The sequence below is a fragment of the Streptococcus sp. SK140 genome (assembly GCF_000259525.1).
In the GTDB taxonomy this organism is placed as follows: domain Bacteria; phylum Bacillota; class Bacilli; order Lactobacillales; family Streptococcaceae; genus Streptococcus.
The window spans coordinates 1-54,851 of record NZ_AJML01000039.1 but is presented as its reverse complement, the minus strand read 5'-3'; the positions used below and the strand labels follow the sequence as shown (position 1 = coordinate 54,851).

Here is a 54,851-nt window from a genome sequence, read left to right as displayed (position 1 = left end):
TCTCTAGTCAACGAAGGAGAAGGTACAGGAGCTAATCTGATTATAATTGTTGCAACCTGTGTCTTGCTACCAGCCTTTCTACATGCAGTTGAAAATCAGCAGACATCATTGGTTAGGGCAGAATCCTTGCTCCTCATTCAGATGGCAGTGGTTTCCTTAGTCCGTCTCATCAGCCGAATAGAGAGGACACCTGAAATCTTACATACAGGCCTCACTCTTCTAGTTTTAGCAAGCTGGCTAGCCTTTATCCTCCTAGCTATCATGAGAATGTATCAGAAAAAAGGGAAGTAAAGATGAGTGCATTTTGATTTGTTAGGTTTTATTAGGGCAAGCATGTTTTCCCTGCTTGCTTTTTATTTTTTCTACAATTTAGGATGTTTCGATGACCATTCATGATTTGGGGAAATTAAGGTCAAAAGGAGTGCTATACTAAGAGTGTAAAGGTTCTTGCTCAACAAATATTTATGAGGAAATCTTATGAAGAAAAAAATACTTGTCATTTTCATCTTGTATCTAATCATGTCTCCGCTTGGGGGGAGTATTTGATATCAGCTATTTTATACCATAGCCTATCTGATTGCAGTTATGATCTATTTTGCTATCATTAAAAAGAAAGAAGTAAAGAAATGAAAACTTTTCTTGCTAAAAAACAGAACATCTTCCTTGCGAGATTGTTCCTAGGTCAGTTACCTGTACTGATCTCTACTTATTTATTTCTCTCTCGTCAGTTTTTGCAATTTTCCTTAGTTTTTCAATTGCTTTTAGTGGTTGTTAACTTGGCTTCTATTTTGGTGATTGTTTATCTCACTAGGGAAATGAGAGTGAGAAAGTTTGAAGATGATGAGTTGGTCAATCCTAGAACCAATCAACTCATGTTCATCGGATTGACAGGTTTTATGTCTATTATCGGTTTGTATAGAGGTATGACGGCGGCAGAATTCTATCAACAACTGATTGGTTATATTGCTTCTGTTCTCTGCTTAATCATCATGCTGTTGCTCATTTGGGGTTTGAAGTATTATAAAAAGTAAGCTCACAAAAAGGACTTACAGGCAGTGTTTTCAGACTGCTGGTCTTTTTAAGAAAAGTTCTTGCAATTTAAGAGTTTTTGATGACCATTTAAGATTTGGATGCAAAACCTAAAAAAGCAGTGCTATACTGAGTGTGTAAAAGTTACAAGGATATCAATGCTAAACTGAAATAAAGGAGTGATTCTTATGGCGAAAAAAATAATTACGATTGTCATCTTGTATGTAATCATGCAAACTTGTCTTTATCCGCTTAGGGGAAATGAGTGGTATTATGTAATGGATGCACTAGCATACTTTGCTTCGGTTTATATCTTCGTTCAGTTCAATAAAAAATGGAGAAAAAGCCACTTTGAATCTTGAACATAGAAGTTTTATAGGTCTGTAATGGATCATCTAAATAGAATGAATAGTTTCAAATTAATATCTGCTAAGGATCATCTGTAAAATGCAAAATTCTTGCATCCTTATTTTGATGATTCTAAATAGGAGAGAGGTTGTGTTTATGGCCATTTTTAATAAATGTCATGCTGTGTTTGTTGGATTTTTAGCCTTTATAATAGTTACTACAGTAGGCTATACCATCAATCAAGGAGATTTTTTTCTAAACGAGTACCTATTTATTATAGCAAAGACTTTCTGGATTTCACTGAGTGTTGCCTATGCGAAATGGTTTGATATGGTTTCGCTAAGAAGGTTAACGAAGAAAGAAATTCTACTTTTTATTGGAAGCTTTCTTATTTGTGTGCTGGTAAATATAGGTTATTATAGTTTTTTTACAGTATCTTCTGGTGCTGGATATCAACACCTTGAGGCTACTGGTACAGGAATTTCCTTATCCTTTATTGCAAGCGTGACAGTTTTTGGGCCTATTCTGGAGGAATTTGTTTTCAGAGGTATCCTTCAAGGTGCGGTTTTTGAAAATTCTTGGTTGGGGCTTATACTGACTGCCTCTCTCTTCTCTTTCCTGCATGCTCCTTATGATGTTCCTTCATTTATCTATTATCTATTTGGAGGTTTGATGCTGGGCTTTGCTTATAAAAAGAGTCAAAATCTATCGGTGCCTATCTTAGTCCATATTTGTTACAATTGTTTATCATTCTTCTAGTAGTTGACAGTGGTTAAATTTACAAAGGAATGTAGAGGATGATCAGTTGGCATCATAGTGACTAGGGAACTGACCTGGTAGATGTGAAATCAATAGATGGAGGAATCAAATGAAAAAGTATGTCGAATTGTTAGATTTATTTGCCCGAGTTGTAATAATATTGCTATCTCTTGTTCTTTGTATAAGAGTACTCATGATTTCAACAGAACTCTGGAGAAATGTTCTTGTACTGGTAAGTACCCCTGTTACGATCTATAGTCTGGTAAAACATAGACCAGGTAAGAAGAACATAAAAACCCTGTGAGAGTCCTAAAAGAAAGATTAAAAAGATGCAAGCAAAATATAAAAATCAAATAGTAGAAGTTTGGGAAGTTGGTAAAGATACTCCTAAACCAGGTTGGGTAGAAGACGCCTTGCAAAAGAATTACATAGTATGGCTAGACAATCATGTCCGAATTTTAATGGCAGGACTTCAGTCTTCTCTTGTAACCAATCTCAAAATTGGTCTAGTCGGAACGGCAGGAGGAGGTTTTGCTGGTTATAGTATGTATGTCCTTGGCTATCCAGGAGATTATCTTGACCTCACAAATCATAGAGTGGTATCTGCCAAGGCTTTTCATCGAGAGTATCAAGTTTTATAAAATGATCGGGTCAAAAAGGGATGAGGTATTCTTGTTTGAAAAGATTGGCTGTAACCTGACGGAAAACGAGTGACTAACTAGGTACAGTTTCGAACAGCAACAAAAGTATACTACGGATAGAAGTATTGGCTTGTCAAAGGTTTAGTGAGAACTACCGAGACTGAATGCTGGAGGATTAAATGATAATTAGTGGCAGTTACGATAGCAAAGCTATTAGGGAGTTTCTATGAAAAAATATTCTATTCTTTTCAAAACGAGTGCAGTTCTTTTCTATTTATTTTTGTTTTTCGGGTTGTCTTGGACAACCCAATTTTGGAGAAATTATTGGGAGTTCTCGTCTTGGGTAGGAAATCTTATCTGGATTCGAAACATCATCAGTCTTCTCTTTATCGGTTTGATGATGTGGTTCTTGGTTAGATCGGGCCATGCTTATCTCTTTCGTATCCCTAGGAAAAAGTGGGTGAGTTATTCTGTTCTGACGATGTTAGCAGCTGTCGTTCTTATAAGCTTTAACTATCTGACAGCTAAACATGTTCAGGGGACAAACGAAGGTTGGAATTTGTTTATTGCTTATAGTGAGACCAATTTTGCAGAGTTCGGAGTTTACCTAACCTTAATAGTACTAGGACCTCTGATGGAAGAATTGGTATGTAGGGGACTACTTCAACATGCCTTCTTTAAGAATTCAAGATGGGGACTGGATATTCTATTCCCATCGGTTTTGTTCGCCTTACCTCATTTTTCAAGTTTTCCTAGTCTACTAGACCTTCTGGTTTATACAGCAGTTGGCTGTATTTTTGGTGGTTTGACACGCTATACCAAGACTATCTATCCTTCTTATACGATTCATATTGTTAATAATATCATCGCAAACTTACCATTTATCATGACTTTTTTACATAGGGTATTTGCATGATGAGAACCAGTTAAAAGCTTGAATTATCAGATTAAGCATAGATTTTTTCCTTACAATTTTCTGCTAAAAAAATTGAATGAGCAAGGCTAGGCAGATCTCTCTGCTTGCCTTTTTCTTTTAACAAAATTGGATAAAGGGCTTTTATTTGAGAATCAGGTCTGGACTGGTTGACGAATAGCCTAAAAACTAGTAGAATAGTAAGGAAACTTTATACGGAGGAAAGAAATGGACTTGGGTGATATTGAGCTAACGCTGACCCCTATACCTGGGAAAAGCGGAAAAGCTTATATGGGAAGCTACCCTGATGGGAAGCGCGTCTTTATTAAAATGAACACCTCTCCAATCCTACCTGGTTTAGCCAAGGAACAAATCGCTCCTCAATTATTATGGACTCGCCGTTTATCGGATGGGCGTGATATGTGTGCCCAAGAATGGTTGAATGGTAAAATTTTGACCCCTTATGATATGAATCGCAAGCAGATTATCAATATTTTGAGCCGCTTGCATCGTTCGCGTCCTTTGATGACGCAATTGACTCGTTTAGGCTATTCTTTAGAAACACCTTTTGACTTGCTTCAGGCTTGGTTAAAAGATGCTCCAGAATCCTTGAAGAACAATCAATATCTAAGAATGGTAGTAGAGGATTTGCGAGGAAGTTTGCCAAACTTTAGGGAAGATTATGCAACGATCGTTCATGGAGATGTACGACATAGTAATTGGATTGAGACAGAGAGCGGTCTTGTTTATTTAGTGGATTGGGATTCCGTTCGTTTAACGGATCGCATGTTTGATGTAGCGCATATGCTATGTCACTATATTCCAGACTATCAGTGGAAAGAGTGGTTGACTTATTACGGTTACAAATACAACCAAACAGTCATCAACAAACTATTTTGGTATGCTCAGTTATCCTTCTTGAGCCAGATTGCCAAATATTATACAAATGAAGATCTAGAAAATGTCAATCGGGAGATTTATGCTTTGCGTATCTTCCGTGACAAGTATGGAAAGAAGAGATGAGAGTTAGAAATCGTAAAGGGGCAACAGAATTACTAGAGGCTAATCCTCAGTATGTTGTCTTAAATCCTTTAGAAGCCAAAGGGAAATGGCGAGATTTATTTGGAAATGACAATCCTATCCATGTTGAGGTTGGTAGTGGTAAGGGTGCTTTTGTGACAGGTATGGCCAAGCAAAACCCTAATATCAACTATATCGGGATTGATATTCAAAAGTCTGTTTTGAGCTATGCCTTGGACAAGGTCTTGGAAGTTGCTGTACCCAATATCAAGTTGTTGTGGGTTGATGGTTCAGATTTGACCGACTACTTTGAAGATGGTGAGATTGATCGTTTGTACCTGAACTTTTCAGATCCGTGGCCTAAAAAACGCCATGAAAAGCGTCGTCTAACCTATAAGAGTTTCTTGGATACCTTCAAGCGTATCTTGCCTGAACACGGTGAGATTCATTTCAAGACAGATAACCGTGGCTTGTTTGAATATAGCCTAGTGAGTTTTTCTCAATATGGCATGAAGCTCAATGGCGTTTGGTTAGATTTGCACGCCAGCGACTTTGAAGGCAATGTCATGACAGAATATGAACAAAAATTCTCAAGTAAGGGTCAAGTTATCTACCGAGTTGAGGCAGAATTTTAAGAAAAAGCTTAAAATCAAGCCTTCTGAGTGCTTATACTTTACATAAGTAGTCAAAAGTGTTATACTGTAAGTAAGAATATGAGAAAGTGAGGCGGGGAAATATCTTCGCCTCTTGCTTATGAGGAGGTGGACGCAATCGCAACTATCGTAGAATTAGTCAGAGAAGTCGTAGAACCTGTCATTGAAGCTCCCTTTGAACTCGTGGATATCGAGTACGGAAAGATTGGCAGTGACATGATTCTTAGTATTTTTGTAGATAAACCAGAGGGAATTACCTTGAACGACACAGCGGACTTGACAGAGATTATCAGTCCTGTCCTAGATACTATCAAGCCAGATCCCTTCCCAGAACAATATTTCCTAGAAATTACCAGTCCAGGATTGGAGCGTCCTTTGAAAACCAAGGAAGCAGTCGCTGGAGCGGTTGGGAAATACATCCATGTTGGACTTTACCAAGCCATCGATAAGCAAAAGGTCTTTGAAGGAACCTTGCTAGCCTTTGAAGAGGATGAGTTGACTATGGAATATATGGACAAGACTCGTAAGAAAACAGTCCAAATCCCATACAGTTTGGTATCAAAAGCACGTTTAGCAGTAAAATTATAGTAAAAGAAAGGAAGCTTTTGAAGATTCAAAAGTGAATAGAAGATGAGTAAAGAAATGCTAGAGGCCTTCCGCATTTTGGAAGAAGACAAGGGAATCAAAAAAGAAGACATCATTGATGCAGTGGTAGAATCACTTCGTTCAGCCTATCGCAGACGCTATGGGCAGTCTGATAGTGTAGCCATTGATTTCAACGAAAAGACAGGTGACTTTACAGTTTATACTGTTCGTGAAGTTGTTGATGAAGTATTTGATAGCCGTTTGGAAATCAGCTTGAAAGATGCTCTTGCCATTAACTCAGCTTACGAGCTTGGGGACAAGATTAAATTTGAAGAAGCACCAGGTGAGTTTGGTCGTGTAGCAGCCCAGTCTGCAAAACAAACCATCATGGAAAAAATGCGCAAGCAAACACGTGCTATCACCTACAACACTTACAAAGAGCATGAACAAGAAATCATGTCAGGTACAGTGGAGCGCTTCGACAATCGCTTTATCTATGTCAACCTTGGCAGCATCGAAGCTCAATTGTCAAAACAAGACCAAATTCCTGGAGAAGTCTTTGCTTCTCACGATCGTATCGAAGTTTATGTCTACAAGGTTGAAGACAATCCTCGTGGAGTGAATGTCTTTGTAAGCCGTAGCCATCCAGAAATGATCAAACGCTTAATGGAACAAGAAATTCCTGAAGTTTATGACGGAACAGTTGAGATTATGAGCGTAGCTCGTGAAGCAGGTGACCGTACCAAGGTTGCTGTTCGTAGCCACAATCCAAACGTGGATGCGATCGGGACAATCGTCGGACGTGGTGGTGCTAACATCAAGAAAATCACTAGCAAATTCCACCCAGCTCGCTACGATGCCAAGAGCGACCGTATGGTTCCAATCGAAGAAAACATCGACGTTATCGAATGGGTAGCAGATCCAGCTGAATTTATCTACAACGCTATCGCTCCTGCTGAAGTTGACCAAGTTATCTTTGATGAAAACGACAGTAAACGTGCCTTGGTCGTTGTGCCAGATAACAAGCTTTCTCTTGCGATTGGTCGTCGTGGACAAAACGTTCGTTTGGCAGCTCATTTGACAGGCTACCGTATTGATATCAAGTCTGCAAGTGAGTTTGAAGCCATGGAAGCAGCAGAACAAGCTGACCAGGTAGAAACAGACGAATTGGTCGAAGAATAAAAGCTGATCAGAGGAGGGGAAGATGAAAACTAGAAAAATCCCTTTGCGCAAGTCTGTGGTTTCCAATGAAGTGATTGATAAACGCGATTTACTCCGTATTGTCAAGAACAAAGAGGGACAGGTCTTTATCGACCCGACAGGCAAGGCTAATGGTCGTGGTGCTTATATCAAGCTAGACAATGCAGAAGCCCTTGAGGCCAAAAAGAAAAAAGTCTTTAACCGTAGCTTTAGTATGGAAGTTGAAGAAAGCTTTTATGACGAGTTGATTGCCTATGTCGATCACAAAGTGAAAAGAAGAGAGTTAGGACTTGAATAAACAAAAAATTGCTAATCTCTTGGGACTTGCTCAGAGAGCAGGGAAAATCATCTCGGGTGAAGAAATGGTCGTCAAGGCTATCCAAGACCAGAAAGTAAAACTGGTATTTCTCGCCCATGATGCTGGTCCCAACCTGGCCAAGAAAATTCAGGATAAAAGTCATTATTATCAAGTAGAAGTTATTACCGTGTTTTCAACACTGGAATTAAGCATAGCAGTCGGAAAATCAAGAAAAGTTTTGGCTGTGACAGATGCTGGATTTACAAAGAAAATGAGGTCTCTTATGGAATAGAAGAGGAGGACATGATTTGTCTAAGAAAAGATTGTACGAAATCGCAAAAGAACTTGGAAAAGAAAGTAAAGAAGTTGTAGCGCGTGCAAAAGAGTTGGGCTTGGATGTAAAAAGCCACTCATCAAGTGTGGAGGAAGCAGCTGCTTCAAAAATCGTAGCAAGTTTTAAACCTGCTCCTGCTCCAAAGGTAGAATCGAAACCTGTGGCTCCAAAACCAGTTGTCACTAAGGAAGAGGCAAAACCAGCAGCAGCTGTTGCCCCTAAAGAAGAAAAAGTGGCACCAGCAAAACCGCAGAGTCGAAACTTTAAGGCTGAGCGTGAAGCACGTGCAAAAGAGCAGGCTGAACGACGCAAGCAAAATAAGGGTAATAACCGTGACCACCAGCAAAATGGGAATCGTCAAAAAAATGATAACCGTAATGGTGGCAAACAAGGTCAAGTCAATCGTGACAACCGTCGATTCAATGATCAAGGTAAAAAACAACAAGGTCAGCAAAATCGTGGGAATGATCGTCGTCAGCAAGAGGACAAACGTCCAAATCAGTCTGGACCACGTATTGACTTTAAAGCCCGTGCAGCTGCTCTAAAAGCAGAGCAAAATGCAGAATATGCTCGTTCAAGTGAGGAACGCTTCAAGCAGTCTCAAGCTGCCAAAGAAGCCTTGGCTCAAGCAAACAAACGCAAGGAACCTGAGGAAATCTTTGAAGAAGCTGCTAAGTTAGCTGAACAAGCGCAGCCAGTTCAACCAGTGGTTGAAGTAGCTCCTGCAGCTAAAGAACCTGTAGTGGATACACGTCGTAAGAAACAAGCCCGACCAGACAAAGATCGTGATGATTACGATCACGAAGAAGATGGTCCTAGAAAACAACAAAAGAATCGAAGTAGTCAAAATCAAGTGAGAAATCAAAGAAATAGTAACTGGAACAATAACAAAAAGAATAAAAAAGGCAATAAGCAAAATAACCGTAATCAGGCACCAAAACCTGTTACAGAGCGTAAGTTCCATGAATTGCCAACAGAATTTGAATATACAGATGGTATGACCGTTGCGGAAATCGCAAAACGTATCAAACGCGAACCAGCTGAGATTGTTAAGAAACTCTTCATGATGGGTGTGATGGCGACACAAAACCAGTCCTTGGACGGTGAAACAATCGAACTCCTCATGGTAGATTACGGTATTGAAGCTAAACAAAAGGTTGAGGTGGACAATGCTGATATCGAACGTTTCTTTGCTGAAGAGGGTTATCTCAATGAAGATGAACTCGTAGAGCGTCCACCAGTTGTAACGATCATGGGACACGTTGACCATGGTAAAACAACCCTTTTGGATACCCTTCGTAATTCTCGTGTTGCTACGGGAGAAGCTGGTGGTATCACTCAGCATATCGGTGCTTATCAGATCGAAGAAAATGGTAAGAAGATTACCTTCCTTGATACACCAGGACACGCGGCCTTTACTTCTATGCGTGCGCGTGGTGCTTCTGTTACCGATATTACCATCTTGGTCGTAGCGGCAGATGACGGGGTAATGCCTCAGACTATCGAAGCCATCAACCACTCAAAAGCGGCTAATGTTCCAATCATCGTAGCTATCAACAAAATCGATAAACCAGGTGCTAACCCAGAACGTGTGATCGGTGAATTGGCTGAACATGGTGTTATGTCAACAGCTTGGGGTGGAGATTCTGAGTTCGTAGAAATCTCAGCCAAGTTCAACCAAAATATCGATGAACTCTTGGAAACTGTTCTACTTGTGGCTGAAATTCAAGAGCTCAAAGCTGATCCAACAGTTCGTGCCATCGGTACTGTTATTGAAGCTCGTTTGGATAAAGGAAAAGGTGCAGTTGCAACCCTTCTTGTTCAACAAGGTACTTTGAATGTCCAAGATCCAATCGTTGTCGGAAATACTTTTGGACGTGTCCGTGCTATGACTAACGATCTTGGACGTCGTGTGAAGGTTGCAGGCCCATCAACACCAGTATCGATCACTGGTTTGAATGAAGCGCCAATGGCAGGTGACCACTTTGCTGTTTACGAAGATGAAAAATCTGCGCGTGCAGCTGGTGAAGAACGTGCTAAACGTGCTCTTATGAAGCAACGTCAAGCTACTCAACGTGTCAGCCTTGAAAACCTCTTTGATACCCTTAAAGCAGGAGAACTCAAGTCTGTTAACGTCATCATCAAAGCCGACGTACAAGGTTCTGTTGAAGCTCTCTCTGCATCACTTCAAAAGATTGATGTGGAAGGCGTTAAAGTAACTATTGTTCACTCAGCAGTAGGTGCTATCAATGAATCTGACGTGACTCTTGCCGAAGCTTCAAATGCCTTTATCGTTGGTTTCAACGTGCGTCCTACACCACAAGCTCGTCAACAAGCAGAAGCTGACGATGTAGAAATCCGTCTCCACAGCATCATCTACAAGGTTATCGAAGAGATGGAAGAAGCTATGAAAGGGATGCTTGACCCAGAATTTAAAGAAAAAGTTATCGGTGAAGCAATCATCCGCGAAACCTTCAAGGTATCTAAAGTGGGAACAATCGGTGGATTTATGGTTACCAGCGGTAAAGTTACTCGCGACTCTAAAGTCCGTGTCATCCGTGATGGTGTCGTTATTTACGATGGTGCCCTAGCTAGCTTGAAACACTATAAAGATGACGTTAAAGAAGTTACAAACGGCCGTGAAGGTGGTCTCATGATTGATGGCTACAATGATATCAAGATGGATGATGTGATTGAAGCTTATATCATGGAAGAAATCAAGAGATAATAGAGAAACAATAGCCGATTTGACTCGTCGTCAACAACGCCTTGATGAACCCTTAGTTCTATCTATGGCTTGTTTCCTAGATTCAAATGGCTCTAGTTCCTCTATCTACTAGACAAAGCTAGGTCTGCTGGCCTAGCTTTTGGTTCAATTGAGAGAAAGGAAAAAGCATGGCAAATCATTTCCGTACGGATCGTGTGGGCATGGAAATCAAGCGCGAAGTCAATGAGATTTTGCAAAAGAAAGTCCGTGATCCGCGTGTCCAAGGTGTGACTATCACTGATGTTCAGATGCTAGGTGATTTATCTATGGCTAAGGTTTACTACACTATTTTGAGTAATCTTGCCTCAGATAATCAGAAAGCTCAAGTCGGGCTTGAAAAAGCAACTGGCACTATCAAACGTGAACTTGGTCGCAATTTGAAATTGTACAAAATTCCAGACTTAACTTTCGTCAAAGACGAATCCATCGAATATGGAAACAAGATTGACGAAATGCTACGCAATCTGGATAAAAATTAAGCAGAAAGAGGGACAACCCTCTTTTTTGTGTGGAAAATAGCTGGAATTTAAAATGGAAAAATATTCTTTTAAAAATGAGATTCTGTATTTATAAAATGTTTGCTAATCAGAAAATGCTTTTTTTTTTTAGGAAATATGATATGATAATTTCATAAATAAAAGGAGATTCTATTAATGAATAATGTAAAAAAAGTTTGTCGTTTAGCTTTATTATGTCTGTCTGTTTCTACTCTAGTTGCTTGTAGTTCTCTGTCTGAAAAAACAAGTAATTCATCTAGTGATAGTAAAACAGAAAGTTCTGGGAAAAAAGGATTTTTAGATAAAGCAAAAGATAAATTAGGTTCTAGTGACTTTAATCCACAAGATGTCAGTGATGAGACAATTGAATCTATCAAAACTTATGAAGATTATTTGACTATGTATGAGAAAATTGTTAATAATTACTATACCGAAGCAGATGAAGCCTTTAAGGGAACTGTTTTAGAAGATAGTGCTTCTATCCAAGAATTAAAAGATAGTACTAAAAAAGAAATGGAAGAACAGAAAAAACAATATGGTCCATTGAAGAAAGCACCTATTCAAGGAAAAGAGGAAATAATTAAGTTTTTAAAGGAATATCGTGATTCTCTACACGAACAAGTAGAACAATGGAAAGCTAGTCTTTAAAAATAAGAATGGAGTTCGGGATGGACTATCAATTGTTACCTCATGAATACATGGTTATGAATAGTGATCATGTGAGTTTTGGGAAAAATGGTTTGTCTACAGATGAATTAATTTTAACAAATCTACACTTGATACATATCAAAAAAGGTATTTTTGGAGGAAAAAAAGATCAAACTATTATACCAATTAACCAAATTAAGGTTTTTGAGGGGAAACCACAAGTTTCAGTTACAAAATCCAATGGTATGAAACGATTAGAAATCTATTATAATGGTGGACAAGTTATCTTCTCATTCTCTAATACTAAGGATACTGAAAAGTGGGCAACAAATATTATTAAATTAATCTCTGGTGATACAAGCAACTTTGCAACCTTGGGTGATAATAGCTTATTTGGTGTAGAAATTTTGGCAGAGACTCTAAAAGATACGTTTGACACTTTCAAAGCAGGGCTTGGTATTAAGGATGCAGAACCAGAGAAACTATCTACTAAATGCAGTTTTTGTGGAGCTCCTCTGTCTGGAACCGTAAAACAAACTGTCAAATGTAGTTTTTGTGATATGGAACAGACCTTGTAGGAGATGAAATATGGGAATAATTAAAGCATTTACAGATTCAATTAGTGGTACTTTTGCAGATCAATGGAAGGAGATTATTACAGTTCAGGCTTTTGATGAACATACAGCTGTAAGTCCGGGTGTTCTTCAAGTCAGCAATAATGGTAGAGGAGTTAATAGTCAAGGGTCTATAGGTGTCATTTCAAATGGGTCTAAGATATTTATTCCTGAAAATACTGCTGCTTTTATTTTTAGTCAGTCTGGAATAGAAGAAATTATCACTGAACCAGGTGGATATGAATATCAAAATGGGGAGAGTAGTGTTTTTAATGGTGATGGGATAAAAAAATCACTGTTTGATAATGTTGTTAATCGTGTTGGATTTGGCGGACAAAGTGATCAGCAAAAACAGATTTGTTTTGTCAATTTGAGAGAAATTCGCGATATTAGGTTTGGTACTCGTGGTCCGGTTATGTATAACGACTTGTTTTATGGAACAGACTTAGAAGTACGCGCTTTTGGAACTTTTTCTATTCAAATTACGGATGCTATCAAGTTTGTAAAAAATTTCCTTCCTGCAAATGTAACCTACTATAGCTTTGATAGTGCTCAAGCAAGGGCTCAGATAGTCACGGAATTTCTTCAATCCTTTACCGTTGCCCTTAATTCGTTATCAACAACTTATCGTATCTCACAACTACCATCACAAGCATCAGTACTTGCAGAACAAGTATCGAATGATGAACAGTATGCTGGTACTTGGAAAGATCGTTTTGGGTTTGAAATTATAAAAGTTGCTATTGCTAATATAGAATTCTCACCAGAATCTAAGGAATTAGTTAAGAACTTTTCATCAAATAAGATGAATTTAAAGGCCTTTGATGATGTATCGCAGAAAGCTTCTAATATTGCTGCACAACAAAAAGTCGCATCAGGGATCGAACAACATGGGCTAGGAGATGGTGCGGGGATGATTTTTGGTATGAATATGGCACAACAGTTAGATGAAAAAGCAACTAAACCAAGTTTATCTTTTGATGAGCAAATCGAAGCTCTAACTAAACTCAAATCACTTTTAGATGCAGATATATTATCTCAGGAAGAGTTTAATCGAAAGAAAAAAGAAATTATGGATTTATAAGATTGACGAGATGTTACGCAATCTGGATAAAAATTAATACTCTTCGAAAATCTCTTCAAACCACGTCAGCGTCGCCTTATCGTAGGTATGGTTACTGACTTCGTCAGTTCTATCCACAACCTCAAAACACTGTTTTGAGCAACCTACGGCTAGCTTCCTAGTTTGTTCTTTGATTTTCATTGAGTATAAGAAAGAGGGGCAACCCTCTTTTTTGTGTGTCTATAAGTAGGTCGTTGTCTAATCAGATTAGATGAGTAGAAATCAAGGAAATAAAATAGATCTTGAAAATATCATTTATTCCATAAATATGATAAGATAAAGCTTGATATGAATGAAAAACGGAGATAGAGATGGCTAAAGAAGATGTGGCGATGCAAGTGTTGCAACAGGTAGTAAAACTTCCTGTCGTCAAAGTGAACCGGTCAAAATTTTTAATGGATAAATTCTCTAAGGAAGTGGCTTCAAAGGATATTCCTAGATTATTGGAAGAAGGGCCGACAGCTTTATTACCTCAGGAAACCTTAGATCGAGTGGCCAATGCCTGTATTAAAGACAGTGTTTTACTGGCAAGTGGGACATCTGTTTTAGCAGGTTTGCCTGGAGGTATTGCCATGGCAGTTACCATTCCGACAGATGTAGCCCAGTTTTACGCATTTTCATTAAAACTAGCCCAGGAGCTAGGCTATATTTACGGCTACGATGATCTCTGGGCTTCGCGAAATGAGCTGAGCGAAGAAGCTAAAAATACCCTCTTGCTCTATCTGGGAGTGATGTTGGGAGTAAATGGTGCGGGCGCTCTACTTCGTTCTGGTGGTGTTTCAGTTGCTAAGCAAGTGATGAAAATTGTAAACAGAAAGGCTTTGACAAAGACTCTTTGGTATCCAATTTTGGAAAAAGTTCTGAAAATCTTTGGAGTGAATCTGACCAAGGGAGGATTGGCTAAGGGGATGGGGAAAGTTATCCCTATCTTAGGTGGAGTCCTATCAGGTGGCTTAACCTTTGCGACCATGAAACCCATGGGAGAAAGATTGCAAAAAGAATTGTCCAAATTGATTAACTACGATGAAGCACAATATCAAAGAGATGTTGCCACTATCCAAAAAGAGGTTGAAATCATCGAAGGAGATTGACATGGGGATCATAAAAGTATTGGCCAAAACTTATGGCAATTATCTTCTTACAACCCAAGCTTTAAAAGTTGCAGAAACCATAAAAAAAGATGAAAACACAGTCGTTAGTTTGGCGAAATTAGTTCTCGTAGATAAGCTTATGGATACAGCTACTTGGTTGATGAAGCCGGAGGATAAAGAATGAAATCTTTTTGGAGATTCTTTACTCTTCTTTTTATAACACCAATTGTTGGTCTGATAAAAATTCTCTGGTTCCTAATCTCTTTCGCCTTCCAATTGTTGTTTTATAAGATTCTTTTCAAGATCATAGACTGGTTTTTCAAACTTCTCTGATGATCATGGTAAGGATAAGACTTTGAGGTTTTACTAGTAAGAGTCTATATAATTAGAAATAATGAAGTAATACGAAATAAACTAGCAAGTCTTCTATTGCTAGTTTTTTAATCTTTGCCCTTGTGGTATAATAAAAAAGAAAAAACTGTTAGAGAATATGATGGAGGTTATGATGGACAATATCATTGATGTATCTATTCCTGTTGCGGAAGTGGTGGACAAACATCCAGAAGTTTTAGATATCCTAGTAGAACTTGGTTTTAAACCTCTTGCAAATCCCTTGATGCGAAATACAGTCGGACGAAAAGTATCGCTCAAACAGGGGTCTAAGCTGGAGGGAACTCCTATGGATAAGATTGTACGCACACTGGAAGCAAATGGTTACGAAGTGATTGGATTAGACTAATGGCAGATGAACGAATTCATGTCCTACGGGATATTTTATTAGAATTGCATAATGGAGCCTCACCTGAATCCGTTCAGGAGCGCTTTGATGCGACCTTTACAGGTGTATCAGCTATCGAGATTTCTCTCATGGAGCATGAGTTGATGAACTCTGACTCAGGTGTGACATTTGAAGACGTCATGGAGCTCTGTGATGTCCATGCCAATCTCTTTAAAAATGCTGTTAAGGGTATCGAAGTTGAAGATACCGAGCATCCAGGTCATCCCGTGCGTGTCTTTAAGGATGAAAATCTAGCCCTTCGTGCTGCCTTGATTCGTGTTCGTAGATTATTAGATACATATGAGTCTATGGAAGACGAGGAAATGCTGGCGGAAATGCGTAAGGGTTTGGTTCGTCAGATGGGGCTTGTAGGCCAGTTTGACCGTCACTACCAGCGTAAGGAAGAACTCTTCTTTCCTATTATGGAGCGTTATGGACATGATTCACCACCAAAAGTCATGTGGGGAGTCGATGACCAGATCAGGGAACTTTTTCAGAAAGCCCTGGCGACAGCCAAGTCCCTACCAGAAGTGTCCATTAGCACTGTAAAGGAAGCTTTTGAAGCTTTTGCGACAGAGTTTGAAAGTATGATTTTCAAGGAAGAATCCATCCTCCTCATGATTCTACTCGAATCCTTTACCCAGGATGACTGGATTCAGATTGCCGAGGAAAGTGATGCTTATGGTTATGCTATCATCCGACCTTCTGAAAAATGGGTGCCAGAACGTAAAAGCTTTGTTGAGGAAAAGAGTGCAGAAGAGCCCGTGCAACTAGACGCAGCAGAAGGCCAAGTTCAGAAGGTTATCGATACGCCAGAAGGTCAGTTTACCATCACCTTCACACCTAAGGAAAAGGAAGCAGTGCTGGACCGCCATAGCCAACAGGCTTTCGGTAATGGCTATCTCTCAGTCGAGCAGGCTAATCTTATTCTCAACCATCTGCCAATGGAAATTACCTTTGTTAATAAGGATGATATTTTCCAGTATTACAATGACAATACGCCAGCAGATGAGATGATTTTCAAGCGGACACCTTCTCAAGTAGGGCGAAATGTTGAGCTTTGTCACCCGCCCAAGTACCTTGATAAGGTAAAGACCATTATGAAAGGTCTTCGTGACGGGGTCAAGGACAAGTATGAGATGTGGTTCAAGTCCGAGTCACGAGGTAAGTTTGTCCATATCACCTATGCTGCAGTACACGATAAAAATGGAGAATTTCAAGGTGTATTGGAGTATGTTCAGGATATCCAGCCTTACCGTGAGATTGATACAGACTATTTCCGTGGATTAGAATAAGGAGAAAAAATGAGTTACGAACAAGAATTTATGAAAGAATTTGAAGCTTGGGTTAATACCCAAATCATGATTAATGATATGGCGCTCAAGGAAAGCCAAAAGGTCTATGAAGAAGATCAAGATGAGCGTGCTAAAGATGCCATGATTCGCTATGAAAGCCGCTTGGATGCTTACCAGTTCTTGCTAGGCAAATTTGAAAACTTCAAGGCAGGCAAGGGTTTCCATGAATTGCCAGAGGATTTGTTTGGTGAGAGACATTATTAAGAGCTATAAAAAAAGTGTGGTCTATAAACCGCACTTTTTACATATGATGGGTATGTTTGGTAATCCATTGTTCTGTTTTTATTTTTAACCAAAATGAATAGATTCCAAGAGTGATAATCGTCAGTAAGAACCATTTGATCCAATTTCCAAATAACTGGGCGCCAGTTCCATCAAAGTATAAACGCTGACCATCGATGACAGTATGTCTGATTTTCCAATCTTGCATAAAACAAACGGCCCAAGGTGTGGCAATTCCTAGAGTTAAGGCGATGATGAAAAAAGCGACAATTGAGTGCCCAATAAAGCTGAGTAATCCACCGTCAAAATAACTTTCTTTGTTCATATAGAGTCTCCTTAGAATTTTATAGATAAGTAAATCATTACTTTGAGGTGTTGTACCATAGGAGGAGATAGGAGTCAATATTTCTTGAAATGAGGAACTATAGTTCAAACGAAAATAGCATTCACGATTTGTCCTACTTATCTTTTTGTGTTACAATGTTAGCATGAAAACGAAAAATATCATTAAAACAGGTTTGGCATTAGTAGGCCTCGGAGCACTTGCTTTTGGAGCTAAGAAAGTAGCCGATGATCACAAACTCATGAAAACGCAGGAAGAGTTGACCGCTATTGTGCGTGACTCCTTTTCAGAGATGGGTGAGATAGCGACTCTCTATGTCCAAGTGTATGAAAGTAGCCTAGAACGTCTCGTTGGTGGTGTCATTTTTGAGGATGGTCGTCACTATACCTTTGTCTATGAAGATGAAGATCTTATCTATGAGGAGGAAGTCTTATGATAATTCCTCATAGTTTGGAAGAACTAGCTAATCTAGTTGAACAGGATGGCAAGAAGGTCTTCCTTTTTGTTGCGGATTGGTGTGGCGATTGTCGTTATATCTACCCTGCATTGCCAGAGATTGAAGAGTCAAATCCAGAGTTTACCTTTATACGAGTAGACCGTGATGAGTACATGGACTTAGCCAAACTTTGGGATGTCTACGGGATTCCAAGTCTTGTTGTCTTAGATAAGGACAAGGAGATTGGACGCTTTGTCAATCGTGACCGTAAAACCAAGGCACAAATTAACGACTTTTTAGCAGGATTAAAATAGGAGAAAAGAAAGAATGATTTTTACATATAACAAAGAACATGTCGGTGATGTCCTTATGGTCATCGTGAAAAACAGTGGCGATGCTAAACTAGATGTTGAACGTAAAGGCAATGTGGCGCGTGTTTTCCTAAAGGAAACAGGTGAAACTGTTGCTTGGAACATTTTTGAAGTTTCTAGCATGTTTGAAATCGCTGAGCGCGGGCAAGTCTTTTTAACTGACGACCAAGTAGTTCGTTTGAACCAAGAATTGCAAGCTCAAGATTTTACCGAAGAGATTATCAATGACAAGGAACCGAAATTTGTGGTTGGAGAAATTGTAGAGATGGTGGCACATCCAGATAGTGACCACTTGAATATCTGCCAAGTTGCTGTTGGAAATGATAAGACAGTGCAAATCGTGGCAGGTGCTCCAAATGCGCGTCTTGGTTTGAAAACCATTGTAGCTCTTCCAGGAGCAATGATGCCAAAAGGCAATCTCATTTTCCCAGGGGAACTTCGTGGGGAAAAGAGCTTTGGTATGATGTGTAGTCCTCGTGAATTGCATTTGCCAAATGCTCCACAAAAACGTGGTGTCATTGAACTGTCAGACGACCAAGTTGTTGGGACTCCGTTCGATCCGGCTAAACACTGGACAGCTTAATTTGTAACTAGTATCTATTAAACTAGATAGGAGAAAGTAAGATGGCAAAAAATGTAGTGATTACAGGTGCAACATCAGGAATTGGTGAAGCAATTGCGCGCGCCTATCTAGAAAAAGGTGAGAATATCGTTCTCACAGGGCGTCGAAGAGAAAGACTTGAAGCTCTCAAAACTGAGTTCGCAGAAGCCTTTCCAAATCAAAAAGTCTGGACCTTTCCCCTTGATGTGACCGATATGACAATGGTTAAGACTGTTTGTTCAGAAATTCTAGAAACTGTAGGACGGATTGATATCTTGGTCAATAACGCTGGACTTGCTTTAGGTTTAGCACCCTATCAGGACTATGAAGAGTTGGATATGCTGACCATGCTGGATACCAATGTCAAGGGCTTGATGGCTGTTACTCGTTGTCTCTTGCCTTCTATGGTGACTGCAAATCAAGGCCATATCATTAATATGGGTTCAACCGCAGGTATTTACGCTTACGCTGGTGCAGCAGTCTATTCAGCAACCAAGGCTGCAGTCAAAACATTTTCAGATGGACTACGGATTGATACCATCGCAACGGATATCAAGGTGACAACCATTCAGCCTGGTATTGTAGAGACTGACTTTTCTAAGGTCCGTTTCCATGGAGATGAGGAACGGGCTGCAACGGTCTATCAGGGACTCGAAGCTTTGCAGGCACAAGACATCGCAGATGCTGTAGTTTATGTGACCAGTCAGCCACGTCGTGTGCAAATTACAGATATGACCATCATGGCCAATCAACAAGCAACTGGATTTATGATTCATAGAGACTAACATTATTTTAAAAAAGTTACAAATTTTGTAACTTTTTTTGATTTCCTTCGAATAGATAAGTAGGAGGATGAAAAATGTATAATAAAGTTATTATGATTGGACGTTTGACGTCTACACCAGAATTGCACAAAACCAACAATGACAAGTCTGTTGCACGAGCAACTATCGCAGTGAATCGCCGTTATAAAGATCAAAATGGGGAACGTGAAGCAGACTTCATCAATATTGTGGTCTGGGGCAAATTGGCTGAAACCTTGGCAAGTTATGGTAGCAAAGGCAGTCTCATTTCTGTGGATGGGGAACTTCGTACCCGTAAGTTTGAGAAGAATGGCCAGACCAACTATGTAACAGAAGTTCTCTGTACAGGTTTCCAACTCTTAGAAAGTCGCGCCCAACGTGCTATGCGTGAAAATAATGCAGGACAAGACTTGGCAGATTTGGTCTTGGAAGAAGAGGAACTTCCATTTTAATATCAATCAAATAGAAGAGCTGGTTCGCCTATAGACCAGCTTTTTCTATTGTTTTTTGTGTTATTGTTCGGAAATTACTTCTTAAGATAGGTCAAATAAATGCACTTGTACAATAAAATCAAGCACTTTTTTTGAAAAAGTAGTAGAATAAAGTAATATATATTCAAAATTTTCAGAAAAGGAATGAAATTTGACGAAAAATAAAGAGAAAATAGAATTGTTGAAATGGCTGATAAAGCGTCTATTACTGCTGATTCCAGTGGTCTGTGTTCTATTATGGGTTTTCGGTCGTTGTCAAACAAGTGGCATCAAGGATCAGACTAAAATTGGTGTCACCTATATGACCATGAACAATGGGTTCTATAAAAGTATTCATTCGGAAATTAGTCGAATTGCCGATGAAAGAGGAGCTCTTGTTTACGTCCGAGATCCAGAATTGGACGAAGAAAGACAGAGCCAACAGATTGATGATTTTTGTGCTCAAAAAGTTGATATGATAGTGATCAATCCGGTCAAGGGGGATAGCCAGTCAATTTTAACTGCTCTTGAAAAAGCTAGAAAACAAGGAATTAAAATCATTGCGGTCGATACCCAACTGAAGAATTTTAAGCCAGATGCAAGTATTGTATCCGATAACTACCAAGCGGGAGTATTGATTGCTAAAGAGTTGATGAAACGTTCTTCTAGTGCTCGGGTCCTCCTTTTGGAACATAAGGGGACTGTTTCAGCAGATACGCGGATTCAGGGGTTTAAAGACACTATTGAGGGGCACAGTTCTTATCAGATTGTTTCGGAACTGGAAACCAAGGGGCAGACGGAGATTGCTATGCCGGCTGTCCAGAATTTTTTACAATCAGGGGTTGAAATTGATACCTTGGTTGCCTTAAATGACCGCTCAGCTATAGGAGCTCTGGCTGCAATTAAGGAGCAAGGAATAACTTACCCCATTGCGATTTATGGAATCGATGGTTCACCAGATATGAAATCTTTGTTGCACTCGACGGATGATGTTGTGGGAACCGTTGCTCAGTCTCCTTTGAAGATGGGAGACCGCGTGATGGAGGTCATTCAAGATATTGCTGAAGGGAAGAGCTATACCAAAGAGGTGAGCATTCCAGTTGAAATGATGACAAAGGAAAACATTGATCAGTTTGATGTGAATGGGTGGCAGTAATGAGAAAGTTTAGAGGTGTTCGATACAGTTTGGCCATTCTTATGGTCGTCAATTTTATCGCTGTTATGCTAAACAGTATCATCTATCTTCAAGCAACCAACTATATCATAGCTCAACGCCAAGCTTCTCTATTATTAGAGCGCCTAGAGCGTATTCCCTTTGCTCCATCTACGACTTTTTGGTTGTCTGCAGTTTTGTTTGCTGGGATTGCTTTGATATCGATGAGTCGATATCTGCCTCAAACGAGTCGATGGTCTATTTTTGATAAGAGGAATATTCTGGAGATTCTCCTGATGCTGCTTCTGATGTGGGTTCAAAATGTAGCTTATAACGGGCTCATTCTCTTGGTTTTTGCGGATATCTTCTATGGTTCCAAAGAGTTGAATACCAAGAGAGATCGGAAGTATTGGTTTGCCTTTATCCTAGTGAGCTTTTTGATGCTCCTTGTGACAAATTCAGATGTCTTTTCGCTTTTCTTCCCGATTCCGTCCTTAGATGTCTATATTCATTTTTATCCTGAATCTATCCGCATTCTGGCCTTTTTCTTAAAGAATTCCCTTTATGCTTCGAATATGGTACTCTTCATTATTTCACTTTTGTTTTATATTATGAACGTCCTTGCGGAGAACCACGAAGTAGAGGAAGAATTGGCCATGGTGTCCAAGGTTAATACGGAGTTGAACAATTATATGGCCTTGTCTGAGAAGATTGCAGAGGATCGGGAGCGTAAGCGGATTGCTCGTGAGATTCATGATACTCTGGGGCACGCACTAACAGGCATCTCAGCAGGTTTAGATGCTGTTGGGGTCTTGATCGATATCGATCCAAATCGGGCAAAAGAGCAGGTGAAAAACGTATCAGAAGTGGTCCGTGAAGGAATCCAAGATGTGAGAGGTTCTCTTAATCGTCTTCGTCCGGGAGCCCTTGAGGGACGAACTCTCAAAGATGCTTTAGAAAAGACCATCCGCGAGTATCAAATTCTTTCCAACTTACAAGTTGATCTAAACTATGAATGGGTAGATGTCGATATGGATGTCATGATTGAAGATACGATCTTTCGTGTGATTCAAGAGTCTATGACCAATGCGGTTCGCCACGGTCACGCCAGCCAGCTAAAACTCCATTTTTTTGAGGATAAAGAGAATTATTTGATCGCTTTGCAAGATAATGGAGTTGGGTTTGAAACCTTAACTTATGGTTATGGACTCAAACAGATGATGGAGCGTATTTCCATACTAGGAGGACAGCTTCAATTTGAAAGTCGTGATGGATTTTTCACACGTGTCAGTTTACCAAAATATAAAGAAGGGAGATAAGATATGGTGATAAAAGTAATGGTGGCAGATGACCAAGCTTTGATTCGAGAATCTTTGAAAATTATTTTGTCGGCTCACTCCGACATCGAAGTTGTAGCTACAGTGGAAGATGGGAATCATGTCTTGTCCAGTATTCCACAGACGCATCCTGATCTGATCCTGATGGATATTCGGATGCCAGGCATGGATGGGGTTTTGGCTACAAAAGAAGTAAAAGAACACTTTCCGGATATCAAAATTATTATTTTAACAACTTTTGACGATGATGAATTTATCTATAGTGCACTCAAGTATGGTGCTTCAGGATATCTCTTAAAGGGAGCCTCTACAGAAGAGCTCTATGAGGCTATTAAGGTGGTGCATCAGGGTGGAGCTATGATCAATCCCAATATCGCAAGCAAGGTCTTTCAGATCTTCTCTCAAATGGCCAAATCGAATTTCTCTATTGCTGTGGATGAGGACAACGTCAAGGATTTGAGCACGACAGAATGGCGAATTATTCAAGAAGTCGGTTATGGCGAGTCAAACAAAGAAATTGCTGCAAAACTCTTCTTATCAGAAGGAACTGTGCGCAATTACTTATCAACGATTTTGGCGAAATTAAACCTAAGAGATCGAACGCAATTAGCAATTTGGTCAGTTCAAACAGGAGTGACTAGACGCGATTTTTCAAAAGGAAATACGGAATGAAATTAAACCGAAAGCATCTTTGTTGGGGAATCGTTCTCCTTTTTGTGGTCTCTGTGAGTACTGGCTTTTATTGGTGGAAACAACAACCGATCGTGCTCCATATAGGCGTTTATGCAGGGTCTAGTTGGGATGTACCGACCAGTCAACGCTCCCATGCTTTGGATCTTGCGATTCAAAAATTTGAAAAGTCCCATCCTAATGTCCGTGTGGAATATGAAAATGGGATTCCACAGTCAGATTATTCAGACTGGCTCTCAGAAAAGATTGTTTCAGGAAAGACGCCGGATGTGTTCATGGTCTCTGAACAAGATCTGTCCTTATTGGCGGCGCGTGGCGTTCTAGAGAAATTAAATGACTATATGAATCAAGAAGACCAAGCTGCTTTTTATCCTGTTGCATTTGAATCAGGTGTCTATCAGGGGCAATCCTATGCCTTACCTTATGAAAGTAATCCTATTTTGATGTGTGTCAATAAAGATTTGCTGGATAAAGAAGGCATTGAGGTTCCCAAGGAAGGTTGGAGCTTGGAAGAGTTCTATACAATTTGTAAAAAACTAACCAAAGATACCAATGGAGATGGTCAATTGGATCAGTTTGGGAGTACAGAATATACATGGAAAGAAGCTTTGGCAGCAAATGGGGGTAGTCTCTTTCAAGGTGGGATGCTTAAACTTACGGCTCCAGAAGTCAAAGAATCATTGACTTTTTTACAAAAATTGGAAGAGCTGAATAAGAACTATAAGGTGAGTTCCAAAGATTTTGACCAGGGAAAAGTCGCTTTTTATCCCATGACTTTGGCTCAATATAGAACCTATAAACCTTATCCTTACCATGTTTCAAAATATTCAAACTTCACCTGGACCTGTATCCCTATGCCTGCTAAGTCAAAAACTACCAAGGCGACTTTGGTTACGACGACTTCTTTTGCCATGTCTGCTCGGACTCCTCATTCCAAGTTAGCTTGGGAATTGATGCAATTGTTGACAGAAGATCCAGAAATTCAACAACTCCTCTTTGCTCAATCTCAAGGGATTTCCGTTATGCCACAGGTGGTCCAAAGTCAATCTAGTAAAGATCTTTTACAGGTAGATGATTTTGGCACGGACTCCTTGACCAATCAGACCTTGAATCGTATCATGGAACAAGCTGTTGAAAGTAGTCCCAAGAATGTCTCTAAAGAAATGTTGGAAAAGCTGGACTACTTGATTGGCAATGCTTTGCGCGATCAAGATGTCGAGAACCGCTTGCCTCAAATTCAGAGGGAAATTGAAAGTAGTCTTCAGGTAGGAGTTTAAAGAAAAATAAGATGACATTGTGTCAAGTGACAGATGTCATTTTTTTGTTGCTAAATGTCATGTTTATCATGTGACATTTGACAATGTAAAAGCGCTTCCAAATATTCTACAATAGAGTCAAATAAAGGAGGTGTAGCAAAATGAAATATCTCATTTTAGTCAGTCATGGTGGATTGGCAGAAGGACTAAAAACATCGCTAGCTATGTTTGCTGGTGACAAGATGAATCAGGTCATCGCAGTTGGACTTAAAGAAGGAAAATCAGTCGATGAATTTGCAGTTGGTTTTAGAGAGAGCATTTCAGAATTGACAGCAGATGATTCTGTGCTGGTCTTGGCAGACATTGTAGGTGGTAGTCCATTAACCACGGCAGCCAGTGTCCTAGAAGAAGCTGGAAAGCTAGATGGAACTTTGATTCTTGGTGGGATGAACCTGACCATGGCCCTGACAGCAGTTGTGATGAAGGATGTGTTGGATGGAGACGATTTGTCAGCAACTATCTTATCAGAAGCAAAATCTGCACTACAACCTTTTGAAGTTTCAGCCACTAGTGCTGAAGAAGATGATGACGATATTTAATTGGGAGGTACCTTATGGTAGTAACATTTGTACGGATTGATGATCGCATGATTCACGGTCAAACAGTCACACGCTGGGCAAAAGAAAAACCATGTGATGGTTTGATTGCCGTAAACGATGCAGCAGCATCAAACAAGGTTTTGATCCAAGCTTACAAAGGCGCATCAGACAAGAAAACCTTTGTATGGACAAAAGAAGCCTTTAAAGAAAAGTCAGCAAAAGTAACGGAATCTGACAGTCGGTACTTCTTGATTACCAAAAACCCAATCGATATGAAGGAAATTTTGGTGGATCAAGGTTTTGTCCCAGGTGATGTCAGAGAAATCATCGTTGGCCCTGCAAATGATAGACCTGGTGCAATGAAATTGGGCAATAACCAATCCATCACCCAGGAAGAAGCAGAAGCCTTTCAGGCTATTCAAGCAGCAGGATATAAGGTGAAATTCCAATTGTTGCCGGATGTTTCAATTGGTTACTGGGATGATTTCAAATCTAAATTTGGTTTTTAAACCTAACAGTTTTATTAGTTAGGTAAATAAATTTACAAACAAAAGGAGCGTTTGTTATGACAATTTCATGGATTCAAGCAATCTTGCTTGCAGTTTTCGCCAGCTTGTCTTCAATGCCTGGTATGGGAGGTTCCAGTATCGGGAACTATACACTCGGTCGTCCCTTGATCGGTGGGTTGATCTCAGGTTTAATTCTTGGAGATGTGACAACCGGTATTATGGTCGGGGTTGCCCTTCAAGTCGTTTATATCGCCTTGGTAACACCTGGTGGAACCGTATCTGCTGATGTTCGTGCAATCTCTTATATCGGTGTTCCTCTTGCTATCTTGTTTGTGCATGCAAATCACATCACAGACGAAGCTGGAATTGCAGCAGCAGCAGCCCCAATCGGTGCAGCCGTTGGGACAATCGGTACTGTTCTTTTCTACGGTACAGCTACAATGAACTTGCTTTGGCAACACATTGGTTGGAAAGCCGTTGAAGAAGGAAACTTCAAAAAACTCTACGCAGTTGACTGGGTTTATCCTTGGATTTCTCACTTCCTCTTCTCTTTCCTTCCAACTATGATTATCACCAAATATGGTGAAAACATGGTTGATTTGATGAAACTTTACCTTCCTATGGATGGTTTCTGGATGAAAGCCCTCTTTACAGTTGGAGCCCTTCTCCCATGTGTCGGTATTGCTATCTTGTTGAAACAAATTGTTACAAAAGCAACTGACTTCATTCCATTCTTTGTTGGATTTACCTTGGCTAAATCTCTAGGATTGAACTTGGTAGCGAGTGCAGTTGTTTCATTGATCTTTGCAGTAATCTACTATGAACTTGAAGTAATCAAATCTATGAAAGCTGTTCCAGCTGGGGCTGTTTACGTAGACGATGATGAGGAGGATATTTAAAATGGCTGATAGAAAGAAAATTTCAAAGAAAACATTAGCAAAAGCATTTCATCATTGGTATTATGGTCATTTGACTTGTTTCTCTCAAGAACACATGCAAACCTTTGGGTACTTGACTTCTATGCTTCCAATCGTAGAAGAAATGTATGATACAAAAGAAGAACAAAAAGATGCTATGCAAACCTATACTGCCTTCTTCAATACTGAACCGCAACTTGGCTCTCTCGTTGTAGGGATTACGGCTGGTTTGGAAGAAGCGCGTGCAAACGGAGATGCAGTGGATGGTGAAACCATCAATGGTATGCGTGCCGGTTTGATGGGGCCAATCGCTGGTATCGGTGACTCTTTGGTCGTTGGGACCTTGATTCCAGTTCTTTTGGGGATTGCCCTTGGTCTCTCTAAAGGTGGTAACATCGCTGGTGCTATCTTCTACATCGTCGTATGGAACCTCTTAGTATACTTTGGTATGCGCTTTGCCTTCTTTAAAGGGTATCAATTAGGGGATAAAGCCGTTGAATTCCTAGTAGGACCAAAAGGACAAGCACTTCGTAAAGCAATCAGCGTTGTCGGCGGTATGGTTATCGGTGCGGTAGCAGCAACTTGGGTATCTGTTACAACAGCTCTTCAATTCGAGAATTCTGAAGGAAAAGTCTTCTTAAATATCCAAGAAAAGATTGATGGTGTTTATCCAGGTCTCTTGACAGCAACTTTCATCACTATTTGCTGGTGGTTAATGTCTAAGAAAAAAGTTTCACCAAACAAAGTAATGTTGCTTCTAGTTGTTGTCGCTTTGGTCGGTGTTGCTCTAGGTATCTTTGACCCACATCTTAATTACTAAGCTCAAGAAAAGCACATACTTACTAGTAGAAAATTTTGAGAATGAAGTAGACTAACCTCCTTCTCTTACCCTTCATTCTCAATTTTTGTCAGGAGAATCCTCATGGTTACAAAACAAGAACTTGTTAATGGATATGAAACAGAAATTAAGTATCAACGTCATATGATTGAAAATCTTGGCCGTTGGTTTAGCTTACTCTTTATCATTGCCAGTATAGGTATGGTCTTAATTTATCTCTTTCATAAAAGCTTCCTCCCAATCTTAATTTTCGGAATTTTACTTGCCTTGGTTGGAATATTGGGAATGGTGGTTTTTGGATATGGTATCTATCGAGGACGGATCAATCTCCAAAAGGTTATCAATGATTTCAATCAAAAATTGACGATTCTCAATTAGTATTAAAGGAACATCTCATTCATTTTGAGGTGTTTTTTCTTGACTATTTCTGACTAAGTGATACAATAGAACTATGGTTTAGCACTCGTTCGTAAAGAGTGCTAACAATATGATTATGTTATGGAGGAAAGCAGATGTTGAAACCATTAGGAGACCGTGTGGTCTTAAAAATCGAAGAAAAAGAACAAACTGTTGGAGGTTTTGTCCTCGCAGGTTCAGCCCAAGAAAAAACCAAAACAGCTCAAGTTGTGGCTACTGGACAAGGTGTTCGTACCTTGAACGGTGACTTGGTTGCTCCAAGTGTTAAAGCTGGAGACCGTGTCTTGGTTGAAGCTCATGCAGGTATCGAGGTCAAAGATGGTGACGAAAAATATGTCATCGTTGGTGAAGCTAACATCTTAGCAATCGTGGAAGAATAATAGGAGGAAGTAAGTATGGCAAAAGACATTAAATTTTCATCTGATGCACGTTCAGCTATGGTACGTGGTGTTGATATCCTAGCTGATACTGTTAAAGTAACCTTGGGACCTAAAGGCCGTAACGTCGTTCTTGAAAAATCATTTGGTTCACCATTGATTACCAATGACGGTGTAACCATCGCTAAAGAAATCGAACTAGAAGACCATTTTGAAAATATGGGTGCCAAATTGGTGTCAGAAGTGGCTTCTAAAACCAATGATATTGCTGGTGACGGGACAACTACTGCAACAGTTTTGACCCAAGCTATTGTTCGTGAAGGGATCAAAAACGTTACGGCTGGCGCAAACCCAATCGGTATCCGTCGTGGGATTGAAGCAGCAGTTGCAACTGCTGTAGAAGCCTTGAAGAACAATGCCATTCCAGTATCAAGCAAGGAAGCTATTGCACAAGTCGCTGCCGTATCCTCTCGTTCTGAAAAAGTAGGTGAGTACATCTCTGAAGCCATGGAAAAAGTTGGCAAGGATGGAGTCATCACCATAGAAGAATCACGTGGGATGGAAACAGAGCTTGAAGTTGTAGAAGGAATGCAATTTGACCGTGGTTATCTATCACAGTACATGGTCACTGACAATGAAAAAATGGTTGCAGACCTTGAAAATCCATACATTTTGATTACAGATAAGAAGATTTCAAATATCCAAGAAATCTTGCCACTTCTAGAAAGCATTCTTCAAAGCAGTCGTCCACTCTTGATCATTGCAGACGATGTTGATGGTGAAGCTCTGCCAACTCTTGTTTTGAACAAGATTCGTGGGACTTTCAACGTAGTTGCTGTTAAGGCGCCTGGATTTGGTGACCGTCGTAAGGCTATGCTGGAAGATATCGCGATTTTGACAGGTGGAACTGTTATCACAGAAGATCTTGGTCTTGAATTGAAAGATGCTACCATTGAAGCGCTTGGTCAAGCAGCTAAAGTGTCTGTTGATAAAGATAGTACAGTCATTGTAGAAGGTGCAGGTAATCCTGAAGCAATTGCTAACCGAGTTGCTGTCATCAAATCACAAATTGAAACAACAACTTCAGAATTTGACCGTGAAAAACTCCAAGAACGCTTGGCTAAGTTGTCAGGTGGGGTAGCAGTTATCAAGGTCGGTGCTGCAACTGAAACAGAATTGAAAGAAATGAAACTCCGTATCGAGGATGCCCTAAACGCGACTCGTGCAGCTGTTGAAGAAGGAATCGTTGCAGGTGGTGGTACTGCCCTTGTTAATGTTATCTCTGCTGTTGCTGCCTTGGAGTTAGAAGGTGATGAAGCAACAGGACGTAACATTGTTCTTCGTGCCTTGGAAGAACCTGTACGTCAAATCGCTTACAATGCAGGTTATGAAGGTTCAATTGTTATTGATCGTTTGAAAAATGCAGAGCTTGGAACAGGCTTCAATGCTGCAACAGGTGAATGGGTCAACATGATTGAAGCAGGAATTATCGATCCTGTTAAGGTTAGTCGTTCAGCCCTTCAGAACGCAGCTTCAGTAGCAAGCTTGATTCTAACAACAGAAGCAGTCGTAGCTAACAAACCAGAACCCGCTGCACCAGCGCCAGCTATGGATCCATCTATGATGGGTGGCTACTAAGAAATAAATAAAAACAGGTAGAATGAAAGATTTCTACCTGTTTCTTTTGAATTACTCAAAAAGAGGAAGCTCAGCCTCCTCTTTTTACATCTATTTAATTATGGTTTGATAACTTCAGCTCCACCCATGTATGGACGAAGAACTTCTGGAATGGTCACAGAACCATCTTCGTTTTGATAGTTTTCAAGGATAGCAGCGACTGTACGTCCAACAGCAAGTCCAGAACCATTCAAAGTATGAAGAAGTTTAACCTTACCATCGGCTTCATCACGGTAACGGATTTGGGCACGACGAGCTTGGAAATCTTCTGTATTTGAACAGCTTGAGATTTCACGGTAGGTATTTTGCGCAGGGATCCATACTTCCAAGTCATAAGTCTTAGCAGCTGAGAAGCCCATGTCTCCTGTAGAAAGAGCAACTACGCGATATGGAAGGTTGAGTTTTTGAAGGATGTTTTCAGCGTTGGCTGTCATCTTTTCTAGTTCTTCGTATGACTCTTCAGGTTTGGCAAATTTCACCATTTCAACCTTGTGGAATTGGTGCAAACGAATCAAACCACGAGTATCACGACCAGCTGAACCAGCTTCAGAACGGAATGATGGGCTCATAGCAGTAAAGTAGATTGGCAAGTCTTTTCCATCAAGAATTTCATCACGGTAGTAGTTGGTCAGAGGAACTTCAGCTGTAGGAATGAGGACGTAGTTCGTATCTTTCAATTCAAATGTATCTTCTTTGAATTTTGGATATTGACCAGTACCGAACATAGAATCATGGTTAACCATGTAAGGTGTGATGACTTCAGTGTAACCTTCTTTTCCATGCTCATCCAACATAAAGTTGTAGATAGCACGTTCCAAACGAGCCCCAAGTCCTTTATAGAAGAGGAAGCGCGCTCCAGTTACTTTTCCACCACGTTCCCAGTCAAGAATACCAAGATCTTCACCTAGATCCCAGTGAGCTTTTGGTTCAAAGTCGAACTCGCGAGGAGTTCCCCAACGGCGAACTTCTACGTTATCATCTTCGTCTGCACCGATAGGCACGCTATCAGCTGGGATATTTGGAAGTGTAGTAGTAAATTCAGTCAATTTCGCATCGATTTCTGCCAATTCAGCATCAAGAGCTTTTACCTCGGCAGAGAGGGTTTGCATAGCTGCAATCTTGTCGTCTGCATTTTCCTTGTTACGTTTAGCTTGGGCAATCTCAGCAGAAACTGTGTTACGTTCAGCCTTGAGTGTTTCAACCTTAACCAAGATGTCACGTCGTTTGGCATCGATTTCTTTCATCTCGTTCAAGATAGCAGCATCTACACCACGTGTAGCTAGTTTTTCTGCGACAGCATCAAAGTCTGTACGAATACGTTTGATATCTAACATATAAACTCCTTTATGAAAAAAGCACACCTGACAAAGCGTTGGAGTGGCAGGGCCACGGTTCCATCCAACTTCACAGGTGTGCACTTGATTCTGTATTTGATTTAAAACAACGGTAGAATTTCAATTAAATCTTCTATCTGCTCGCAGCACCCGCAGACTTTCTGAAAGAAGGAAGTAACCTACTTATCCGTTTCTATGATTATACTAAACTTTCTATTTTTTTGCAAATAGATTTTTAATTTTTCGACCAATGATTTGAACTAAGGTAGGAAGTTTGACTACCTTGTCATTTCCCAATTTTTCACGAGCAATCTTAAGAATTTTTCCAGAGTCTTTTGAGGCGAAGAGAAATTTTCCTTGATCTGTAAAGATTTCAAAATGACGACTAACCTTGCGGCCTGAAACATTGGCTCCGATTTGATTAATGCTGGACCATGGGATTTGAATATAGTCCTCGACATTACGATCTGAGTAAAATTCTAGGGCATGATCTCCGACCAGAAATTTTCCAACTTTACCTTGTATAGAAAGGTAAGAAGTTCCAGTAGTTTGTAGGTCAATGACCTTGTTGAGAGATTGTGCCATACTTAGTCTTCCTTACTTTCTCCGAAAAAGGCATGGTAGAGCGCCTTGATAGCAGATTTTTCTTGGTCTTTTTGGACAACAAACATGATAGAAACTTCACTAGAACCTTGTGACATCATCTGGATGTTGATCTTGTTTTCAGATAGGGCACGAGTGGCTGTAGCAGTTACCCCGATATGACGCTTCATTTTTTCCCCAACAATCATAATGATAGAGAGGTCGTGTTCGATTTCAGCGTGGTCTACCTCTGCTTTTTGGACTAATTGACGAAGGATTTCTTCTTCCTTGATCGGAGTTAATTCTCGTGAACGTAAGATGATAGACAGGTCATCGATACCAGTTGGCATGTGTTCCCAACCAATATTAAGGTCCTCAAGAATCTGAAGAACTTTACGACCAAAACCGATTTCGCGGTTCATCAAGTACTTAGACATATTAATGCTGACAAAGCCAGAATCTCCAGCAATACCAACAACTGGGAATTTGTCGCTGCTATGTTGTAGTACGATACGAGTTCCTGGATGGTCAGGGTTATTGGTGTTCTTGATAACCAAAGGAATTTTCCCACGGTAGGCTGGTAGAAGTGCTTCATCGTGTAGTACAGAGAATCCAGCATAGGCCAATTCACGCATTTCACGGTAGGTCAATTCAGGGATAGAGTGTGGCTTATGGATAATACCAGGGTGAGCTGCAAAGATTCCGTCTACATCCGTAAAGTTTTCATAGAGGTCAGCCTTGACACCAGCAGCGATGATAGAACCAGTAATATCTGATCCCCCGCGTGAGAAGGTACAAATTTGATCTTCTTTCGTAACACCGAAGAAACCAGGGATAACAAGAACTTCAGTTGAATTTGTCAATTCCTCGATTTTATCGTAACTTGATGGGATGATACGTGCATTTCCAGGTTCGCTCGTAACAACGATACCAGCTTCTCTAGGATGAACATAACGCGCTTCCAAACCATTTTGGTTAAAGTAGGCTGCAATCAACTTGGCATTGTTATTTTCTCCAGCTGCTAGGAAGGTATCATAGAGAAACTTATTATCTTCAATTGGAAGAGTAGCTAGAGAGCGAATGCTTTTTGAAATTTTGTCTAAAACGGCTGGTTTAAGACCTAATTCGCTAACCATAGCAGCATAGCGATCAATAATCCAGTTTTGGCTTTTGCTAATGTCATTTCCAGCCACATAGTCGCGGTAGTATTTAATCAAGGCATCTGTCACCTTAGTATCTTCAGAATTGCGTTTACCAGGGGCAGATACAACCACAAAACGACGTTCTGGGTCACTTTTGACAATATTTAAAACTTTTTCTAATTGACTAGCAGAGGCAAGCGAGCTTCCACCAAATTTAACAACCTTCATAAGAACTCCTAAAGTAAGTATTTTATACGATTATAGCAGAAAGAGGGACTTTTTTCAATCTGGAAAATGTCCTATATAATTGTTTGAACGTCTCATCAGGAAAGCTTATAATAAAGGTGTAGGGGGAAAACTCTTCACATATAAAGGAGTTGAGCAAGATGATTAAAAGAGTGTTTTGTTTAATACTATTCCTCACCTTCGTGATGATTCCTACAAGTATCGGAGCAACTTATCATTCTCTTCCCAGTGGTCGTTTGACCGGAGAAGAATTAGCGATTGAGTATGCTCAGGAAGGTCAGATATCAGTTGAGAGGGCTAAAATTATCGTATCTATCGGCTTGCCAGATAGTAAGTCAAGGACTTATCGAATTCTCTCTGAAAAGATTATCGTCAAACCTAACTATGAAGCTAGAGTCAAGTTTTACTGTCGAACAGATGAAAAGGACGGGGATAAGGAAGCTCCTTTTACAGGGAATCTTTTTGCCTACCTAGAAGATCCAAATCGTATTTTTTATATGGTTTCAGGAGAATTCCACCTTAAAGGATCCAACCAAGAACAGCTCTATCAGAGAGAAGGAGGGCGGATGATTGAAGTTATTTATGATTTCAAAGATGATGCAAGTACTGGTTTTCCTTCATTTTTAGAGAATAAACTAAGCTTTTAAAAATCGGCCGATACATTTTTGGTCGATTTTTCTCTTGTTTAATAAATCAAAAAAAGATATAATTTGAAAATAAAATAATTTAATCTTCGTTGTAAATTGAAAGGAGTGCCTATGGATCATATTCTCTATCAAGTTCAAGACGATTTAGCGATACTAACTTTAAATCGTCCTGAGGTGGCCAATGGTTTTCATATTCCTATGTGTCAAGAAATTCTAGAAGCATTGGAATTGGCTGAAAAAGATGCTTCGGTTTCGTTTATTCTCATTAATGCTGCTGGCAAAGTCTTCTCCGTTGGAGGGGATTTAGTAGAAATGAAACGTGCAGTCGATGAGGATGATATTGCCTCCCTTACCCAAATTGCGGAGTTGGTAAATACGATTTCCTATAAGATTAAACAAATTCCTAAACCAGTCATTATGGAGGTGGATGGAGCAGTTGCTGGAGCTGCGGCTAATATGGCTTTAGCAGTTGATTTCTGTATTGCTTCTGACAAAGCTAAATTCATTCAGGCCTTTGTAGGTGTGGGCTTAGCTCCTGATGCGGGTGGCTTATTCTTGCTTACACGATCACTAGGTGCGACTCGGGCAACGCAATTAGCTATGACTGGAGAAGCTTTCACAGCAGAAAAAGCACTGGAAGCTGGAGCTGTCTATCGTCTGTGTGCTAGTGATCAACTGGAAAAGACAAGAGAACAACTGTTGAAGAAGTTGAGAAGAGGCTCCTCTAACTCTTATGCTGCTATTAAGAAGTTAGTCTGGGAAAGCGAGTTTAAGCAGTGGCACGAGTACGCACGGCTAGAACTGGAATTGCAAAAATCTCTATCTTATACGGAAGATTTTAAAGAAGGTGTTCGTGCACATTCTGAAAGACGACGTCCAAAATTTATCGGAAAGTAAAAAAATACTTGCACAATTCTTTGAAGTTTGATATACTTTTTTTGTCAAATGTTTTGATAGTTAAACTTTTTTGATAAGGGAGGGAAGAGAATTGGACTACCAACGGATCAATGACTATTTAACATCTATTTTTAATAACGTCCTGGTGATTGAGGAAGTGAGTTTGCGAGGTAGTCGTTTCAAGGACATCTCTATCAAGGAAATGCACACAATTGATGTGATTGGTAAGTTTCCAGATGTGACACCAAGTCAAGTGTCCAAAGAGTTGATGGTAACTCTAGGAACAGTGACAACTAGCTTGAACAACTTGGAACGAAAAGGTTACATCGAACGCTTACGTTCAGATCAGGATCGTCGTGTAGTACATCTGCATTTGACCAAGAAAGGTCGACTCGTACATCGTCTCCATAAACGTTTCCACAAGGCCATGGTCGAAAGAATTATCGAAGGCATGAGCCCAGAGGAAATGGATGTCATGAGTAAAGGTTTGACCAATCTTTATCAATTTTTGGAGGATTTGAAATAATGGCTTTTGCAAAAATAAGCCAGGTTGCTCATTATGTACCAGAGCAGATTGTCACAAATGAGGATTTAGCTCAGGTTATGGATACGAGTGATGAATGGATTTCAAGTCGAACTGGGATTAAGGAACGTCGCATTTCTAAGACAGAATCAACAGGAGATTTGGCAACGGCAGTTGCAAAACAACTCCTAGAGAAGTCAGGGATTTCTGCTGAAGAGTTGGATTTTATCATTCTAGCTACGATGACACCTGACTCGATGATGCCTTCAACAGCCGCTCGTGTTCAGGCTAAAATCGGCGCTCACAAGGCTTTTGCCTATGACTTAACAGCTGCCTGTAGTGGATTTGTTTTTGCCCTATCAACTGCAGAAAAGTTCATTTCTTCAGGAACATATCGAAAGGGTCTGGTTATCGGTAGCGAGACTATGTCAAAATCTTTGGATTGGTCTGACCGCTCAACAGCTGTCTTGTTCGGAGATGGAGCTGGTGGTGTGCTACTTGAGGCAAGTGACCAAAAACATTTCTTAGCTGAAAGTCTCAATAGCGATGGTTCTCGTGGTGAGTGTCTCACTTATGGACAGACAGGATTGATTTCACCATTTTCGATTCAAGAAGAACCAGATGTTTTCTTGAAAATGGATGGGAGAGCAGTTTTTGACTTTGCAATTCGAGACGTGGCTAAATCTATTAAACAGACCATCGAAAAAAGTCCAATATCAGCAGATGAACTCGATTATCTCTTGCTTCATCAAGCTAATATTCGAATTTTAGATAAGATGGCTAGAAAAATCGGTGTCGATCGTGACAAGCTTCCTGCTAATATGATGAAGTATGGAAATACTAGTGCGGCAAGTATCCCGATTTTACTTTCTGAGTGTGTAGAAAAAGGGCTCATCCATTTGGATGGTAGCCAAAAAATTCTCTTGTCAGGTTTCGGTGGAGGTTTGACATGGGGCACACTTATTGTTACAATTTAGGTAATCATGTGGTGATCACATTGTTATAAAAAACTATTTATTTTAAAGGAGTCTATCATGGCAGTATTTGAAAAAGTACAAGAAATTATCGTTGAAGAACTTGGAAAAGATGCATCAGAAGTAACACTTGAATCTACTTTTGATGATTTGGATGCAGATTCATTGGACTTGTTCCAAGTAATCTCAGAAATCGAAGACGCTTTTGATATCCAAATCGAAGCTGAAGACAACTTGAAAACAGTTGGCGACTTGGTTGCTTACGTTGAAGAGCAAACTAAATAATTAGAATAAATAAAGAAGGAGTAGGGGAGACCCGCTCCCTCTTGTTTAGGTAATAGTTTGACCGTCAAATTATAATAAAGTCGAACTATTACGTAAGCAAGACTTATGGAGGCAATATGAAAACACGTATCACTGAATTATTAAATATTAAATATCCTATCTTCCAAGGTGGAATGGCCTGGGTAGCAGATGGCGATTTGGCTGGAGCTGTTTCAAAAGCTGGTGGTCTCGGAATCATTGGTGGAGGAAACGCACCTAAAGAAGTGGTTAAAGCCAACATCGATAAGATTAAATCTTTAACAGACAAGCCTTTTGGTGTCAATATCATGCTCTTGTCTCCATTTGTTGATGATATTGTTGACCTCGTCATTGAAGAAGGGGTTAAGGTAGTCACAACTGGTGCAGGGAACCCAAGTAAATATATGGAGCGATTTCATGAAGCAGGAATCACCGTTATTCCTGTAGTTCCTAGCGTAGCTTTGGCTAAACGTATGGAAAAAATCGGTGCAGATGCTGTCATTTGTGAAGGTATGGAAGCCGGTGGACACATTGGTAAATTAACAACCATGACCTTGGTTCGTCAAGTTGCGGCGGCTGTTTCAATTCCTGTTATCGCTGCAGGTGGTATCGCAGACGGTGAGGGAGCTGCTGCTGGATTTATGCTTGGTGCAGAGGCTGTGCAAGTAGGAACTCGTTTTGTAGTTGCTAAAGAATCAAATGCTCATCCAAACTACAAAGCTAAGATTTTAAAAGCTCGTGATATTGATACAACTATTTCAGCACAACATTTTGGTCACGCAGTTCGTGCCATCAAAAATCAATTGACTCGTGATTTCGAGCAAGCTGAAAAAGATGCCTTTAAACAAGAAAATCCAGACTTAGAAATCTTTGAACAAATGGGTGCTGGAGCCTTAGCTAAGGCTGTTGTCCATGGTGATGTAGATGGCGGTTCAGTAATGGCCGGCCAGATTGCAGGTTTGGTATCTAAAGAAGAAACAGTTGAAGAAATCTTAAAAGATATCTACTATGGTGCAGCTGAGAAAATTCAAAAAGAAGCCACTCGTTGGGCAGGAGTTACAAGAAATGACTAAAACAGCCTTTCTATTTGCAGGTCAAGGAGCCCAGTACCTTGGAATGGGACGTGAGCTATACGACCAATATGCTATCGTAAAGGAAACAATCGACCAAGCTAGCCAGGTCTTAGGATATGACCTTCGTGACTTGATTGATAATGATGAAACGAAGCTAAACCAGACACGTTACACACAACCAGCTATTTTGGCTACATCCGTTGCCATTTACCGACTACTAAAGGAGAAAGGTTACCAACCAGATATAGTGGCAGGCCTGTCTCTTGGTGAATATTCTGCCCTTGTAGCTAGTGGCGCCTTGGATTTTGAAGATGCGGTGGCTCTAGTTGCTAAACGTGGTGCTTATATGGAAGAAGCGGCACCTGCTGGATCTGGTAAAATGGTAGCAGTACTCAATACTCCAGTTGAAGTTATTGAACAAGCTTGTCAAGAAGCTTCTCAACTTGGCGTTGTAACTACAGCTAACTACAATACCCCAAGTCAAATTGTTATTGGTGGTGAGGTGGTTGCTGTGGATCGTGCAGTTGAACTCTTGCAAGAAGCAGGAGCAAAACGCTTGATTCCGCTCAATGTTTCTGGTCCTTTCCATACAGCTTTATTGGAACCTGCTAGTCAAAAATTAGCTCAAGCCCTAGAAGATGTTGAGTTTAGTGACTTTGCTTGTCCACTTGTTGGCAATACAGAAGCAAAGGTCGTGGAAAAAGAACGAATTGTTGAACTCCTGACTCGTCAAGTTAAGGAACCCGTTCGTTTTTATGAAAGTATTGCAGTCATGCAAGAAGCGGGTGTCACTCGTTTTATCGAGATTGGACCTGGTAAAGTTTTGTCAGGATTCGTCAAAAAGATTGATAAAACAGCTCAACTTGCTAATGTGGAAGATCAAGCAAGTTTACTAGCACTCTTAGAAAATTAGACCAAACTGGTAGAAGTTCTGAAAGGAGAAAAATGAAACTAGAACAGAAAAATGTCTTTATTACAGGCTCAAGTCGAGGGATTGGTCTTGCCATTGCTCATAAATTTGCCAGCTTGGGAGCCAATGTTGTCTTGAATAGTCGTGGTGAAATCTCCGAGGAGCTTCTAGCCGAATTTAAACCATACGGAGTGAAGGTCCTTGCTATTTCTGGTGACGTTTCTGATTTTGCGGACGCAAAGCGTATGGTGGACCAAGCCATTGAAGAGCTGGGTTCAGTTGATGTTCTCGTTAATAATGCTGGGATTACTCAAGACACTCTCATGCTGAAGATGACAGAAGAAGATTTTGAGAAGGTTTTAAAAGTCAATTTGACAGGTGCCTTCAATATGACACAATCAGTCTTAAAACCGATGATAAAAGCTCGCGAAGGTGCTATCATCAATATGTCTAGTGTCGTTGGTTTGATGGGAAATATCGGTCAAGCAAATTACGCTGCTTCCAAGGCCGGTTTGATTGGATTTACCAAATCGGTAGCACGTGAGGTTGCCAATCGCAATGTGCGTGTCAATGCCATTGCTCCAGGAATGATTGAATCAGATATGACTGCAGTTCTATCTGATAAGGTGAAAGAAGCCATGTTGGCACAAATTCCGATGAAACAATTTGGCCAAGCTGAGCAAGTCGCAGAGGTGACAGCCTTTCTTGCAGGTCAAGATTATCTAACGGGACAAGTCATCGCAATTGATGGTGGACTAACCATGCAATAAGAGTTAAAATAGAGGTATAAAAATGAAACTAAATCGAGTAGTAGTAACAGGTTATGGATTAACATCTCCAATTGGGAACACACCAGAGGAATTTTGGAATAGTCTAAAAAATGGAAAGATTGGAATTGGTGAAATCACCAAGTTTGATCACAGTGCTTTTGATGTTCATAATGCGGCAGAAATTCAGGATTTTCCTTTTGACAAATATTTTGTAAAAAAAGATACCAACCGTTTTGATGACTATTCTTTGTATGCCTTGTATGCAGCTCAAGAAGCAGTGAACAATGCAAATCTTGACCTTGAAGCACTTGATAAAGACCGCTTTGGTGTCATTGTGGCATCAGGTATCGGAGGTATCAAAGAAATCGAAGACCAAGTGCTTCGACTACATGATAAGGGACCAAAACGTGTAAAACCATTGACACTTCCAAAAGCCTTGCCAAATATGGCTGCAGGGAATGTTGCTATGCGCTTTGGGGCAAATGGGATTTGTAAATCTATCAATACAGCTTGTGCTTCATCAAATGATGCTATCGGGGATGCCTTCCGTTCTATCAAATTTGGTTTCCAAGACATCATGCTAGTTGGTGGTTCAGAATCTTCTATTACTCCATTTGCCATTGCTGGTTTCCAAGCCTTAACAGCTCTTTCAACAACAGAAGACCCAACTCGTGCTTCTATTCCATTTGATAAGGATCGTAATGGATTTGTCATGGGTGAAGGATCAGGTATGTTGGTTCTTGAAAGTTTAGAGCATGCTGAAAAACGTGGTGCAACTATCTTAGCTGAAGTTGTTGGTTACGGTAACACTTGTGATGCCTACCATATGACTTCACCACATCCAGAAGGACAAGGTGCTATTAAAGCTATCAAACTTGCCTTGGAGGAAGCTGAGATTACACCAGACCAAGTAGCCTATGTCAATGCTCATGGTACCTCAACTCCTGCTAATGAAAAGGGAGAAAGTGGAGCGATTGTAGCTGTTCTTGGTAAGGAAGTACCTGTATCTTCAACTAAGTCATTTACAGGACACTTGCTCGGTGCAGCAGGTGCAGTTGAAGCCATTGCAACAATTGAAGCAATTCGTAACAACTATGTTCCAATGACAGCTGGAACAACAGAATTATCAGACTACATTGAAGCAAATGTTATTTATGGACAAGGCTTGGAACGTGAAATTCCTTATGCTATCTCAAACACTTTTGGATTTGGTGGGCATAATGCAGTTCTTGCTTTCAAACGTTGGGAGAATAAGTAAAGATGAATTTAAATGAAATCAAAGACTTGATGGCGCAGTTTGACCAGTCGAGCTTGAGAGAATTTTCTTATAAAAATGGAACGGATGAGTTGCTCTTCAGCAAGAATGAAGCAAAACTTGTTGCAGAAGCAAGTACAGCACCTCAACCTGTAGTTCCAGCAACTGCACCTACAGTTGCACCACAAGCTCCAACTTCAACACCAGCTGTAGAAGTAGTTTCAGAAACAAGCGCTACTGAATCTGTAGCTGAAGGAGATCTAGTAGAGAGTCCACTGGTTGGAGTTGCTTACTTGGCTGCGGGACCAGACAAACCTAATTTTGTTTCAGTCGGTGATACTGTTAAAAAAGGTCAAACCTTGGTCATCATCGAAGCCATGAAAGTTATGAACGAAATTCCAGCACCTAAAGATGGTGTTGTAACAGAAATTCTAGTTGGAAATGAAGAAATGGTTGAGTTCGGGAAAGGCTTGGTACGTATCAAATGATTGATATTCAAGGAATTAAAGAAGCTTTGCCACACCGTTATCCCATGCTCTTAGTGGATCGTGTTTTAGAAGTTAGTGAAGATACAATCGTTGCTATTAAAAATGTAACGATTAACGAACCTTTCTTCAACGGACACTTTCCAGCCTACCCTGTAATGCCAGGTGTCTTGATCATGGAAGCTTTGGCACAAACAGCGGGTGTTTTGGAATTATCAAAACCTGAGAACAAAGGGAAGCTGGTCTTCTACGCTGGTATGGACAAAGTTAAATTTAAGAAACAAGTTGTTCCTGGTGATCAGCTTGTCATGACAGCAACTTTTGTCAAACGTCGTGGCACAATCGCCGTAGTAGAAGCGAAGGTAGAAGTAGATGGTAAGCTTGCAGCAAGCGGGACTCTAACCTTTGCTATTGGAAACTAGGGAGGTTTTCCATGTTTCGTAAGATTTTAATTGCCAATCGTGGTGAAATCGCTGTTCGTATTATTCGTGCGGCACGAGAATTAGGAATTGCAACAGTCGCTGTCTATTCGACTGCTGACAAGGAAGCTCTCCACACGCTTTTGGCTGATGAGGCTATCTGTATCGGCCCTGGGAAGGCTACAGAATCTTATCTGAACATCAATGCCATCCTATCAGCTGCGGTCTTGACTGAAGCTGAAGCTATTCACCCTGGATTTGGTTTTTTAAGTGAAAATTCCAAATTTGCAACCATGTGTGAAGAAGTTGGGATCAAATTTATCGGACCATCAGCTCGTGTCATGGATATCATGGGAGATAAAATTAACGCCCGTGCTCAAATGATTAAGGCAAACGTGCCTGTCATTCCAGGATCAGATGGAGAAGTCCATACTGCAGAAGAGGCCCTCGCTATTGCCGAAAAAATTGGTTATCCAGTTATGCTGAAAGCTTCAGCTGGAGGTGGTGGTAAAGGGATTCGTAAGGTTGAAAGAGCAGAAGATCTCGTGTCAGCTTTTGAAACAGCCTCTAGTGAAGCCAAAGCCAACTTTGGTAATGGAGCGATGTACCTAGAGCGTGTGATCTATCCTGCTCGCCATATTGAAGTACAGATTCTTGCTGACCAGATGGGACATGTTATTCACCTTGGTGAACGTGACTGTTCGCTGCAACGGAATAACCAAAAGGTTTTAGAAGAAAGTCCTTCGATTGCTATTGGAAAAACCCTTCGTAATGAAATTGGTGCTGCGGCAGTTCGTGCAGCAGAGTCTGTTGGTTACGAGAATGCTGGTACCATTGAATTCCTACTAGATGAAGCGACTGGTAAATTCTACTTTATGGAAATGAATACGCGTGTCCAAGTAGAACATCCAGTAACCGAATTTGTATCTGGTGTGGATATTGTCAAGGAACAAATCCGTATCGCAGCAGGTCAACCTTTGACCTTGAAGCAAGAAGATATTGTTCTAAAAGGACATGCTATTGAGTGCCGTATCAATGCGGAAAACCCAGCCTTTAATTTTGCACCAAGTCCAGGTAAGATTACCAATCTTTATCTACCAAGTGGTGGTGTGGGCTTGCGTGTGGATTCAGCAGTCTATCCTGGTTATACCATTCCGCCATACTATGATAGTATGATTGCTAAAATTATTGTTCATGGTGAAAATCGTTTTGATGCACTTATGAAAATGCAACGAGCTCTTTATGAACTCGAAATTGAAGGGGTTGTCACCAATGCTGATTTCCAACTTGATCTGATTTCAGATCGTCGCGTGATAGCAGGGGACTACGATACTTCATTCTTGATGGAAACTTTCTTACCACACTATCAAGAAAAAGAATAATGTAAAAAGACTATGAGACCGAAAAGGGGGATGTATGGCTCTATTTAGTAAAAAAGATAAATATATTCGAATCAATCCCAATCGTTCGACTGTAAATCAACCTCAGATCAAGCCAGAGGTTCCAGATGAGCTCTTCTCCCAATGTCCAGGTTGCAAATATACGATTTACCAAAAGGACTTGGGGAGTGAGCGCATATGTCCTCACTGTGGCTATACCTTTCGTATTTCAGCTCAAGAGCGTTTAGCTTTAACCATTGATATGGGTACGTTTTTGGAAATGTTTAAAGGGATTGAGACTCAGGATCCTTTGAATTTTCCAGGCTATCGTAAAAAATTGACTTTGATGCGTGAAAAGACAGGTCTTGATGAGGCTGTTGTTACAGGAACAGCTTTGATTAAGGGAGAGAAGGTTGCCCTTGGCATCATGGATTCTAACTTTATTATGGCGTCAATGGGGACAGTTGTTGGTGAGAAAATCACTCGCTTGTTCGAATATGCCACAGATGAGAAATTGCCAGTCGTCTTGTTTACGGCTTCTGGTGGTGCCCGTATGCAAGAAGGAATCATGAGTTTGATGCAGATGGCTAAAATCTCTGCAGCTGTTAAACGCCATTCCAATGCAGGTCTCTTTTATCTGACAATCCTTACGGATCCAACAACTGGAGGTGTTACAGCTTCCTTTGCTATGGAAGGGGATATCATCTTGGCAGAACCCCAAAGTCTTGTTGGTTTTGCTGGACGCCGTGTGATTGAAAATACAGTAAGAGAAGACCTACCAGAAGACTTCCAGAAAGCAGAGTTTTTACTGGAACATGGTTTTGTAGATGCAATTATTAAACGGCGAGAATTGCCAGATGTTATTGCTCGATTAGTAAGACTACACAGGAGGGAGAGTTGATGAATATAGCGAAAATCGTCAGAGAAGCACGTGAACAAACCCGCTTAACTGCCTTGGACTTCGCAACAGGAATTTTTGATGACTTTGTAGAACTACATGGGGATCGCTCATTCAGAGATGATGGTGCTGTTATTGGTGGTATCGGATGGTTGGGAGACCAAGCAGTGACTGTTGTTGGAATCCAAAAAGGTAAAAGTTTACAAGATAATCTTAACCGTAACTTTGGTCAACCTCATCCTGAAGGTTATCGAAAAGCCCTTCGTTTGATGAAGCAAGCAGAAAAGTTTGGTCGTCCAATTGTAACCTTTATCAATACTGCTGGTGCCTATCCTGGTGTAGGCGCAGAAGAACGTGGTCAAGGTGAAGCCATTGCTCGCAATCTCTTTGAAATGAGCGACCTAAAAGTGCCCATTATTGCCATTATTATCGGTGAAGGAGGCTCTGGTGGAGCCCTAGCTCTTGCAGTAGCTGACCGTGTTTGGATGCTAGAAAACTCTATCTATGCAGTTCTCAGTCCCGAAGGCTTTGCTTCCATCTTGTGGAAAGATGGCACGCGTGCCATGGAAGCAGCTGGGTTGATGAAAATCACTTCCCATGAACTTTTGGATATGGAAGTCGTAGATAAGGTTATTTCAGAGAGAGGTCTCTCTGCCAAAGAGCTGCTAGCTCGTGTAAAAAATGAACTTCAAACAGAAATTGAACAATTAAAACAATTATCGTTGGAGAAACTTTTGGAAGAACGTTATCAACGCTTTAGAAAGTATTAAAAAGAAAGCTAGAACTAAAAACGGTTCTAGCTTTTTAGTTTCTCTCAAAAATTCATTTCAGGATTAAAAATTGACAGTTGAGGAAATGGAAGTGAGAGTCGTTAACAAAAGATGTATATTATATAATAAGGAATGATAATCTATAAGTGCTCCAGAGAATAGACTAGGTTTTTATAGATTTTATGCTGTGCTAGGTAAGTATATAACTGATAAACTGAATAGGGGGTGTTAATCTTTCCCTCCATCAAGGTAATTTTAATTTTTTAGGAGTGAGTATGAAAAAACTTTGGCATTTGGGAGTATTTATCTTACTGGTATTTCTATCAGTTTATCTACCAGAGTTAGGGGTTTTGCATCTGACTAAGTTTTTAAGATGGGGGATAGATGGCTATTATAGCATTTCAGCATTTGGGGAAGTAATTCTTTTAGTGATGTTTGTCTGCTGGTTGAAAAAGAAAAAGATGCTCTATATTTTTGAAACAAAGAGCTCGAAGAAGTCAAGATTCTTTTACCTTGTATTTGCTCTAGTGGCTACTTATTTTGTTCGTCAGTTGTTGAATACTTTTCAGTTACAGTTTCATCACTTAATTAATAACAAGTATATCTTTCAAGACCTTATTTCGACGTTATATTCTAATGGACAACCTACTTTTTTAGCGACTAGTTTCCATTTTATATCGAGTGTCATCGTTGCCCCTATATTTGAGGAGGTGGTTGATAGAGGGTATTTTATGAATACCTTCTTTCCAAACTCCAAGTATTATCTGGATGTTATATTATCAGCCCTTATCTTTGGAATCAGTCATTTGGTGTTTTCCCATCGCGATCCTATCAGTTTGATGTTTTATAGTTTAGGAGGCCTTTTCTTTGCCCTTGTCTACCGTTGGACAAAGAATCTAAAAATCACAATCCTGTGTCATAGTTTTTTCAATTTTCTCACTTATGCTAAGCCCATCTGGATATTTGTTTATAATTATGTCTATTACCACTTTTTTAGATAGTGGAAGGCAAAGAAAAAAGTGTTTGATAACTGTCAAACACTTTTTCTATATTATTTAATCTTCTTCTGTCACAAATTGACTGAGGAGTCCATTGATGAAACGGGCTGACTTTTGATCTGAAAAGCTCTTAGCAAGTTCAATAGCTTCGTTAACAGCTACGAGTTGAGGAGTATCAAATGAAGTGATTTCAAAAACTCCTAGGCGTAGTAAATTCTTTTCTACCAAAGTCAGACGATCGATGGTCCAACCAGTTTTCAAATGTTGTGTGATTTGTTTGTCCAGATCATCCTTTTTAGCTTGGACACCAGAAACGAGCTCTACAAGGAAGTTAGGAAGTTGTACGTCTGTATCTTCGCGATCATGTGTGTAGGCGAAGCGACAAGCAGTTTCTAGATCTGAACCATATTCAAGACTCATCAAGGCTTGGAAAGCACACTTACGTAGTTCACGTCTAGATTCTAATAATGGACTAGTCATTGAGGAAGTCCTCGTCGAATAAGTCTTTCAATTCTGGTTTTGGTGTTTTATCTGGAACGATACCTGAAACGTGAATGTTGACAGCAGAGATTTCAACATCAGCCATGTTACGGACAGCATCCTTAACAGCTTTCTGGATAGCCATAGCAACCTTAGGAACTTTGACACCGTACTCTAGGTAGAGGTAGATATCAGCTGTGAGCTCATCGTTTGCTTCTTTTAGATATACGCCACGACCAAGAGAAAGTTTTGAAAGGGTGTCAGATACTGATTTGTTTGAAAAAGAGTGTACGCCTTCAACTTTCGCAGTTGCAATAGCAATGATTTTTTCAAGTACACGTGGGGCGATGACGATTTCGCCAAGTTGTTCTTCAATTCCCATAGAATGACCTCTTTCTAGTTTCTAGAGATTAGGCGCGAGAAACGTAAGTTCCTTCTGCAGTGTTGATAATCAATTTTTGACCTGCTTCGATGAAATCTGGAACGTTCACGACAAGACCAGTTTCCATTGTTGCTGGTTTACCAGAACCTGTAACAGTAGCACCTTTAATAGATGGTTGTGTTTCAGCAACTGTCAATTCAACAGTAGTTGGTACAGTCACACCAATTACTTCAGTTCCGTAGAATTGGATTTTTACATCTGAGTTTTCAAGGATGTAAAGCAATTCGTTTTCAACATTCACAACAGGAATTTCGTATTGGTCATAAGTTTCTGTGTTCATGAAGTAAGCTGTGTCGTCCATTTTGTACAAGTATTGAGCTGGAACTGTTTCGATGATCGCTTGCTCAAATTTTTCTTCTGGGCGGTAGCTTGTTTCAAAAGTTGAACCAGTGCGGACATCACGCAATTTCATACGCATGATAGTGTTTCCTTTACCTGGTTTGTGGTGGCTAGCTTCCAAAACGCGGATCAATTTTCCTTCAGCTGTTTCAAAAGTCATACCAGCCTTTAGTTTACTTGCTTCAATCATGTTTTTACCTCTTTAATAAATAGTTTACTCTTTATTGTACCATAAAATGCAATAATTCTCAAATATCAGATGAGCTTGAATTAGTTGACTGGTACGATATTTCCTTCTTCATCTTTGGTTACGAGAACATACTTACCGTCTACCTCGATGTAAAAGTTCTTGCTTGCAGTTTGCCCGTTATTTTGAACAGGTGCTTGAGTTTGGGCTTGTTGGTTGAGTTGATTGCCAAGTGTTTGTCCTAGATTCATTCCCATAATCATGTTCATACCATTGCCATTGCCTTCATTGTTAGCAGCAGCGATGAGAGCTTCATTACGAGCACGACGTTCTTCAATCTCGATCGTATTGTACTTCATAGCGACAAGCTCGCTATCAAGCTTACGGACAATATCTAAGCTTTCTTGATCATAGCTCAAATCTTCAAGTAGAATGTTAGTTGTTTCAATCCCATAAAGTCCAGACCATACCTTGTTAACTTCTTGTTTTGCTAGCTCATTGAAAGTATCTTGATTGGCATTAAGGCTATAGATATCTACCTTGTTTTCATTGGTAAACTTAGCAATTGCAATAGCAATCTTTGGTGCGATATTTTGTCGAAGTGTTCCTTGAGCTACATTTTGTAATGTAAAGGCTTTATGGTCTTCAATTTGTTGACTGATGGAGCTGACGTAGAATAGGACTGGATCAGCAACTTTGATATCAAACAAACCGTAGAAGCGGATGTTAAGTAATTGTTGATAACGTTCACTGAAGTATTCTACAGCATTTTGTGTACCGAATTTATTTCCGGCAACGGGTTGCATACGAATAAAGATGATTTCTTGTTGGGTAATGACTTGACCACCAAATGAGAAGCGGTTTTTGAAATTTTCCCAAGTACCCTTTAGGCCACCTTTTTCAAGAAGCCAAGCATTGTCTCCAGAACGCCATTCGTGGCTACCAGCTTCTAAGACGTCTCCAAGGAAGGTACCGTTGTTCACTAGAATAGCGACATAGCCTTGAGGAACAATAACGACACTACCATCTGTTAGTAGTCCAGTGTTTTGATTGCTTTGTCTAGATTTGCCATCTGGATCTTTTGAAAGAAGTTGGCCTTTAATGGCCAAAGCATCGGCTGTTAGGTTATTTGGAAGTACGATAGCTTCTTTAAATTTGCTATCGTTGAAACTATTAAGCCCTGAAGATAGGGCGGCACGAATAAATCCCATAATTTCCTCCTAATTATAAAGTTCGTCTTCATCCACAACATCGTAGGTATCGAGTACCCATTGGTTTGGACTACGTGTGAGATCAGCTCCGCAGTATTCACATTGGCTAATAGCTGAGATTTTAAGTGGTGCACCACAGTTTGGACAGTGGTCGCTAACAGCTTCATCTTGAACATTGTTTTCGGTTTGGCTACCATGTTTGCGGATGAAGTTCATTTGATAAACTGTAAATAGATCTTGTTGAGGGTCTCCTTCGATAACCTTACGAGTCTTATCATCGATAACATAGTCTCTGAGTGTAGATGAAAGGATAACCACTAAAGTATCATTTCCATCAGGATTTTCATAGAAATCTTTGATGCGGATATTTTCAACATAGACTTTTTCTAAAACATTGGTTGTTTTTGCCCGAATATGATCTTCGAGTTGTGTACTATGTTGGGAATAGAGACTAGTACTTTCGAGAGAGCGAACCAAATTCCAATCCTTTTTAGTCCAGGCTGCCTGCAACTGAATATAGACTTCTTTAACCCATGAAGCGAAGGCATCAGCATCAAAGTTTGGATCACCATATTTGACACGATTAACAGCTAGTGTGTTGTGTTCTACTCGGCGATGGCTAGGTGGATTATATCCAGTTGAACTACCGTAAGACTTGCCAGAAGATGAATTCTGGTCGCTTAGATATTTGATGAACATGTAGAGTAAGAAACCTCCAACACCAAACATGATAAGCATGTTCATACCAGTACCTAAAGAACCACCTGAACTAGAGGAGCTACTTCCAGAGCGATAGCTACTTTTATAAGAGGAGCTGCGACTTGAGCTACTGCGGCTGCTACTTCTTGAACTGCTTCGGCTAGAGCTACCACTTCGCGAATGGCCAACGCCAGCATCAATTGAGTTAAATGGTGTGAAGAAGAACAACAATAAACAAGTGGCGAGAAGAGTATATAACTTTTTCATATGTCTCCTAACTATGTGAGTACAAAGTGCAAGGCATCAAGCAATGACTGACTTCATCAACTTGTGACAGTTATATTGAGATTGATTATTGATCGTTTTTCAACTTAGCCAATTCTTGGGCAAGTAGTTTAAGGGCGACTTGCGGGTTGGCTTGGCCTTTGGTTGCTTTCATGAGGAATCCTGTGAAGGCCTTGTCAGCGTTACGTTTTCCTGATTTGAAGTCGGCAACAGCGGCTTCGTTATCCGCAAAGACTTGATGAATAATTGGAATCAAAACATCAGGATCTGAGATTTGAACTAAACCAGCTTTTTCCACGTATTCACGTGCTCCACCACCATTTTTAGCTAGGTGAACAAAGACTTTCTTGGCAATCTTAGACGAAATAGTACCGTCTTCGATGATGGCAATCATTTCAACCAAGTTTTCTGGTGTCAATTCGATTTGTTCCAGTGTCTTACCTTCGGCGTTCAAGAATTGAGCGACTTCACCTTGGAGCCAGTTAGAAACTTGTTTAGCATCACCACCGAGGGCGACAGCTTTTTCAAAGAAATCAGAAGTGACTTTATTGGCAGTCAACTGGCTAGCATCGTAGTCTGATAATCCGAGTTGAGAGACATAGCGAGCACGGCGTTCTTTTGGAAACTCTGGCAATTCAGTGCGCATTTCCTCAATCCACTCATCTGAGATTTCAAAGAGTGGTAGGTCTGGTTCTGGGAAGTAGCGGTAGTCTGCAGCACCTTCCTTGACACGCATGAGGATAGTTGCTTTATTAGCTTCATCGTAACGACGTGTTTCTTGGCGGATTTGACCACCTGAACGAAGGATTTCAGCCTGACGTTGCACTTCGTATTCAAGACCCTTACGCACGTTTGAGAAGGAGTTAAGGTTTTTCAACTCAGTCTTGGTACCAAATTTCTCTTGACCATAAGGACGAAGGGAGATGTTGGCATCCACACGCATGGAACCTTCTTCCATCTTAACGTCGGAAATACCAGCATATTGGATCACTTCCTTGAGGGCTGTTAGATATGCATAAGCTTCTTCAGGAGAACGCATGTCGGCTTCAGATACAATCTCAATCAATGGCACCCCTTGACGATTAAGGTCGACATAAGAGAAACCATCTGTTCCGTGAGTATTTTTACCAGCATCTTCTTCCAAATGGGCACGCTCAATACCGATTTTCTTAGTTGTACTGTCTTCTAGCTCCACTTCAATCCAGCCGTTATAACCGATTGGCTCATCAAATTGAGAAATTTGATAGGCTTTAGGATTATCAGGATAGAAGTAGTTCTTGCGGTCAAAGTGCATCTTCTTGTGGATGTCCATGTTGAGGGCAAGAGCTGCCTTGATACCAGCATCGACTACACCCTTATTGAGAACTGGCAGAACACCTGGGAAAGACCAGTCAATCACGTTTGTATTGGCATTTTGGTCATTTCCAAAGTGGGCAGAAGTAGGTGAGAAGATTTTTGAATTGGTGTTGAGCTCTACGTGGACTTCAAGTCCAATGACTGTTTCAAAGTTCATTAGTTATCACCTCCAAAAATCACGGGTTGTTGTTTGTGGTAGTCTGTTGTTGCTTCAAAAGCAGCAGCAGCTTGGTAGATAGTCTCTTCTGAGTATTTAGGACCAATCAATTGTAGACCGACAGGTAGACCTTGAGCAAATCCTGCAGGAATTGAAATTCCTGGGAGACCTGCCAAGTTGACTGGGATGGTCAAGAGATCCGCCAAGTACATAGCAACTGGATCGTGGTTGAGCGAATCCAAGTCAAAGGCCACGCTTGGAGCTGTTGGGCCAAGGATGAGGTCGTAATCCGCAAAGACTTTTTCAAAATCTTGGATGATGAGGGTACGAACTTGACCAGCCTTCTTATAATAAGCATCGTAGTAACCTGATGAAAGACTGAAAGTACCAAGCATGATCCGACGTTTGACTTCGTCACCGAATCCTTGGCTACGAGTGTTAACGTAAATCTCGTCCAAGTTCTTAGCGTCTTCAGCACGGAAACCATAGCGGATACCGTCAAAACGTTGCAAGTTTGATGAAGCTTCAGATGAAGCGATGATGTAGTAGACTGCCACACCGTATTTAGAGTGAGGAAGGCTAACTTCTTCTACAACTGCACCAAGTTTTTCAAAGTGTTTAGCAGCATTCAGAATGGTTTCCTTAACCTCTGGGGCAATCCCTTCACCAAGGTATTCCTTAGGCAAAGCAATTTTCATTCCCTTGATGTCTTGACCGATTTTTGAAGTAAAGTCGGCAATGCGGACAGGAGCAGAAGTAGAGTCTTTTGCATCTTCGCTAGCAATAGCATTGAGCAAGAGCGCATTTTCCTTAACGGTAGGAGCAAAAGGACCAATCTGGTCTAATGAGCTACCAAAGGCAATCAGACCGAAACGTGAAACTGTTCCGTAGGTTGGTTTGAGACCGACAATCCCGTTGAAGGCAGCCGGTTGGCGGATGGATCCACCTGTATCAGAACCAAGAGACAAACGGACTTGTCCTGAAGCTACAGAAGCTGCGGAACCACTAGATGATCCACCGGGAACCTTGCTGTGGTCCCAGGCATTTTTAGTTGCACCGTAGTAAGATGTTTCACCAGAACCACCCATGGCAAACTCGTCCATGTTGGTTTTCCCAACAACGATCATGCCCTTAGATTTTGCATTGGCAACAGCTGTCGCATCAAAGATTGGCTCGTAGTTATAAAGCATTTTTGAGGCTGCAGTTGTGAGGATGCCGTCTGTAGAGATATTATCCTTAACTGCTAGCGGAATTCCTGAAAGGACATTGTCAGCGTCAATTCCAGTTTCGTCAATAGCTTTAGCTTGAGCAAGAGCTTGATCTTCAGCGATAGTGACAAAGGCATTGATAGCTTCTTCACGCGCCTTGATATCTTCAAGCGTTGCTTGCGTTAGTTCGGTTGCAGAAATTTCCTTAGATACAAGGAGATTATGCAACTCTTCAATCGTTTTATTGTTAAAAGTCATTAGGCATCTCCTCCATCGTCCAGGATAGCTGGTACCTTGATATAGTAATTGTCTTTTTCAGGTACATTTTTAAATAAGCGATCACGGTCAGTTCCCTCTTCGGCTACGTCTGGGCGAAGAACGGTCTTGCGATCTGCCATGGTAGTCGTTGGTTCGACACCAGTAGTGTCGACTTCGCCGAGCAATTCGACCATATCAACAATCTTAGACAAGGTTGTCGCAAACTCAGTAGTTTCTTCTTCTGAGAATTTTAATTTTGAAAGATTGGCAACGTGTGTTACCTCTTCTTGCGTAATTTTCATCTTGCATCCTTTCGTGAAATGATGATTATTTATCTGTTCTATTTTACCATATTTTCCTATAAATAAGGTAAGTCAAGTTGAAAAGAAGTAGAAATTGAAAAAGGATTTTAATTCGATATAATGGTTGAAAATAGAAGCAAGAACAGCATTGGTTTTTAGTCGGCAAACAAGATGGAGACATTTACCGATTCGAATAAGTTAAGGAGAACATATGACAATTTGGGATTTACTTTTTACCAGTAAAAAAACAGTCCCTCCAGACTTGGGGACATGGTACATTTTGTTACCTACTTCTTTGCTAGTCATAGCTGCTCTATCAATTCGTTATGCCTCATCTAAGCGCTATCGAGATTTTTGGTATTGGGGTCAATTGATTCAATTACTGATTATCAACGCTTGGTATATTTCGGCACGCCTGCCCCTGTCTGAGGCTCTCCCTTTTTACCATAGTCGCATGGCAGAGTATTACATTTCAAAAGGCCGAAGCGACCTTGCTCCGACCTGATTGTATTGTCTTAAAAAGATTGATTTTTTATTCTGGTTCTACCAAAATCTTGATTTGTGACTTGTCTTGAGTTAATTCGATAAAGCCGTCTTCCACGATATTTTCCAATTTAATTTTCTTAGTAACCAGTTTTTCAGCAGAGAAGTAACCTTGTTCCATCAATTCTAATACTTTAGGGAAGATATGACGATAAGCAATAATTCCTTTCAGTGTCTTTTCTTGAATAGCAAATTCATTTGGATTGATATTTGCTTCTCGTTCCCAGATAGAGACAACCATACACTCACCTGCCTTATGTACTGCGGCTAGAGCTTGCCCCAAAACTACTGGTACACCAGTTACTTCATAAGAAACGTCTGCACCACCATTTGTCAAACGGTGTACAGCTTCAACAACTGTTTCTCCATCCTGTGGACGTACAACGATAGCCCCCAATTCCTCTGCTTTGGCTTGGCGTTCTGGTGATAATTCAACGGCATAAATCTTAGAAGCACCAGCTGCACGAAGAGCTTCCACAATCAAGAGACCGATAGGCCCCAAACCAAAGATAACAGCTGTATCTCCGGCCTTAATAGCAGATTGACGAACTGCATAAACGGCTACAGCAGCAGGTTCTGTAAGCGCTGCTTGCTCATAGCTCAAGCTATCTGGAATCACATGGACTAAATCTCCATCTAGGACACAGTATTTAGCAAATCCACCATCTGCCGCAAGACCGACGAAGTTCAAATTTGTATCAAGGTTGTAATCACCAATTAAGTTGTGTTTTGCCAAAATTGGCTCGATTGTCACACGATCACCGACTTTGACACGAGTCACATCGCTTCCAACCTCAACAATTTCTCCAGCAAACTCGTGACCGAGGGTAACGGGTGCTTTTTGACCAGAATAAACATGCTCTTCCGTTGGAATGAAGATTGGTCCATCCAAGTATTCATGCAAGTCTGTCCCACAGATTCCCGTGAATTTGACCGCTACCTTTACTTGATGAGGTTGTACTTTAGGGACTTCTACTTCTTCGATACGAACGTCCTTTTTGCCATGCCAGCGAGCAGCTTTCATTGTAGCCATATGAATAACTCCTTATTGTTGCGATTTTTAGTTTTCTTTTTCGGAAACTTTACACGTAATATTGTAAACGCTTTCTATTAATTTGTCAAGAAAAACCCCAACCTCAAGGCTGGTTTCTTTTACATATTACTCTTCTTTCAACTTAGCCAATTCTTGGGCAAGTAGCTTAAGGGCGACTTGTGGGTTGGCTTGTCCTTTAGTTGCTTTCATGAGAAAACAAGTAAAGGACTTGTCTGCATTCCGTTTTCCTGACTTGAAGTCTGCGACAGCAGCTTCGTTATCGACAAAGACTTGATGGATGATTGGAATCAAAACATCTGGATCTGAAATTTGAACTAAACCGGCTTTTTCAACGTATTCACGAGCACCTCCACCGTTTTTAGCAAGGTGGACAAAGACTTTCTTGGCAATCTTAGATGAAATAGTGCCGTCTTCGATGATAGCGATCATTTCTACCAAGTTTTCTGGAATCAACTCGATTTCTTCAAGCGTCTTACCTTCAGCATTCAAGAACTGAGCGACTTCACCTTGGAGCCAGTTAGAGACTTGCTTAGCATCACCGCCAAGGGCAACAGCTTTCTCAAAGAAGTCAGAGGTGACTTTGTTAGCAGTCAACTGACCTAGCATCGTAGTCTGATAATCCGAGTTGAGAGGCGTAGCGAGTACGGCGTTCTTTTGGAAACTCTGGCAACTCAGTGCGCATTTCTTCGATCCACTCATCAGAGATTTCAAAGAGGGTAGTCTGTTGTTGCTTCAAAAGCAGTAGTAGCTTGGTAGATAGTCTCTTCTGAATACTTAGGACAGACCGACAGGTAGTCCTTGAGCAAATCCTGCAGGAATTGAAATTCCTGGGAGACCAGCCAAGTTGAAAAGAAGTAGAAATTGAAAAAAGGATTTTAATTCGATATAATGGTTGAAAATAGAAGCAAGAACAGCATTGGTTTTTAGTCGGCAAACAAGATGGAGACATTTACCGATTCGAATAAGTTAAGGAGAACATATGACAATTTGGGATTTACTTTTTACCAGTAAAAAAACAGTCCCTCCAGACTTGGGGACATGGTACATTTTGTTACC

At 40.4% G+C, this 54,851-nt stretch carries 65 protein-coding genes and 2 pseudogenes (1 of these 67 running past the window's edge); 53 read left to right on the top strand and 14 right to left on the bottom strand.

Translation table 11 applies throughout. The features are described 5' to 3' along the window. The 21 genes from HMPREF1116_RS10205 to HMPREF1116_RS10100 form a co-directional block, all read left to right on the top strand. Positions 1-291 carry the 3' portion of a hypothetical protein gene (locus HMPREF1116_RS10205; RefSeq protein ID WP_001072333.1) on the top strand. Its footprint begins 66 nt before the window's first position, so the window shows 291 of its 357 coding nt (coding positions 67-357); the start codon falls outside the window, past its left edge; its stop codon occupies positions 289-291. Positions 292-626: 335 nt separating this feature from the next. After that, positions 627-1,031 (top strand): hypothetical protein, encoded by a 405-nt coding sequence (locus tag HMPREF1116_RS10200; RefSeq protein WP_000846937.1) that lies wholly within the window; start codon positions 627-629, stop codon positions 1,029-1,031. Positions 1,032-1,533: 502 nt separating this feature from the next. Beyond that, complete coding sequence (locus tag HMPREF1116_RS10195) at positions 1,534-2,136, top strand: CPBP family intramembrane glutamic endopeptidase (protein WP_000974185.1); 603 nt, start codon at positions 1,534-1,536, stop codon at positions 2,134-2,136. Between the two features lie 329 nt (positions 2,137-2,465). Continuing rightward, on the top strand, positions 2,466-2,777 hold the full coding sequence (locus HMPREF1116_RS10190; protein WP_001148182.1) for a hypothetical protein: 312 nt from the start codon (positions 2,466-2,468) through the stop codon (positions 2,775-2,777). Between the two features lie 226 nt (positions 2,778-3,003). Beyond that, complete coding sequence (locus tag HMPREF1116_RS10185; protein ID WP_000760899.1) at positions 3,004-3,693, top strand: CPBP family intramembrane glutamic endopeptidase; 690 nt, start codon at positions 3,004-3,006, stop codon at positions 3,691-3,693. Positions 3,694-3,918: 225 nt separating this feature from the next. Further along, positions 3,919-4,713 carry a cell cycle regulator CcrZ gene (gene ccrZ, locus HMPREF1116_RS10180; RefSeq protein ID WP_000362994.1) on the top strand — a complete coding sequence of 265 codons (795 nt, stop codon included), beginning with the start codon at positions 3,919-3,921 and terminating at the stop codon, positions 4,711-4,713. Then, positions 4,710-5,345: a tRNA (guanosine(46)-N7)-methyltransferase TrmB gene (gene trmB / locus HMPREF1116_RS10175; RefSeq protein WP_001266101.1), complete on the top strand. Its 636-nt coding sequence runs from the start codon at positions 4,710-4,712 to the stop codon at positions 5,343-5,345. The genes ccrZ and trmB overlap by 4 nt, the downstream gene beginning before the upstream one ends. A gap of 126 nt (positions 5,346-5,471) precedes the next feature. Further along, a complete protein-coding gene (gene rimP, locus HMPREF1116_RS10170; RefSeq protein WP_000338687.1) occupies positions 5,472-5,951 on the top strand; it encodes a ribosome maturation factor RimP in 480 nt (159 codons plus the stop codon). A 42-nt stretch (positions 5,952-5,993) separates the two neighbouring features. Then, positions 5,994-7,130, top strand: a complete 1,137-nt coding sequence (nusA, locus tag HMPREF1116_RS10165) for a transcription termination factor NusA (protein WP_000032287.1) — start codon at positions 5,994-5,996, stop codon at positions 7,128-7,130. Positions 7,131-7,152: 22 nt separating this feature from the next. Next, positions 7,153-7,446, top strand: a complete 294-nt coding sequence (gene rnpM, locus HMPREF1116_RS10160; RefSeq protein ID WP_000857562.1) for an RNase P modulator RnpM — start codon at positions 7,153-7,155, stop codon at positions 7,444-7,446. Further along, positions 7,439-7,738 carry a YlxQ-related RNA-binding protein gene (locus HMPREF1116_RS10155; RefSeq protein WP_001041383.1) on the top strand — a complete coding sequence of 100 codons (300 nt, stop codon included), beginning with the start codon at positions 7,439-7,441 and terminating at the stop codon, positions 7,736-7,738. Before rnpM ends, HMPREF1116_RS10155 begins: the two co-directional genes overlap by 8 nt. A gap of 16 nt (positions 7,739-7,754) precedes the next feature. Then, entirely contained in the window at positions 7,755-10,508 is a 2,754-nt protein-coding gene (gene infB, locus HMPREF1116_RS10150) for a translation initiation factor IF-2 (protein ID WP_000039184.1), read from the top strand. 167 nt (positions 10,509-10,675) lie between these two features. Continuing rightward, positions 10,676-11,026 carry a 30S ribosome-binding factor RbfA gene (rbfA, locus tag HMPREF1116_RS10145; RefSeq protein WP_001273596.1) on the top strand — a complete coding sequence of 117 codons (351 nt, stop codon included), beginning with the start codon at positions 10,676-10,678 and terminating at the stop codon, positions 11,024-11,026. Positions 11,027-11,200: 174 nt separating this feature from the next. Next, entirely contained in the window at positions 11,201-11,692 is a 492-nt protein-coding gene (locus HMPREF1116_RS10140) for a hypothetical protein (protein ID WP_001067002.1), read from the top strand. A 20-nt stretch (positions 11,693-11,712) separates the two neighbouring features. Beyond that, on the top strand, positions 11,713-12,270 hold the full coding sequence (locus HMPREF1116_RS10135; RefSeq protein ID WP_000386256.1) for a hypothetical protein: 558 nt from the start codon (positions 11,713-11,715) through the stop codon (positions 12,268-12,270). Between the two features lie 10 nt (positions 12,271-12,280). Then, positions 12,281-13,390: an SPFH domain-containing protein gene (locus HMPREF1116_RS10130; protein WP_000511358.1), complete on the top strand. Its 1,110-nt coding sequence runs from the start codon at positions 12,281-12,283 to the stop codon at positions 13,388-13,390. Between the two features lie 350 nt (positions 13,391-13,740). Beyond that, positions 13,741-14,520 carry a hypothetical protein gene (locus tag HMPREF1116_RS10120; protein WP_001040188.1) on the top strand — a complete coding sequence of 260 codons (780 nt, stop codon included), beginning with the start codon at positions 13,741-13,743 and terminating at the stop codon, positions 14,518-14,520. A gap of 1 nt (position 14,521) precedes the next feature. Beyond that, entirely contained in the window at positions 14,522-14,704 is a 183-nt protein-coding gene (locus HMPREF1116_RS10115; RefSeq protein WP_000511389.1) for a hypothetical protein, read from the top strand. A gap of 321 nt (positions 14,705-15,025) precedes the next feature. After that, positions 15,026-15,259: a DUF1858 domain-containing protein gene (locus tag HMPREF1116_RS10110; protein ID WP_000368732.1), complete on the top strand. Its 234-nt coding sequence runs from the start codon at positions 15,026-15,028 to the stop codon at positions 15,257-15,259. After that, positions 15,259-16,593 (top strand): DUF438 domain-containing protein, encoded by a 1,335-nt coding sequence (locus tag HMPREF1116_RS10105; protein WP_000752903.1) that lies wholly within the window; start codon positions 15,259-15,261, stop codon positions 16,591-16,593. The genes HMPREF1116_RS10110 and HMPREF1116_RS10105 overlap by 1 nt, the downstream gene beginning before the upstream one ends. A gap of 9 nt (positions 16,594-16,602) precedes the next feature. Further along, a complete protein-coding gene (locus HMPREF1116_RS10100) occupies positions 16,603-16,857 on the top strand; it encodes a DUF1912 family protein (protein WP_000119716.1) in 255 nt (84 codons plus the stop codon). Between the two features lie 37 nt (positions 16,858-16,894). Here the strand turns inward: HMPREF1116_RS10100 and HMPREF1116_RS10095 are convergent, their stop codons facing one another. Continuing rightward, a complete protein-coding gene (locus tag HMPREF1116_RS10095; RefSeq protein ID WP_001031486.1) occupies positions 16,895-17,200 on the bottom strand; it encodes a DUF6693 family protein in 306 nt (101 codons plus the stop codon). A 163-nt stretch (positions 17,201-17,363) separates the two neighbouring features. On the opposite strand from HMPREF1116_RS10095, the gene HMPREF1116_RS10090 reads away from it, so the two are divergent. The 16 genes from HMPREF1116_RS10090 to groL all read left to right on the top strand — a co-directional run bounded on the left by HMPREF1116_RS10090 (position 17,364) and on the right by groL (position 29,630). Continuing rightward, positions 17,364-17,654 carry a DUF4651 domain-containing protein gene (locus HMPREF1116_RS10090; protein WP_000850670.1) on the top strand — a complete coding sequence of 97 codons (291 nt, stop codon included), beginning with the start codon at positions 17,364-17,366 and terminating at the stop codon, positions 17,652-17,654. After that, positions 17,651-17,968, top strand: a complete 318-nt coding sequence (locus HMPREF1116_RS10085) for a thioredoxin family protein (protein WP_000586527.1) — start codon at positions 17,651-17,653, stop codon at positions 17,966-17,968. The genes HMPREF1116_RS10090 and HMPREF1116_RS10085 overlap by 4 nt, the downstream gene beginning before the upstream one ends. A 13-nt stretch (positions 17,969-17,981) precedes the next feature. Continuing rightward, positions 17,982-18,608, top strand: a complete 627-nt coding sequence (ytpR, locus tag HMPREF1116_RS10080; protein WP_000578300.1) for a YtpR family tRNA-binding protein — start codon at positions 17,982-17,984, stop codon at positions 18,606-18,608. A 41-nt stretch (positions 18,609-18,649) separates the two neighbouring features. After that, positions 18,650-19,411, top strand: coding sequence for an SDR family NAD(P)-dependent oxidoreductase (locus HMPREF1116_RS10075; RefSeq protein WP_001107739.1), 762 nt, complete (start codon positions 18,650-18,652; stop codon positions 19,409-19,411). 74 nt (positions 19,412-19,485) lie between these two features. Then, positions 19,486-19,881, top strand: a complete 396-nt coding sequence (locus HMPREF1116_RS10070; protein ID WP_000282453.1) for a single-stranded DNA-binding protein — start codon at positions 19,486-19,488, stop codon at positions 19,879-19,881. Between the two features lie 190 nt (positions 19,882-20,071). Next, entirely contained in the window at positions 20,072-21,055 is a 984-nt protein-coding gene (locus HMPREF1116_RS10065; protein WP_000164670.1) for a substrate-binding domain-containing protein, read from the top strand. Then, a complete protein-coding gene (locus HMPREF1116_RS10060; protein ID WP_001224944.1) occupies positions 21,055-22,371 on the top strand; it encodes a sensor histidine kinase in 1,317 nt (438 codons plus the stop codon). The genes HMPREF1116_RS10065 and HMPREF1116_RS10060 overlap by 1 nt, the downstream gene beginning before the upstream one ends. A gap of 6 nt (positions 22,372-22,377) precedes the next feature. Next, positions 22,378-23,061: a response regulator transcription factor gene (locus HMPREF1116_RS10055; protein WP_025171300.1), complete on the top strand. Its 684-nt coding sequence runs from the start codon at positions 22,378-22,380 to the stop codon at positions 23,059-23,061. Further along, positions 23,058-24,356 (top strand): ABC transporter substrate-binding protein, encoded by a 1,299-nt coding sequence (locus HMPREF1116_RS10050; protein WP_000774036.1) that lies wholly within the window; start codon positions 23,058-23,060, stop codon positions 24,354-24,356. Before HMPREF1116_RS10055 ends, HMPREF1116_RS10050 begins: the two co-directional genes overlap by 4 nt. Positions 24,357-24,496: 140 nt before the next feature. Next, the gene (locus HMPREF1116_RS10045) at positions 24,497-24,934 is read left to right on the top strand and encodes a PTS sugar transporter subunit IIA (RefSeq protein WP_000876219.1); all 438 of its coding nucleotides are present in this window, start codon (positions 24,497-24,499) and stop codon (positions 24,932-24,934) included. Positions 24,935-24,948: 14 nt separating this feature from the next. Then, on the top strand, positions 24,949-25,443 hold the full coding sequence (locus HMPREF1116_RS10040) for a PTS system mannose/fructose/N-acetylgalactosamine-transporter subunit IIB (protein ID WP_000261776.1): 495 nt from the start codon (positions 24,949-24,951) through the stop codon (positions 25,441-25,443). A 56-nt stretch (positions 25,444-25,499) separates the two neighbouring features. Further along, positions 25,500-26,342, top strand: coding sequence for a PTS mannose/fructose/sorbose/N-acetylgalactosamine transporter subunit IIC (locus HMPREF1116_RS10035; protein ID WP_000156207.1), 843 nt, complete (start codon positions 25,500-25,502; stop codon positions 26,340-26,342). Beyond that, a complete protein-coding gene (locus tag HMPREF1116_RS10030) occupies positions 26,326-27,180 on the top strand; it encodes a PTS system mannose/fructose/sorbose family transporter subunit IID (protein WP_033586897.1) in 855 nt (284 codons plus the stop codon). The genes HMPREF1116_RS10035 and HMPREF1116_RS10030 overlap by 17 nt, the downstream gene beginning before the upstream one ends. 102 nt (positions 27,181-27,282) lie before the next feature. Continuing rightward, on the top strand, positions 27,283-27,576 hold the full coding sequence (locus HMPREF1116_RS10025; protein ID WP_000256767.1) for a hypothetical protein: 294 nt from the start codon (positions 27,283-27,285) through the stop codon (positions 27,574-27,576). 134 nt (positions 27,577-27,710) lie between these two features. Continuing rightward, on the top strand, positions 27,711-27,995 hold the full coding sequence (gene groES / locus HMPREF1116_RS10020; RefSeq protein WP_000917321.1) for a co-chaperone GroES: 285 nt from the start codon (positions 27,711-27,713) through the stop codon (positions 27,993-27,995). Between the two features lie 15 nt (positions 27,996-28,010). Then, positions 28,011-29,630, top strand: a complete 1,620-nt coding sequence (gene groL / locus HMPREF1116_RS10015; RefSeq protein ID WP_001030003.1) for a chaperonin GroEL — start codon at positions 28,011-28,013, stop codon at positions 29,628-29,630. 98 nt (positions 29,631-29,728) lie between these two features. On the opposite strand, the gene serS is transcribed toward groL, so the two are convergent. The 3 genes from serS to HMPREF1116_RS10000 form a co-directional block, all read right to left on the bottom strand. Next, positions 29,729-31,003, bottom strand: a complete 1,275-nt coding sequence (gene serS / locus HMPREF1116_RS10010; protein WP_000884217.1) for a serine--tRNA ligase — start codon at positions 31,001-31,003, stop codon at positions 29,729-29,731. A 213-nt stretch (positions 31,004-31,216) separates the two neighbouring features. Continuing rightward, positions 31,217-31,588, bottom strand: coding sequence for a DUF956 family protein (locus HMPREF1116_RS10005; RefSeq protein WP_000079367.1), 372 nt, complete (start codon positions 31,586-31,588; stop codon positions 31,217-31,219). A 2-nt stretch (positions 31,589-31,590) separates the two neighbouring features. Then, a complete protein-coding gene (locus HMPREF1116_RS10000) occupies positions 31,591-32,955 on the bottom strand; it encodes an aspartate kinase (protein WP_000869655.1) in 1,365 nt (454 codons plus the stop codon). A 158-nt stretch (positions 32,956-33,113) separates the two neighbouring features. On the opposite strand from HMPREF1116_RS10000, the gene HMPREF1116_RS09995 reads away from it, so the two are divergent. The 15 genes from HMPREF1116_RS09995 to HMPREF1116_RS09925 all read left to right on the top strand — a co-directional run bounded on the left by HMPREF1116_RS09995 (position 33,114) and on the right by HMPREF1116_RS09925 (position 45,277). Continuing rightward, positions 33,114-33,620 carry a hypothetical protein gene (locus HMPREF1116_RS09995; RefSeq protein WP_007555879.1) on the top strand — a complete coding sequence of 169 codons (507 nt, stop codon included), beginning with the start codon at positions 33,114-33,116 and terminating at the stop codon, positions 33,618-33,620. 111 nt (positions 33,621-33,731) lie between these two features. After that, positions 33,732-34,517, top strand: coding sequence for an enoyl-CoA hydratase (locus HMPREF1116_RS09990; RefSeq protein WP_000349594.1), 786 nt, complete (start codon positions 33,732-33,734; stop codon positions 34,515-34,517). 91 nt (positions 34,518-34,608) lie between these two features. Next, complete coding sequence (fabT, locus tag HMPREF1116_RS09985; protein WP_000386343.1) at positions 34,609-35,043, top strand: fatty acid biosynthesis transcriptional regulator FabT; 435 nt, start codon at positions 34,609-34,611, stop codon at positions 35,041-35,043. Then, positions 35,043-36,017: a beta-ketoacyl-ACP synthase III gene (locus HMPREF1116_RS09980; RefSeq protein ID WP_000852939.1), complete on the top strand. Its 975-nt coding sequence runs from the start codon at positions 35,043-35,045 to the stop codon at positions 36,015-36,017. The genes fabT and HMPREF1116_RS09980 overlap by 1 nt, the downstream gene beginning before the upstream one ends. A gap of 57 nt (positions 36,018-36,074) precedes the next feature. Continuing rightward, positions 36,075-36,299 (top strand): acyl carrier protein, encoded by a 225-nt coding sequence (locus HMPREF1116_RS09975; RefSeq protein ID WP_000257840.1) that lies wholly within the window; start codon positions 36,075-36,077, stop codon positions 36,297-36,299. A 116-nt stretch (positions 36,300-36,415) separates the two neighbouring features. Next, positions 36,416-37,390, top strand: coding sequence for an enoyl-[acyl-carrier-protein] reductase FabK (fabK, locus tag HMPREF1116_RS09970; RefSeq protein ID WP_000857460.1), 975 nt, complete (start codon positions 36,416-36,418; stop codon positions 37,388-37,390). Then, positions 37,383-38,303, top strand: coding sequence for an ACP S-malonyltransferase (gene fabD, locus HMPREF1116_RS09965; protein WP_000167655.1), 921 nt, complete (start codon positions 37,383-37,385; stop codon positions 38,301-38,303). The genes fabK and fabD overlap by 8 nt, the downstream gene beginning before the upstream one ends. Positions 38,304-38,335: 32 nt before the next feature. Next, positions 38,336-39,070, top strand: a complete 735-nt coding sequence (fabG, locus tag HMPREF1116_RS09960) for a 3-oxoacyl-[acyl-carrier-protein] reductase (protein ID WP_000764330.1) — start codon at positions 38,336-38,338, stop codon at positions 39,068-39,070. Between the two features lie 22 nt (positions 39,071-39,092). Next, complete coding sequence (fabF, locus tag HMPREF1116_RS09955) at positions 39,093-40,328, top strand: beta-ketoacyl-ACP synthase II (protein WP_000774041.1); 1,236 nt, start codon at positions 39,093-39,095, stop codon at positions 40,326-40,328. Positions 40,329-40,330: 2 nt separating this feature from the next. Beyond that, on the top strand, positions 40,331-40,813 hold the full coding sequence (gene accB, locus HMPREF1116_RS09950; RefSeq protein ID WP_001052296.1) for an acetyl-CoA carboxylase biotin carboxyl carrier protein: 483 nt from the start codon (positions 40,331-40,333) through the stop codon (positions 40,811-40,813). After that, positions 40,810-41,232: a 3-hydroxyacyl-ACP dehydratase FabZ gene (gene fabZ, locus HMPREF1116_RS09945; protein ID WP_000565508.1), complete on the top strand. Its 423-nt coding sequence runs from the start codon at positions 40,810-40,812 to the stop codon at positions 41,230-41,232. The genes accB and fabZ overlap by 4 nt, the downstream gene beginning before the upstream one ends. Before the next feature lie 11 nt (positions 41,233-41,243). Further along, the gene (accC, locus tag HMPREF1116_RS09940; RefSeq protein ID WP_000488669.1) at positions 41,244-42,611 is read left to right on the top strand and encodes an acetyl-CoA carboxylase biotin carboxylase subunit; all 1,368 of its coding nucleotides are present in this window, start codon (positions 41,244-41,246) and stop codon (positions 42,609-42,611) included. A 34-nt stretch (positions 42,612-42,645) separates the two neighbouring features. Continuing rightward, the gene (gene accD, locus HMPREF1116_RS09935) at positions 42,646-43,509 is read left to right on the top strand and encodes an acetyl-CoA carboxylase, carboxyltransferase subunit beta (RefSeq protein ID WP_001173346.1); all 864 of its coding nucleotides are present in this window, start codon (positions 42,646-42,648) and stop codon (positions 43,507-43,509) included. Beyond that, on the top strand, positions 43,509-44,276 hold the full coding sequence (locus tag HMPREF1116_RS09930) for an acetyl-CoA carboxylase carboxyl transferase subunit alpha (protein ID WP_001017405.1): 768 nt from the start codon (positions 43,509-43,511) through the stop codon (positions 44,274-44,276). Before accD ends, HMPREF1116_RS09930 begins: the two co-directional genes overlap by 1 nt. 275 nt (positions 44,277-44,551) lie before the next feature. Then, positions 44,552-45,277 (top strand): CPBP family intramembrane glutamic endopeptidase, encoded by a 726-nt coding sequence (locus tag HMPREF1116_RS09925; protein ID WP_000737720.1) that lies wholly within the window; start codon positions 44,552-44,554, stop codon positions 45,275-45,277. Positions 45,278-45,331: 54 nt separating this feature from the next. Here the strand turns inward: HMPREF1116_RS09925 and nusB are convergent, their stop codons facing one another. From nusB to gatC, 8 genes are all read right to left on the bottom strand, one after another. Beyond that, positions 45,332-45,754: a transcription antitermination factor NusB gene (gene nusB, locus HMPREF1116_RS09920; protein ID WP_000203647.1), complete on the bottom strand. Its 423-nt coding sequence runs from the start codon at positions 45,752-45,754 to the stop codon at positions 45,332-45,334. After that, positions 45,747-46,136 (bottom strand): Asp23/Gls24 family envelope stress response protein, encoded by a 390-nt coding sequence (locus HMPREF1116_RS09915; RefSeq protein WP_000510582.1) that lies wholly within the window; start codon positions 46,134-46,136, stop codon positions 45,747-45,749. The genes nusB and HMPREF1116_RS09915 overlap by 8 nt, the downstream gene beginning before the upstream one ends. A gap of 28 nt (positions 46,137-46,164) precedes the next feature. Further along, a complete protein-coding gene (efp, locus tag HMPREF1116_RS09910) occupies positions 46,165-46,725 on the bottom strand; it encodes an elongation factor P (protein ID WP_000568646.1) in 561 nt (186 codons plus the stop codon). 80 nt (positions 46,726-46,805) lie between these two features. Beyond that, positions 46,806-47,933: an SPFH domain-containing protein gene (locus tag HMPREF1116_RS09905; RefSeq protein ID WP_000505822.1), complete on the bottom strand. Its 1,128-nt coding sequence runs from the start codon at positions 47,931-47,933 to the stop codon at positions 46,806-46,808. 9 nt (positions 47,934-47,942) lie between these two features. Beyond that, positions 47,943-48,899, bottom strand: coding sequence for a zinc-ribbon domain-containing transport protein (locus HMPREF1116_RS09900; RefSeq protein ID WP_007555839.1), 957 nt, complete (start codon positions 48,897-48,899; stop codon positions 47,943-47,945). Between the two features lie 85 nt (positions 48,900-48,984). Then, the gene (gene gatB / locus HMPREF1116_RS09895) at positions 48,985-50,430 is read right to left on the bottom strand and encodes an Asp-tRNA(Asn)/Glu-tRNA(Gln) amidotransferase subunit GatB (RefSeq protein WP_001008675.1); all 1,446 of its coding nucleotides are present in this window, start codon (positions 50,428-50,430) and stop codon (positions 48,985-48,987) included. Beyond that, positions 50,430-51,896 carry an Asp-tRNA(Asn)/Glu-tRNA(Gln) amidotransferase subunit GatA gene (gene gatA / locus HMPREF1116_RS09890; RefSeq protein WP_000143724.1) on the bottom strand — a complete coding sequence of 489 codons (1,467 nt, stop codon included), beginning with the start codon at positions 51,894-51,896 and terminating at the stop codon, positions 50,430-50,432. The genes gatB and gatA overlap by 1 nt, the downstream gene beginning before the upstream one ends. Continuing rightward, complete coding sequence (gene gatC, locus HMPREF1116_RS09885; protein WP_000705413.1) at positions 51,896-52,198, bottom strand: Asp-tRNA(Asn)/Glu-tRNA(Gln) amidotransferase subunit GatC; 303 nt, start codon at positions 52,196-52,198, stop codon at positions 51,896-51,898. Before gatC ends, gatA begins: the two co-directional genes overlap by 1 nt. 211 nt (positions 52,199-52,409) lie before the next feature. Between gatC and HMPREF1116_RS09880 the strand changes: the two are divergent. Beyond that, a pseudogene (locus HMPREF1116_RS09880) lies at positions 52,410-52,670 on the top strand (TIGR02206 family membrane protein); the annotation flags it as partial. Between the two features lie 60 nt (positions 52,671-52,730). Here HMPREF1116_RS09880 and HMPREF1116_RS09875 read toward each other — a convergent pair. Continuing rightward, a complete protein-coding gene (locus HMPREF1116_RS09875) occupies positions 52,731-53,774 on the bottom strand; it encodes a 2,3-butanediol dehydrogenase (protein ID WP_000224427.1) in 1,044 nt (347 codons plus the stop codon). A 126-nt stretch (positions 53,775-53,900) separates the two neighbouring features. Then, positions 53,901-54,510: pseudogene (locus HMPREF1116_RS09870) on the bottom strand (Asp-tRNA(Asn)/Glu-tRNA(Gln) amidotransferase subunit GatB); the annotation flags it as partial. Positions 54,511-54,851: the final 341 nt, after the last annotated feature.

What these genes read in the sequence shown, in the direction of transcription:
- HMPREF1116_RS10200 (WP_000846937.1), top strand. Translation starts at nt 627, where the DNA reads ATGAAAACTTTTCTTGCTAAAAAACAGAACATCTTCCTTGCGAGATTG.
- HMPREF1116_RS10195 (WP_000974185.1), top strand. Translation starts at nt 1,534, where the DNA reads ATGGCCATTTTTAATAAATGTCATGCTGTGTTTGTTGGATTTTTAGCC.
- HMPREF1116_RS10190 (WP_001148182.1), top strand. Translation starts at nt 2,466, where the DNA reads ATGCAAGCAAAATATAAAAATCAAATAGTAGAAGTTTGGGAAGTTGGT.
- HMPREF1116_RS10185 (WP_000760899.1), top strand. Translation starts at nt 3,004, where the DNA reads ATGAAAAAATATTCTATTCTTTTCAAAACGAGTGCAGTTCTTTTCTAT.
- ccrZ (WP_000362994.1), top strand. Translation starts at nt 3,919, where the DNA reads ATGGACTTGGGTGATATTGAGCTAACGCTGACCCCTATACCTGGGAAA.
- trmB (WP_001266101.1), top strand. Translation starts at nt 4,710, where the DNA reads ATGAGAGTTAGAAATCGTAAAGGGGCAACAGAATTACTAGAGGCTAAT.
- nusA (WP_000032287.1), top strand. Translation starts at nt 5,994, where the DNA reads ATGAGTAAAGAAATGCTAGAGGCCTTCCGCATTTTGGAAGAAGACAAG.
- rnpM (WP_000857562.1), top strand. Translation starts at nt 7,153, where the DNA reads ATGAAAACTAGAAAAATCCCTTTGCGCAAGTCTGTGGTTTCCAATGAA.
- rbfA (WP_001273596.1), top strand. Translation starts at nt 10,676, where the DNA reads ATGGCAAATCATTTCCGTACGGATCGTGTGGGCATGGAAATCAAGCGC.
- HMPREF1116_RS10140 (WP_001067002.1), top strand. Translation starts at nt 11,201, where the DNA reads ATGAATAATGTAAAAAAAGTTTGTCGTTTAGCTTTATTATGTCTGTCT.
- HMPREF1116_RS10135 (WP_000386256.1), top strand. Translation starts at nt 11,713, where the DNA reads ATGGACTATCAATTGTTACCTCATGAATACATGGTTATGAATAGTGAT.
- HMPREF1116_RS10130 (WP_000511358.1), top strand. Translation starts at nt 12,281, where the DNA reads ATGGGAATAATTAAAGCATTTACAGATTCAATTAGTGGTACTTTTGCA.
- HMPREF1116_RS10120 (WP_001040188.1), top strand. Translation starts at nt 13,741, where the DNA reads ATGGCTAAAGAAGATGTGGCGATGCAAGTGTTGCAACAGGTAGTAAAA.
- HMPREF1116_RS10115 (WP_000511389.1), top strand. Translation starts at nt 14,522, where the DNA reads ATGGGGATCATAAAAGTATTGGCCAAAACTTATGGCAATTATCTTCTT.
- HMPREF1116_RS10110 (WP_000368732.1), top strand. Translation starts at nt 15,026, where the DNA reads ATGGACAATATCATTGATGTATCTATTCCTGTTGCGGAAGTGGTGGAC.
- HMPREF1116_RS10105 (WP_000752903.1), top strand. Translation starts at nt 15,259, where the DNA reads ATGGCAGATGAACGAATTCATGTCCTACGGGATATTTTATTAGAATTG.
- HMPREF1116_RS10100 (WP_000119716.1), top strand. Translation starts at nt 16,603, where the DNA reads ATGAGTTACGAACAAGAATTTATGAAAGAATTTGAAGCTTGGGTTAAT.
- HMPREF1116_RS10095 (WP_001031486.1), bottom strand. Translation starts at nt 17,200, where the DNA reads ATGAACAAAGAAAGTTATTTTGACGGTGGATTACTCAGCTTTATTGGG.
- HMPREF1116_RS10090 (WP_000850670.1), top strand. Translation starts at nt 17,364, where the DNA reads ATGAAAACGAAAAATATCATTAAAACAGGTTTGGCATTAGTAGGCCTC.
- HMPREF1116_RS10085 (WP_000586527.1), top strand. Translation starts at nt 17,651, where the DNA reads ATGATAATTCCTCATAGTTTGGAAGAACTAGCTAATCTAGTTGAACAG.
- ytpR (WP_000578300.1), top strand. Translation starts at nt 17,982, where the DNA reads ATGATTTTTACATATAACAAAGAACATGTCGGTGATGTCCTTATGGTC.
- HMPREF1116_RS10075 (WP_001107739.1), top strand. Translation starts at nt 18,650, where the DNA reads ATGGCAAAAAATGTAGTGATTACAGGTGCAACATCAGGAATTGGTGAA.
- HMPREF1116_RS10070 (WP_000282453.1), top strand. Translation starts at nt 19,486, where the DNA reads ATGTATAATAAAGTTATTATGATTGGACGTTTGACGTCTACACCAGAA.
- HMPREF1116_RS10060 (WP_001224944.1), top strand. Translation starts at nt 21,055, where the DNA reads ATGAGAAAGTTTAGAGGTGTTCGATACAGTTTGGCCATTCTTATGGTC.
- HMPREF1116_RS10050 (WP_000774036.1), top strand. Translation starts at nt 23,058, where the DNA reads ATGAAATTAAACCGAAAGCATCTTTGTTGGGGAATCGTTCTCCTTTTT.
- HMPREF1116_RS10045 (WP_000876219.1), top strand. Translation starts at nt 24,497, where the DNA reads ATGAAATATCTCATTTTAGTCAGTCATGGTGGATTGGCAGAAGGACTA.
- HMPREF1116_RS10040 (WP_000261776.1), top strand. Translation starts at nt 24,949, where the DNA reads ATGGTAGTAACATTTGTACGGATTGATGATCGCATGATTCACGGTCAA.
- HMPREF1116_RS10035 (WP_000156207.1), top strand. Translation starts at nt 25,500, where the DNA reads ATGACAATTTCATGGATTCAAGCAATCTTGCTTGCAGTTTTCGCCAGC.
- HMPREF1116_RS10030 (WP_033586897.1), top strand. Translation starts at nt 26,326, where the DNA reads ATGAGGAGGATATTTAAAATGGCTGATAGAAAGAAAATTTCAAAGAAA.
- HMPREF1116_RS10025 (WP_000256767.1), top strand. Translation starts at nt 27,283, where the DNA reads ATGGTTACAAAACAAGAACTTGTTAATGGATATGAAACAGAAATTAAG.
- groES (WP_000917321.1), top strand. Translation starts at nt 27,711, where the DNA reads ATGTTGAAACCATTAGGAGACCGTGTGGTCTTAAAAATCGAAGAAAAA.
- groL (WP_001030003.1), top strand. Translation starts at nt 28,011, where the DNA reads ATGGCAAAAGACATTAAATTTTCATCTGATGCACGTTCAGCTATGGTA.
- serS (WP_000884217.1), bottom strand. Translation starts at nt 31,003, where the DNA reads ATGTTAGATATCAAACGTATTCGTACAGACTTTGATGCTGTCGCAGAA.
- HMPREF1116_RS10005 (WP_000079367.1), bottom strand. Translation starts at nt 31,588, where the DNA reads ATGGCACAATCTCTCAACAAGGTCATTGACCTACAAACTACTGGAACT.
- HMPREF1116_RS10000 (WP_000869655.1), bottom strand. Translation starts at nt 32,955, where the DNA reads ATGAAGGTTGTTAAATTTGGTGGAAGCTCGCTTGCCTCTGCTAGTCAA.
- HMPREF1116_RS09995 (WP_007555879.1), top strand. Translation starts at nt 33,114, where the DNA reads ATGATTAAAAGAGTGTTTTGTTTAATACTATTCCTCACCTTCGTGATG.
- HMPREF1116_RS09990 (WP_000349594.1), top strand. Translation starts at nt 33,732, where the DNA reads ATGGATCATATTCTCTATCAAGTTCAAGACGATTTAGCGATACTAACT.
- HMPREF1116_RS09980 (WP_000852939.1), top strand. Translation starts at nt 35,043, where the DNA reads ATGGCTTTTGCAAAAATAAGCCAGGTTGCTCATTATGTACCAGAGCAG.
- HMPREF1116_RS09975 (WP_000257840.1), top strand. Translation starts at nt 36,075, where the DNA reads ATGGCAGTATTTGAAAAAGTACAAGAAATTATCGTTGAAGAACTTGGA.
- fabK (WP_000857460.1), top strand. Translation starts at nt 36,416, where the DNA reads ATGAAAACACGTATCACTGAATTATTAAATATTAAATATCCTATCTTC.
- fabD (WP_000167655.1), top strand. Translation starts at nt 37,383, where the DNA reads ATGACTAAAACAGCCTTTCTATTTGCAGGTCAAGGAGCCCAGTACCTT.
- fabG (WP_000764330.1), top strand. Translation starts at nt 38,336, where the DNA reads ATGAAACTAGAACAGAAAAATGTCTTTATTACAGGCTCAAGTCGAGGG.
- fabF (WP_000774041.1), top strand. Translation starts at nt 39,093, where the DNA reads ATGAAACTAAATCGAGTAGTAGTAACAGGTTATGGATTAACATCTCCA.
- accB (WP_001052296.1), top strand. Translation starts at nt 40,331, where the DNA reads ATGAATTTAAATGAAATCAAAGACTTGATGGCGCAGTTTGACCAGTCG.
- fabZ (WP_000565508.1), top strand. Translation starts at nt 40,810, where the DNA reads ATGATTGATATTCAAGGAATTAAAGAAGCTTTGCCACACCGTTATCCC.
- accC (WP_000488669.1), top strand. Translation starts at nt 41,244, where the DNA reads ATGTTTCGTAAGATTTTAATTGCCAATCGTGGTGAAATCGCTGTTCGT.
- accD (WP_001173346.1), top strand. Translation starts at nt 42,646, where the DNA reads ATGGCTCTATTTAGTAAAAAAGATAAATATATTCGAATCAATCCCAAT.
- HMPREF1116_RS09930 (WP_001017405.1), top strand. Translation starts at nt 43,509, where the DNA reads ATGAATATAGCGAAAATCGTCAGAGAAGCACGTGAACAAACCCGCTTA.
- HMPREF1116_RS09925 (WP_000737720.1), top strand. Translation starts at nt 44,552, where the DNA reads ATGAAAAAACTTTGGCATTTGGGAGTATTTATCTTACTGGTATTTCTA.
- nusB (WP_000203647.1), bottom strand. Translation starts at nt 45,754, where the DNA reads ATGACTAGTCCATTATTAGAATCTAGACGTGAACTACGTAAGTGTGCT.
- HMPREF1116_RS09915 (WP_000510582.1), bottom strand. Translation starts at nt 46,136, where the DNA reads ATGGGAATTGAAGAACAACTTGGCGAAATCGTCATCGCCCCACGTGTA.
- efp (WP_000568646.1), bottom strand. Translation starts at nt 46,725, where the DNA reads ATGATTGAAGCAAGTAAACTAAAGGCTGGTATGACTTTTGAAACAGCT.
- HMPREF1116_RS09905 (WP_000505822.1), bottom strand. Translation starts at nt 47,933, where the DNA reads ATGGGATTTATTCGTGCCGCCCTATCTTCAGGGCTTAATAGTTTCAAC.
- HMPREF1116_RS09900 (WP_007555839.1), bottom strand. Translation starts at nt 48,899, where the DNA reads ATGAAAAAGTTATATACTCTTCTCGCCACTTGTTTATTGTTGTTCTTC.
- gatB (WP_001008675.1), bottom strand. Translation starts at nt 50,430, where the DNA reads ATGAACTTTGAAACAGTCATTGGACTTGAAGTCCACGTAGAGCTCAAC.
- gatA (WP_000143724.1), bottom strand. Translation starts at nt 51,896, where the DNA reads ATGACTTTTAACAATAAAACGATTGAAGAGTTGCATAATCTCCTTGTA.
- gatC (WP_000705413.1), bottom strand. Translation starts at nt 52,198, where the DNA reads ATGAAAATTACGCAAGAAGAGGTAACACACGTTGCCAATCTTTCAAAA.
- HMPREF1116_RS09875 (WP_000224427.1), bottom strand. Translation starts at nt 53,774, where the DNA reads ATGGCTACAATGAAAGCTGCTCGCTGGCATGGCAAAAAGGACGTTCGT.